This window comes from Stenotrophomonas sp. YJH_SMC_133, assembly GCF_059370655.1.
The window spans coordinates 332,646-390,316 of the sequence record NZ_JCAFTW010000003.1; the positions used below are offsets into that span (position 1 = coordinate 332,646).

48 protein-coding genes (2 of these 48 cut by a window edge) are annotated in these 57,671 nt (G+C 67.0%); 21 read left to right on the forward strand and 27 right to left on the reverse strand.

The features are described from left to right. The 5 genes from AC5P78_RS06160 to grxC form a co-directional block, all read right to left on the reverse strand. On the reverse strand, positions 1-752 hold the 5' portion of the coding sequence (locus AC5P78_RS06160; protein WP_012479263.1) for a LysR family transcriptional regulator. 157 nt of this gene lie to the left of the window's left edge; 752 of the gene's 909 nt are visible here — the first part of the coding sequence; it begins with the start codon at positions 750-752; its stop codon lies beyond the left edge, outside the window. A 53-nt stretch (positions 753-805) separates the two neighbouring features. Continuing rightward, positions 806-1,549 (reverse strand): cysteine hydrolase family protein, encoded by a 744-nt coding sequence (locus AC5P78_RS06165; RefSeq protein WP_044569566.1) that lies wholly within the window; start codon positions 1,547-1,549, stop codon positions 806-808. 252 nt (positions 1,550-1,801) lie between these two features. After that, positions 1,802-2,806 carry an isocitrate dehydrogenase gene (locus AC5P78_RS06170; protein ID WP_012479261.1) on the reverse strand — a complete coding sequence of 335 codons (1,005 nt, stop codon included), beginning with the start codon at positions 2,804-2,806 and terminating at the stop codon, positions 1,802-1,804. 321 nt (positions 2,807-3,127) lie between these two features. Then, entirely contained in the window at positions 3,128-3,520 is a 393-nt protein-coding gene (locus tag AC5P78_RS06175) for a carboxymuconolactone decarboxylase family protein (RefSeq protein ID WP_005412372.1), read from the reverse strand. Next, positions 3,517-3,807, reverse strand: coding sequence for a glutaredoxin 3 (gene grxC, locus AC5P78_RS06180; protein ID WP_004154541.1), 291 nt, complete (start codon positions 3,805-3,807; stop codon positions 3,517-3,519). Before grxC ends, AC5P78_RS06175 begins: the two co-directional genes overlap by 4 nt. A gap of 142 nt (positions 3,808-3,949) precedes the next feature. Here grxC and AC5P78_RS06185 point away from each other — a divergent pair, with 142 nt between their 5' ends. The 5 genes from AC5P78_RS06185 (at position 3,950) to ppx (ending at position 11,741) form a co-directional block, all read left to right on the forward strand. Beyond that, the gene (locus AC5P78_RS06185; protein WP_005412370.1) at positions 3,950-5,596 is read left to right on the forward strand and encodes a M48 family metalloprotease; all 1,647 of its coding nucleotides are present in this window, start codon (positions 3,950-3,952) and stop codon (positions 5,594-5,596) included. 116 nt (positions 5,597-5,712) lie between these two features. Further along, positions 5,713-6,402 (forward strand): phosphate regulon transcriptional regulator PhoB, encoded by a 690-nt coding sequence (gene phoB, locus AC5P78_RS06190; RefSeq protein WP_005408258.1) that lies wholly within the window; start codon positions 5,713-5,715, stop codon positions 6,400-6,402. 105 nt (positions 6,403-6,507) lie between these two features. After that, positions 6,508-7,839, forward strand: a complete 1,332-nt coding sequence (gene phoR, locus AC5P78_RS06195) for a phosphate regulon sensor histidine kinase PhoR (RefSeq protein WP_005408257.1) — start codon at positions 6,508-6,510, stop codon at positions 7,837-7,839. Between the two features lie 4 nt (positions 7,840-7,843). Then, positions 7,844-9,931: a polyphosphate kinase 1 gene (gene ppk1, locus AC5P78_RS06200; protein ID WP_005408256.1), complete on the forward strand. Its 2,088-nt coding sequence runs from the start codon at positions 7,844-7,846 to the stop codon at positions 9,929-9,931. 283 nt (positions 9,932-10,214) lie between these two features. Further along, entirely contained in the window at positions 10,215-11,741 is a 1,527-nt protein-coding gene (ppx, locus tag AC5P78_RS06205) for an exopolyphosphatase (protein WP_005408255.1), read from the forward strand. A 77-nt stretch (positions 11,742-11,818) separates the two neighbouring features. On the opposite strand, the gene AC5P78_RS06210 is transcribed toward ppx, so the two are convergent. Beyond that, positions 11,819-11,992 (reverse strand): hypothetical protein, encoded by a 174-nt coding sequence (locus tag AC5P78_RS06210; RefSeq protein WP_154344324.1) that lies wholly within the window; start codon positions 11,990-11,992, stop codon positions 11,819-11,821. 143 nt (positions 11,993-12,135) lie between these two features. Between AC5P78_RS06210 and AC5P78_RS06215 the strand changes: the two genes are divergently transcribed. The 4 genes from AC5P78_RS06215 (at position 12,136) to lpxH (ending at position 17,708) form a co-directional block, all read left to right on the forward strand. Continuing rightward, complete coding sequence (locus tag AC5P78_RS06215; protein ID WP_005408253.1) at positions 12,136-15,060, forward strand: TonB-dependent receptor plug domain-containing protein; 2,925 nt, start codon at positions 12,136-12,138, stop codon at positions 15,058-15,060. 142 nt (positions 15,061-15,202) lie between these two features. Further along, positions 15,203-16,348 carry a glycosyltransferase family 4 protein gene (locus AC5P78_RS06220; protein ID WP_012479258.1) on the forward strand — a complete coding sequence of 382 codons (1,146 nt, stop codon included), beginning with the start codon at positions 15,203-15,205 and terminating at the stop codon, positions 16,346-16,348. Continuing rightward, positions 16,329-16,868, forward strand: coding sequence for a phosphatase PAP2 family protein (locus tag AC5P78_RS06225; RefSeq protein WP_005408251.1), 540 nt, complete (start codon positions 16,329-16,331; stop codon positions 16,866-16,868). Before AC5P78_RS06220 ends, AC5P78_RS06225 begins: the two co-directional genes overlap by 20 nt. 93 nt (positions 16,869-16,961) lie before the next feature. Then, positions 16,962-17,708, forward strand: coding sequence for a UDP-2,3-diacylglucosamine diphosphatase (gene lpxH / locus AC5P78_RS06230; protein WP_012479257.1), 747 nt, complete (start codon positions 16,962-16,964; stop codon positions 17,706-17,708). 87 nt (positions 17,709-17,795) lie between these two features. On the opposite strand, the gene AC5P78_RS06235 is transcribed toward lpxH, so the two are convergent. Then, positions 17,796-19,049, reverse strand: coding sequence for a zinc-dependent metalloprotease (locus AC5P78_RS06235; protein ID WP_012479256.1), 1,254 nt, complete (start codon positions 19,047-19,049; stop codon positions 17,796-17,798). Between the two features lie 225 nt (positions 19,050-19,274). Between AC5P78_RS06235 and AC5P78_RS06240 the strand changes: the two genes are divergently transcribed. Further along, complete coding sequence (locus AC5P78_RS06240; RefSeq protein WP_414498597.1) at positions 19,275-20,732, forward strand: T6SS phospholipase effector Tle1-like catalytic domain-containing protein; 1,458 nt, start codon at positions 19,275-19,277, stop codon at positions 20,730-20,732. A gap of 68 nt (positions 20,733-20,800) precedes the next feature. Here the strand turns inward: AC5P78_RS06240 and AC5P78_RS06245 are convergent, their stop codons facing one another. The 7 genes from AC5P78_RS06245 to AC5P78_RS06275 all read right to left on the reverse strand — a co-directional run bounded on the left by AC5P78_RS06245 (position 20,801) and on the right by AC5P78_RS06275 (position 29,388). Further along, the gene (locus AC5P78_RS06245) at positions 20,801-21,625 is read right to left on the reverse strand and encodes a ferritin-like domain-containing protein (RefSeq protein ID WP_049395711.1); all 825 of its coding nucleotides are present in this window, start codon (positions 21,623-21,625) and stop codon (positions 20,801-20,803) included. Between the two features lie 9 nt (positions 21,626-21,634). Beyond that, complete coding sequence (purF, locus tag AC5P78_RS06250; protein WP_005408246.1) at positions 21,635-23,101, reverse strand: amidophosphoribosyltransferase; 1,467 nt, start codon at positions 23,099-23,101, stop codon at positions 21,635-21,637. Positions 23,102-23,131: 30 nt separating this feature from the next. Then, positions 23,132-23,911: a CvpA family protein gene (locus tag AC5P78_RS06255; protein WP_012479253.1), complete on the reverse strand. Its 780-nt coding sequence runs from the start codon at positions 23,909-23,911 to the stop codon at positions 23,132-23,134. A gap of 46 nt (positions 23,912-23,957) precedes the next feature. After that, the gene (locus AC5P78_RS06260) at positions 23,958-25,001 is read right to left on the reverse strand and encodes an SPOR domain-containing protein (RefSeq protein ID WP_005408244.1); all 1,044 of its coding nucleotides are present in this window, start codon (positions 24,999-25,001) and stop codon (positions 23,958-23,960) included. Between the two features lie 81 nt (positions 25,002-25,082). Next, complete coding sequence (gene folC, locus AC5P78_RS06265) at positions 25,083-26,354, reverse strand: bifunctional tetrahydrofolate synthase/dihydrofolate synthase (RefSeq protein ID WP_414498596.1); 1,272 nt, start codon at positions 26,352-26,354, stop codon at positions 25,083-25,085. A gap of 40 nt (positions 26,355-26,394) precedes the next feature. After that, positions 26,395-27,039 carry a histidine phosphatase family protein gene (locus tag AC5P78_RS06270; protein ID WP_005408242.1) on the reverse strand — a complete coding sequence of 215 codons (645 nt, stop codon included), beginning with the start codon at positions 27,037-27,039 and terminating at the stop codon, positions 26,395-26,397. Between the two features lie 186 nt (positions 27,040-27,225). Further along, positions 27,226-29,388: a S46 family peptidase gene (locus tag AC5P78_RS06275; RefSeq protein WP_100438899.1), complete on the reverse strand. Its 2,163-nt coding sequence runs from the start codon at positions 29,386-29,388 to the stop codon at positions 27,226-27,228. Positions 29,389-29,809: 421 nt separating this feature from the next. Here AC5P78_RS06275 and tdh point away from each other — a divergent pair, with 421 nt between their 5' ends. Further along, positions 29,810-30,832, forward strand: a complete 1,023-nt coding sequence (gene tdh / locus AC5P78_RS06280) for an L-threonine 3-dehydrogenase (protein ID WP_010483949.1) — start codon at positions 29,810-29,812, stop codon at positions 30,830-30,832. A 132-nt stretch (positions 30,833-30,964) separates the two neighbouring features. Here the strand turns inward: tdh and AC5P78_RS06285 are convergent, their stop codons facing one another. Beyond that, positions 30,965-31,660, reverse strand: coding sequence for a TorF family putative porin (locus AC5P78_RS06285; protein ID WP_005412357.1), 696 nt, complete (start codon positions 31,658-31,660; stop codon positions 30,965-30,967). 198 nt (positions 31,661-31,858) lie between these two features. On the opposite strand from AC5P78_RS06285, the gene kbl reads away from it, so the two are divergent. After that, positions 31,859-33,067, forward strand: coding sequence for a glycine C-acetyltransferase (kbl, locus tag AC5P78_RS06290; protein WP_005408238.1), 1,209 nt, complete (start codon positions 31,859-31,861; stop codon positions 33,065-33,067). 84 nt (positions 33,068-33,151) lie between these two features. Here the strand turns inward: kbl and AC5P78_RS06295 are convergent, their stop codons facing one another. From AC5P78_RS06295 to AC5P78_RS06310, 4 genes are all read right to left on the reverse strand, one after another. Beyond that, the gene (locus AC5P78_RS06295) at positions 33,152-33,487 is read right to left on the reverse strand and encodes a hypothetical protein (RefSeq protein WP_005412356.1); all 336 of its coding nucleotides are present in this window, start codon (positions 33,485-33,487) and stop codon (positions 33,152-33,154) included. Positions 33,488-33,572: 85 nt separating this feature from the next. After that, on the reverse strand, positions 33,573-34,382 hold the full coding sequence (locus tag AC5P78_RS06300; protein WP_043033745.1) for a pseudouridine synthase: 810 nt from the start codon (positions 34,380-34,382) through the stop codon (positions 33,573-33,575). 20 nt (positions 34,383-34,402) lie between these two features. After that, positions 34,403-34,909: a hypothetical protein gene (locus AC5P78_RS06305; RefSeq protein WP_005408235.1), complete on the reverse strand. Its 507-nt coding sequence runs from the start codon at positions 34,907-34,909 to the stop codon at positions 34,403-34,405. A gap of 219 nt (positions 34,910-35,128) precedes the next feature. Continuing rightward, on the reverse strand, positions 35,129-36,229 hold the full coding sequence (locus AC5P78_RS06310; RefSeq protein WP_005408234.1) for an OmpA family protein: 1,101 nt from the start codon (positions 36,227-36,229) through the stop codon (positions 35,129-35,131). 357 nt (positions 36,230-36,586) lie between these two features. Here AC5P78_RS06310 and AC5P78_RS06315 point away from each other — a divergent pair, with 357 nt between their 5' ends. From AC5P78_RS06315 to AC5P78_RS06335, 5 genes are all read left to right on the forward strand, one after another. After that, the gene (locus AC5P78_RS06315; RefSeq protein WP_012479247.1) at positions 36,587-37,606 is read left to right on the forward strand and encodes a zinc-binding alcohol dehydrogenase family protein; all 1,020 of its coding nucleotides are present in this window, start codon (positions 36,587-36,589) and stop codon (positions 37,604-37,606) included. A 206-nt stretch (positions 37,607-37,812) separates the two neighbouring features. Beyond that, positions 37,813-38,442, forward strand: a complete 630-nt coding sequence (yczE, locus tag AC5P78_RS06320; protein WP_005408232.1) for a membrane protein YczE — start codon at positions 37,813-37,815, stop codon at positions 38,440-38,442. Positions 38,443-38,679: 237 nt separating this feature from the next. Further along, positions 38,680-40,710, forward strand: a complete 2,031-nt coding sequence (locus AC5P78_RS06325) for an NADPH-dependent 2,4-dienoyl-CoA reductase (protein ID WP_012479246.1) — start codon at positions 38,680-38,682, stop codon at positions 40,708-40,710. Positions 40,711-41,008: 298 nt separating this feature from the next. Beyond that, on the forward strand, positions 41,009-41,467 hold the full coding sequence (locus AC5P78_RS06330) for a cell wall hydrolase (protein ID WP_004154513.1): 459 nt from the start codon (positions 41,009-41,011) through the stop codon (positions 41,465-41,467). Positions 41,468-41,551: 84 nt separating this feature from the next. Further along, a complete protein-coding gene (locus tag AC5P78_RS06335) occupies positions 41,552-42,163 on the forward strand; it encodes a glutathione S-transferase N-terminal domain-containing protein (RefSeq protein WP_005408230.1) in 612 nt (203 codons plus the stop codon). Between the two features lie 67 nt (positions 42,164-42,230). Here AC5P78_RS06335 and AC5P78_RS06340 read toward each other — a convergent pair whose 3' ends face one another. From AC5P78_RS06340 to AC5P78_RS06365, 6 genes are all read right to left on the reverse strand, one after another. Then, entirely contained in the window at positions 42,231-43,286 is a 1,056-nt protein-coding gene (locus tag AC5P78_RS06340) for a suppressor of fused domain protein (RefSeq protein ID WP_049418704.1), read from the reverse strand. 46 nt (positions 43,287-43,332) lie between these two features. Then, positions 43,333-43,836 carry a hypothetical protein gene (locus tag AC5P78_RS06345; RefSeq protein WP_005408228.1) on the reverse strand — a complete coding sequence of 168 codons (504 nt, stop codon included), beginning with the start codon at positions 43,834-43,836 and terminating at the stop codon, positions 43,333-43,335. A gap of 215 nt (positions 43,837-44,051) precedes the next feature. Continuing rightward, positions 44,052-45,932: a propionate--CoA ligase gene (prpE, locus tag AC5P78_RS06350; RefSeq protein WP_164173623.1), complete on the reverse strand. Its 1,881-nt coding sequence runs from the start codon at positions 45,930-45,932 to the stop codon at positions 44,052-44,054. Positions 45,933-46,699: 767 nt separating this feature from the next. Continuing rightward, entirely contained in the window at positions 46,700-47,314 is a 615-nt protein-coding gene (locus AC5P78_RS06355; RefSeq protein WP_414498650.1) for an RluA family pseudouridine synthase, read from the reverse strand. Positions 47,315-47,436: 122 nt separating this feature from the next. Continuing rightward, entirely contained in the window at positions 47,437-48,423 is a 987-nt protein-coding gene (locus tag AC5P78_RS06360; RefSeq protein ID WP_004153634.1) for a malate dehydrogenase, read from the reverse strand. Positions 48,424-48,541: 118 nt separating this feature from the next. Further along, the gene (locus AC5P78_RS06365; protein ID WP_005408225.1) at positions 48,542-49,033 is read right to left on the reverse strand and encodes a peptidylprolyl isomerase; all 492 of its coding nucleotides are present in this window, start codon (positions 49,031-49,033) and stop codon (positions 48,542-48,544) included. A 273-nt stretch (positions 49,034-49,306) separates the two neighbouring features. Between AC5P78_RS06365 and typA the strand changes: the two genes are divergently transcribed. The 3 genes from typA to AC5P78_RS06380 are packed head-to-tail and all read left to right on the forward strand — an operon-like array spanning position 49,307 to position 53,297. Continuing rightward, entirely contained in the window at positions 49,307-51,154 is a 1,848-nt protein-coding gene (gene typA, locus AC5P78_RS06370) for a translational GTPase TypA (RefSeq protein ID WP_005412346.1), read from the forward strand. Between the two features lie 11 nt (positions 51,155-51,165). Then, complete coding sequence (locus tag AC5P78_RS06375) at positions 51,166-51,633, forward strand: DUF2127 domain-containing protein (RefSeq protein ID WP_414498649.1); 468 nt, start codon at positions 51,166-51,168, stop codon at positions 51,631-51,633. Between the two features lie 41 nt (positions 51,634-51,674). Next, complete coding sequence (locus AC5P78_RS06380; RefSeq protein WP_043033752.1) at positions 51,675-53,297, forward strand: amidase; 1,623 nt, start codon at positions 51,675-51,677, stop codon at positions 53,295-53,297. 91 nt (positions 53,298-53,388) lie between these two features. Here AC5P78_RS06380 and AC5P78_RS06385 read toward each other — a convergent pair whose 3' ends face one another. After that, on the reverse strand, positions 53,389-54,573 hold the full coding sequence (locus AC5P78_RS06385) for a mechanosensitive ion channel family protein (protein ID WP_033835444.1): 1,185 nt from the start codon (positions 54,571-54,573) through the stop codon (positions 53,389-53,391). Positions 54,574-55,418: 845 nt separating this feature from the next. Further along, positions 55,419-56,810, reverse strand: coding sequence for a class II 3-deoxy-7-phosphoheptulonate synthase (locus tag AC5P78_RS06390; RefSeq protein WP_495217172.1), 1,392 nt, complete (start codon positions 56,808-56,810; stop codon positions 55,419-55,421). A 222-nt stretch (positions 56,811-57,032) separates the two neighbouring features. On the opposite strand from AC5P78_RS06390, the gene AC5P78_RS06395 reads away from it, so the two are divergent. After that, positions 57,033-57,671: the start of a TonB-dependent receptor gene (locus AC5P78_RS06395; protein ID WP_109337992.1), read on the forward strand. Its footprint extends 1,488 nt past the window's final position; only the first 639 of its 2,127 coding nucleotides appear in the window; the start codon lies at positions 57,033-57,035; the stop codon falls past the right edge of the window.

Sequence of the window (57,671 nt, forward strand, 5' to 3'; positions counted from 1 at the left end):
CGCAGGTCCTCCTGCACGGTCAACGCGGTGAACAGGCTGATGCCCATTCCGGCCAGCGCGGCGGCATACAGGGCGGGGGTGGCATCCACGCGCAGGCGCTGCCCGGCGTCAACGCTCACGCTCGCGCCACGCGGCCCCTGCAATTGCCAGGGCGGCATTGACGGCGTGGGACTGAAACCCAGCAGCGTGTGCTGTTCGAGATCTGCTGCCTGTCGCGGCAGGCCATGGCGAGCCAGGTAGGCCGGTGCCGCGACCAGGATGCGCGGGCAGCTGGCCAGCTCGCGCGCGACCAGCTGGCTGTCCGGCAATGAAGCCGCAATGCGCAGGGCCAGGTCGAAACCACCGCCCACCACATCGACCAGCTGATCATCCGCCGACAGGTCCAGCGTGACCTGCGGGTAGCGCTGCAGGAACGAGGGCAGCCAGTGCGGCAGCTCCTGGCTGGCCACCACCTGCGGCACGCTGATCCGTACGCGGCCACTGGGTTGCGCCTGCCCGGCGCGGGCACGGTCGTCGGCCTCCTGCAGGCGGTCCAGCAGCGTTGCCGCCTCGCGGTAGTAGTCGCGCCCGGCCTCGGTCAATGACAACCGACGGCTGTTGCGATCGAGCAGGCGCACCTGCAGGTGTTCTTCCAACTGGCGCAGCTGCCGGGACATCGCCGAGTGGGTGGTCCCCAGGCGTTCAGCGGCCGCGGTGAAACTGCCCGCGTCAACGATGGCGCGCAGCGCACGCAGGGCGGCGAAGTGATCCATCGGCGGGCAGCTCCGTCTGGCGGGGCCCACGGCATGCGGGCCCCGCCAGCTTATCAAGCGCCGTCGCCAGCCTTGCGCACCGGCAGTGCGAGGATCGCGTCAGTCGTCATGACATCGCCGAAGGTGTCCTCGATCTGGGCCAGAGAGGCTTCATGCAGCGCGCGATGGCTGATGCGCTGGCCGCCGGCCAGGTCCAGGTCACGGCTGGCACTGGCATCGGAGGCCACGATCACCCGATAGCCGCGCGGCGCGGCGGCCGCATCGCGCGCGGCACCGGCCACGCAGGCGTGGGTCTGCAGGCCGGTGACGATCAGCGTGTCGATGCCGGCGCTCTTCAGCACCTGGTCGAGCACGGCGGCGGACGCGCCGGCGAACACGCTGACGTTGTCCTTCTGCACCACGGTCTCGCCCTGGCGCGGCTGCAGGTCGCGATGGAAGGCCGCATTGACGCTGCCCTGCGCAAACAGCGGCGCGCCGGCCGGCAGCACATGCTGCACGTGGATCACACCGATGCCATTGGCGCCGGCAAATTCGACCACCCGCTTCGCCTGGCGCAGTGCGGCCATGCCGTCGGGGATGACCATGCGGCCACCGGCAAAGCCCGGTGCGGCGCTGGCATCGAAATACTCGTTCTGGAAGTCGATCACCAGCACGGCGGTCTTCGCTGCATCCAGCGAGGTCGCGACCGGCGCGCCGGCCATCTGGCGGATGGTGGGATGGGCCGGATCAACGGCGGCAACCGGGGCGGTGGCGGCCATGCCGATCAGGCTGGCCAGGCCGAAGGTGGTGAGGTTCATGTGCGGATTCCTGCGATGGGTGTGGAGCACAGGATGCGGAGCGCCTGGCGCACGAACCAGCCCCACAGAGGCACATGATCTGTGCGAAGCTCGCACAGGCCACATCTGTAGCGTCGAGCCATGCTCGACGGCCTTTCTGCGGTTGCCGACACGAAGATCAGTCGAGCATGGCTCGACGCTACACCGGCGGAGAAACGCAACGGGGCGCCCGAAGGCGCCCCGCTGTGGATCCAACCGCGATCGACCTGCCGCTTACAGGCGGCTGGCGATGGCCTTGGCGAAGCTCATGGTGGTGCCGGTGCCGCCCAGGTCGCCGGTCAGCGAGTCCTTGGCTTCCATGGTCGCCACGATGGCCTTGCGCAGGCGCTCGGCGTTTTCCGGCTGGCCGATATGGTCCAGCATCTGCGCGGCTGCCAGCAGCAGCGCGCACGGATTGGCCTTGCCCTGGCCGGCGATGTCCGGCGCGGTGCCGTGCACGGCTTCGAAGATCGCCGCGTCCTTGCCGATGTTGGCACCCGGGGCCAGGCCCAGGCCGCCCACCAGGCCGGCGCACAGATCGGAGATGATGTCGCCGAACAGGTTGGTGGTGACGATCACGTCGAACTGTTCCGGACGCATCACCAGCTGCATGCAGCAGTTGTCGACGATCATTTCCTGGAACTCGATGTCCGGGTACTGCGCGGCCACTTCACGGGCGACGTTCAGGAACAGGCCCGAGGTCGACTTGATGATGTTGGCCTTGTGCACGGCGGTGACCTTCTTGCGGCCGGTGCTCTTGGCCAGCTCGAAGGCGTAGCGCACGATGCGCTCGGAGCCCTTGCGGGTGATGCGGGTGCCGGAGAAGGCGGTCTCGCCGTCGGCCGACACTTCCTGGCCTTCGGCCAGGTAGGCACCCTCGGTGTTCTCACGAACGGTGATCAGGTCGACGTTGTCGAAACGCGACTTGGTGTTCGGGAAGGTGTGGGCCGGACGCACGTTGGCGTACAGGTCGAAATGGCGGCGCAGGCTGACGTTGATCGAGGTGAAGCCACCACCGACCGGGGTGGTCAGCGGGCTCTTCAGCGCGACCTTGTTGCGCGCGATCGATTCCAGGGTCACCGCCGGCATCAGGTCGCCGTGCTTTTCCAGGGCCACCAGGCCGGCGTCGGCGTCTTCGTACTCCAGGCCAGTCTTGAGCTGGTCGAGCACGAACAGGGTGGCGTCCATGATTTCCGGGCCAATGCCGTCGCCGCGGATGACCGTAATTTTCTGCGTCATTGATCGATGTTCCGAACAGGGGGAAAAACGCCGTCCGGACGTGCCCGGAAACGCCGGCGCAAAGGAAGTTTCACCGGCAATTATGCCTGAGACGGGGCCGAGGTCCCAAATAGACCATGGTCCCAGTGCCCGGCTCAGGCAGAATTGCCCGCGCATTCTTCCTCTACCCCCGCCTGTCGGCGCGCCCCTTCAACAAGAAGGGGCTCCTGGGCTGCTGGATCGCGGGACAGGCCCCCTCGCGGGCCCGGTAGTGCCGGCCGCTGGCCGGCAACCTCGGCCAGGTCGAGTTCAGGCGATGCCGGCCAGCGGCCGGCACTACCCTCAGTGCTCGTGCGCTGCCGGAGCGCTGGCGCCGCCTTCAAGCTGGTCGAGGAAGTCGACCGCGCGGCGCAGGTGCGGGATCACGATGGAACCGCCCACCACCAGGCCGACCGAGAAGGTCTCGAAGAACTCTTCACGGGTCACGCCGGCGTCCTTGCACTGGGCCACGTGGTAGCTGATGCAGTCGTCGCAGCGCAGCACCATTGAGGCCACCAGGCCCAGCAGTTCCTTGGTCTTCACATCCAGCGCGCCGGCCTGGTAGGTCTGCGTGTCCAGTGCGAAGAAGCGCCGCACCACCTGGTTCGGTTCGCCCAGGATGCGTTCGTTCATGCGCTTGCGGAAGTCGGTGAATTCGGCGATGCGGTCCTTGCTGCCGTCGTCGGCCGCGCTCATGCCTGGCCCTGCCCGGCCAGCAGCGGCTCGAGCTTGCCTTCACGGTGCAGGGCCATCATGTCGTCGTAGCCGCCCACGTGGACGTCGCCGACGAAGATCTGCGGCACGCTGGTGCGGCGGGTCAGTGCCATCATCTTCTCGCGCTCGGCCGGGTCCAGGTCGATGCGGACCTCGGTCCACTGCTGGCCCTTGCTCTTCAGGAAGTTCTTGGCGGCCACGCAGTACGGGCAGACGGCGGTGGAATAGATGGTGATGGCGGGGGCGCCGCCGGCGGTCTGGGCTGTCACGGGAAACTCCACGATGGATCGACGGTCTACATATGGTACCGGTGCGCTGGAAATTCCACGCCACCGCCGCAACACTGTGGGTTAACGAATGGTTGCCCCCTGCCCTGCCACGCTTGGCGCGCCCTGCCCGAGGACCTTCCGCTTGCGAGCCCTGCTGCTGACTACCGCCGTTACCCTGGCCCTGGCCATGCCGCTGGCCCAGGCCCAGGAGAAGCTGCCCGACATCGGCTCCTCGGCCGGCGAGCTGCTGACCCCGGCGCGCCAGGCCGAGTACGGCGCGATGATGCTGCGCGAGCTGCGCAACTACGGCTACCTGCTGGACGACCCGCTGGTGAACGACTGGCTGCAGACCATGGGCACCCGGCTTGGCTCCAACAGCGACCAGCCGCGCCAGCCCTACACGTTCTTCGTGATGAAGGACCGCCAGATCAACGCCTTCGCCACGCTGGGCGGCTATATCGGGGTCAATGCCGGCCTGGTGCTGACCGCCGAGCGCGAGGACGAGGTGGCTGCAGTGCTGTCGCACGAAATCGCGCACGTCACCCAGCAGCACGTGCTGCGCGGGGTCGAACGCGCCCAGCGCGACCAGATCCCGATCCTGCTCGGCATGCTGGCGGCGGTGGTCGCCGCGCAGGCCAGCAACAGCACCTCCTCCGGCAACGCGACGATGGCCGCGATCAGCTCCGGCATGGGCCTGATGCAGCAGCGGCAGATCAACTACACCCGCTCCAACGAATCGGAAGCCGACCGCCTCGGCATCCGTACCCTGTCGCGCAGCGGCTACGACGTGGATGCCATGGCCGGCTTCTTCGAGCGCATGTCGGCAGCGATGCGCGGCAACGAGGGCGGCTACAGCGTGCCCGAGTTCCTGCGCACCCATCCGGTCAACATCACCCGCATCAGCGAGGCCAAGGCCCGCGCCGAGCAGATGAAGAAGGACACGGTGCTGCTGACCACCAGCACCCCCAGCGGCGAGCGCAGGGAGCGGGTGAATCCAGCCGATCCGGGCCTGGCCGAGCCCCTGCTGCGAGGAAACAACCCCTTGCTGCCCAGCAGCGTGCTGCGCGTTCCGGTCGGCCAGCTGGCCCGTGGCGCCAGCGGCGACTTCGAGTGGGCACGCGAGCGCCTGCGCGTGCTGAGCGCCGATTCCACCGCCGAGCTGGAGCGCGAATACGCGGACATGGCCAAGCGGCAGAAGGACGGTCTCAACGACGCCCAGCGCTATGGCCAGGCGCTGGCGGTCATGCGCGGCGGCCGCAGCGGTGCCACGCAGGCCCGGCAGACCCTGGCCAGCCTGCTGCAGACCCGCCCGGACAACCTGTGGCTGGCACTGGGCCTGGGCGAGGCCGAATCGCGTGCCGGGCTGGGCGCGCAGGCCAACACCCGTTTCGAGCAGCTGCTGCGCGAGCACCCCAACAGCCGGCCCGTGGCCCTGACCTACGCCGAGATCCTGAACGAACAGGGCACCCGCGAGGCGGGCCAGCGCGCGCAGGCCATGCTGCGGCCCCTGCTGTCGCAAAGTGGTAACGATCCGGTCTTCCAGCAGCGATACGCCCGCGCCAGCGAGCTGGCCGGTGACAGCGTGCGCGCCAGCGAGGCCTATGCCGAGGCCGCCTTCCTCAGCGGCCGCCCGGAGCAATCGCTGATGCAGCTGCAGGCCCTCAAGCGCAACCCGGCGCTGGACTACGTGGGCCGGGCGCGGGTGGATGCGCGCATCGAGGCGATCACCCCCACCGTGCTGGAGCTGCGCCGCCAGGGCGTGCAGGACCCGGACCTGGACCGCCGCTGAGTGCTGCGTGACCGGTCGATGGCAATCCCGACCGGTTCCGGCCAGGCAGTCACAAACATGTCATCAAACCGTAGTCTACTGGCACCACTCCAGTAACCGAGCCCTACGGTGTCCTCGTGCAGAAACGCATCCTGATCGTCGATGACGAGCCCGCGATCCGTGAAATGGTCGCCTTCGCCCTGCGCAAGGGCGATTACGAACCGGTCCACGCCGGCGATGCCCGTGAGGCCCAGACCGCCATCGCCGACCGCGTCCCCGACCTGATCCTGCTGGACTGGATGCTGCCCGGCACCAGCGGCCTGGACCTGGCCCGCCGCTGGCGCAAGGAAACGCTGACCCGCGAAGTGCCGATCATCATGCTGACCGCCCGCGGTGAAGAGAACGACCGCGTAGGTGGCCTTGAAGCCGGCGTCGACGACTATGTGGTCAAGCCGTTCTCGGCGCGCGAACTGCTGGCCCGCATCCGTGCGGTCATGCGCCGCGCCCGCGAGGACGACGAGGACGGCAGCGTGGCCGTCGGCCCGATCCGCATCGACGGCGCCGCCCATCGCGTGTTCGCCAACGACCAGCCGGTGCCGATCGGCCCGACCGAGTACCGCCTGCTGCACTTCTTCATGACCCACCCCGAGCGCGTCTACACCCGCGCCCAGCTGCTGGACCATGTGTGGGGCGGCAGCGTGTACGTGGAGGAGCGCACCATCGACGTGCACATCCGCCGCCTGCGCAAGACGCTGGAACCGTTCAACGCCGAGAACATGGTGCAGACCGTGCGCGGCGCCGGCTACCGCTTCTCCACCGCGACCTGAGTCTCGTCGTGCCGACGCCGCGCACCGCGGGTGCCGGCGCCGGCAACTCTGCTATAACCCTCGGTTCACCCCAGTGAACCGCCGCACTTCAACGACGAGATCGCAATGCCCCGCCACATCCGCTCTGCCTGGTTGAAGACCCTGGCCACCGTTGCCGCGGTACTGCTGTTCTCCGGACTGGTGGGGTGGTTCACGGGTCACCTGTGGCTGTGCATCGCACTGGGCGCGCTGGCCACCCTGGCCTGGCATTACTGGCGGCTGCGCAGCGTGCTGCGCCGGCTGACCGCGCGCCAGCGCTGGGATACCGCCGAGGAAGGCACCGGCGTCTGGAACGAGCTGGACCGCCTGCTGTACCGCAACCAGGTGGAAATGCGCGTTCGCAAGCGCCGCCTGCTCGACATGCTGCGCAGCTACCGCGCCGCTGCCGCCGCGCTGCCCGATGCCGTGGTGGTGCTGGACCGCAACAGCCAGCGCGTGCAGTGGTTCAACGAAGCGGCCACCGCCCTGCTTGGCCTGCATCATCCGGGCGACCTCGGCGAGGCGCTGGTCGAACGCCTGCAGCCGATGCCGCTGGCGCACTGGCTGGCCGGCGGCCGCAACGCCGAGCCGATCCTGGACGTGCCCTCACCGGTCGATCCTGCGATCCGCCTGAACCTGCGACTGATTCCGTATTCTTCAGACTACTGGCTGCTGATCGCCCGCGACGTCAGCAAGCTGCTGCGCCTGGAACAGGTGCGCCGCGACTTCGTCGCCAACGTTTCACACGAACTGCGCACGCCGCTCACCGTGGTCCACGGTTACCTGGACATGATGGACCCGGAGGATTTCCCGGGCACCGGTCCGATGCTGGAAGAAATGCGCAAGCAGAGCCAGCGCATGGCCCAGCTGGTGGAAGACCTGCTGACCCTGTCGCGGCTGGAGTCGCAGGAGCACAGCGAGGAAGAGACCGTCGCCATGCAGCCGATGCTGGCCACACTACGCCGCGAGGCCGAAGCGCACAGCCAGGGCCGCCACCAGATCAGCATCGACGATCTGGCCGGCGTCGACCTGCAGGGTTCCACCAAGGAGCTGCATAGCGCCTTCTCCAACCTGGTCACCAATGCGGTGCGCTATACGCCGGCCGGTGGCCGCATCGCCGTGGAGTTCCGCCGCGAAGGCGAGGGCGCGGTGCTGGCGGTGCGCGATTCCGGTTACGGCATCCCGGCTTCCCACCTGCCACGCCTGACCGAACGTTTCTACCGTGTCTCCAGCAGCCGCTCCCGCGAAAGCGGCGGTACCGGCCTGGGCCTGTCCATCGTCAAGCACATCCTCGGCCTGCACCACGCGCGGCTGGAGATTGAAAGCGAGGTCGGCAAGGGCTCGGTGTTTTCCTGCCATTTCGATGCCGACCACGTGCGCCCGCGCGAGTCCGCCCCCCTGACTTCCATCGAAGAATGACGCCATGAGCAGCCTCGGATCCCTCCCCCTCCCCGTGAGCCCGGACAACGATCCGTTGCGCGACCCGGCGCTCTACATCAACCGCGAGCTGTCGCAGCTGGATTTCAACTTCCGCGTGCTGGCGCAGGCGATGGATCCGCAGGTGCCGCTGCTGGAGCGCCTGCGCTTCATGTGCATCTCCTGCACCAACCTGGACGAGTTCTTCGAGATCCGCGCCGCCGCCGTCCGCCACGCGCAGGAATTCGGCCTGCCACCGGCACCGGACGGGATGAGCCCGCAGGCGATCCTCAACGCCATCCACGACCGCGCGGCACAACTGGTCGACCAGCAGTACCGCTGCTGGAACGAGACGCTGCGCCCGGCGCTGATGGAGGCCGGCATCGGCGTGCTCGGCCGCCACTCCTGGACCGATCGGCAGAGGCGCTGGCTGCGTGCCTATTTCCGCAACGAGATCATGCCGGTGCTGTCGCCGCTGGGCCTGGACCCGGTGCACCCGTTCCCGAAGATCCTCAACAAGTCGCTGAACATCGTGGTGGTGCTGAAGGGTACCGACGCGTTCGGCCGCGCCGGCCATCTGGCCATCGTGCGTGCGCCGCGCTCGCTGCCGCGCATCATCCAGCTGCCGGAGAAGCTCGGCGGGTCGCAGAATTTCGTGTTCCTGTCATCGGTGCTGTCCACCTTCGTCGATGAGCTGTTCCCGGGCATGGAAGTCCAGGGGGCCTACCAGTTCCGCGTCACCCGCAATTCCGAGCTGGTGGTGGACGAGGAGGAGGTGGAAAACCTGGCGCTGGCACTGCGCGACGAACTGGTCGATCGCGGCTACCGGCCGGCGGTGCGGCTGGAAATCGCGCAGGACATGCCGCGCGAGATCGTGCGCACCCTGCTGCAGAACTTCGGCCTGACCGAGAACGCGGTGTACCGCATCGACGGCCCGGTCAACCTCAACCGCATCATCCAGTTGTACGACCTGATCGCACAGCCGGACCTGAAGTACCCGCCAATGACCCCGCGCACGCTGCGCGACAGCGACGGCATCTTCGAGACCGCGGCGCGCCAGGACCTGCTGCTGCACCACCCGTTCGATGCTTTCACCGCGGTGCTGGACCTGATCCGGCAGGCGGCGATCGACCCCAACGTGCTGGCGATCAAGCAGACCCTGTACCGCACCGGCAAGGATTCGCTGATTGTCGATGCGCTGATCCAGGCTGCGCGCAACGGCAAGGACGTGACCGTGGTCGTTGAACTGCGCGCACGCTTCGACGAAGAGGCAAACCTGGGCCTGGCCGATCGCCTCCAGGAAGCCGGCGTACAGGTGGTGTACGGTGTGGTCGGCTACAAGACCCACGCCAAGATGCTGCTGATCGTGCGACGCGAGGGCCGCAAGCTGCGCCGCTATGTACACCTGGGCACAGGCAACTACCACAGCGGCACCGCCCGCGCGTACACCGACATCAGCCTGATCACCGCCGATGCGGACATCGGCAACGACGTGCACCTGCTGTTCCAGCAGCTGTCCGGGCTGGCCTCGAAGATGAAGCTCAAGCGCCTGCTGCAGTCGCCCTTCACCCTGCACACCGGCATCCTCGGCCGCATCGAGCGCGAAACGCGCATCGCCGCCGCCGGCCGTCCCGCGCGGATCATCGCCAAGATGAACGCGTTGAACGAACCGCAGGTGGTGCGCGCGCTGTACGCCGCCTCGCAGGCCGGCGTGCAGATCGACCTGATCATCCGCGGCGCCTGCACCCTGCGCCCGGGTGTGCCGGGCATCTCGGACAACATCCGCGTGCGCTCGATCGTCGGCCGCTTCCTGGAGCACAGCCGCGTCTACTGGTTCGGCAACGACGGCGCACCGGAGATGTACTGCGCCAGCGCCGACTGGCTGGAGCGCAACCTGCTGCGCCGGGTCGAGACCTGCTTCCCGATCCTCGACCCGGAGCTGGCCAAGCGGGTCTACCGCGAGGTGCTGCAGAACTACCTGGACGACAACCTCAACGCCTGGGAACTGGATGCCGACGGCATCTACCACAAGCGTGCCCCGGCCCACGACGAAGCCCCGCATTCCGCGCAGATGGCATTGATGCAGGGCCTCTGACCCGGTGTGTCGACCAAGGTCGACACCTACCAAGAGCAGTAGGCACCGATTTTGGGCGGGATAGGATCAGTGCCGACCAACGGTCGGCACCCACCATCAGATCGCAGAAATCTGTCAAAGGCGGGGTGGGTCCGCCAACCCACGGATACCCCGCTTTTGATGTTGACGTTGACGTTGACGTTGCCTCTGCGGGTGCAGGGCGCAGCCCTGCCGCACTCCCCTCTTCCAAAATGTGAAGGCCGCGCGGTGACGAGCACACCGCCCCTTCGGCTAACATTCGCCCATGCCGCATACCACTACGACTCCGCCCGCATTGCAGGATGGCGACCTGCTGGCCGCCATCGACCTTGGCTCCAATAGTTTCCACATGGTCATCGCGCGCTACACGCTCGGCCAGCTGCGGGTGATCGACCGGCTGCGCGAGACCGTGCGCATGGCCGATGGCCTGGATGGCAAAGGTGGGCTCTCTTCCGCCGCACGGCAGCGCGCGCTGGAATGCCTGGCCCGCTTCGGCCAGCGCATCCGCAATGTGCCGCCGCACCGGGTACGCGCGCTGGCCACCAACACCGTACGCCAGCTGCGCTCGCCGCAGTCGTTCCTGGTCCCGGCCGAAACCGCGCTGGGGCATGCCATCGAAGTGGTCAGTGGCCGCGAAGAAGCGCGCCTGATCTACCTCGGCGTGGCCCACGCGCAACCGCCCAAGCCTGGCCAGCGCCGGCTGGTCATCGACATCGGCGGCGGCTCCACCGAATTCATCATCGGCATGGGCATGCAGACCCTGGAGCGTGAAAGCCTGCAGGCCGGCTGCATCGCCAGCACCCGCCGCTTCTTCCCCGGCGGCAAGCTGAGCAAGAAGCGCTGGAAGGACGCGCTGGCCGAGATCGGCCGCGAGTTCCAGCCCTTTGCCAGCAAGTACCGCGCACTGGGCTGGCAGGAAGCGCTCGGATCTTCGGGCACGCACAAGGCAATCAGCGAGATCTGCGCGACGATGAAGCTGAGCAAGGGCGCGATCACCGCCGAGGCCCTGCCCCAGCTGCGCGACGAGCTGCTGAAGGCCAAGAAGATCGACGACATCCAGTTGCCGGGCCTGTCCAGCGACCGCCGCCCGATCATCGCCGGCGGCATCCTGGTGCTGGAGGCCGCCTTCCAGGCCCTGGGCCTGCAGAAGCTGCTGGTCAGCAAGGCGGCGATGCGCGAAGGCATCCTGTACGACATCGTCGGCCGTGCCGGTGAGAACGACCTGCGCGACGAATCGGTGGCCGCGCTCAGCCAGCGCTACGGCATCGACACGGTACAGGCCGACCGCGTGCAGGACACCGCGCTGTCGCTGCTGGAGCAGGTGCAGGAGCGCTGGAAACTCGATGCCGACGACGCACGCATGCTCGGCTGGGCCGCGCGCCTGCACGAGCTGGGCCTGATGATTGCCCACAGCGGCTACCACGTGCATGGCAGCTACGTGCTGGAACACTCGGACATCGCCGGCTTCTCGCGGCAGGAGCAGCAGATGCTGGCCGCACTGGTACGCAGCCATCGCCGCAGCGTGACCAAGACCGCGTTCGACGCCCTGCCCGAGCGCCTGCTGCTGACCGCACGCCGGTTGGCCGCCCTGCTGCGCCTGGCGGTACTGCTCAACCGCGCCCACGAGGACGATCCGCTGCCGGCATTGGAATTGACCGCGGACGACAACCGCCTGTCGCTGATCGTGCCGCAGGCCTTCATCGATGCGCGCCCGCTGCTCCGCGCCGACCTGATCGGCGAGACCGACGGCATCGCCGGGCTGGGTATCCAGTTCCGGCCGTTCGTGGCCTGATCCCTACGGCCAGGGCGGCACGTCATGACGCGTCGCCATAGGCCTCTTCCGCGTGTGTTCGACAAGCTGTTGAAGCTCTACGACCCCGGCCCTTCGGAGCCGTGGTCTTTTCTGTTTCCGCGCAGGTTGTCGCTGCCTGCAATTGCCATGACGCTTTCGGTCCAGAGTCGGGGCGAGGGTGCATCGTCCATCGCTCCGCCGTCGATCAGATCAATCGATTGATTCACTTCCGGTTTGTGCGAAAGCGTCATGCCGCTCCATGGCGATTTCGTCCTTTCCCCATACCTCTCCCTCTCCTCCTTCACTAGGTTCGAACAACCACCGCCTGCGGTGGCGTTGGCGCGGCCCGCTTGGCTGCGCACCGAAGACTTCGAAGACTGAGAGAGAGACACCCATGACCATCCGTATTCCCGCACTGGGGCTGGCGATCCGTCGTGCGCTTGCAATCACGGCGACCACAACCCTGGCCGTTCCGGCGCTCGCGCAGCAGGCACCGGAAGCCACCACGCTGGACCGCATCGAAATCACCGGCTCACGCATCCGCCAGGTCGACCTGGAAACCGCACAGCCGGTGCTGACCGTCAGCCGCGCCGACATCGAGCGACAGGGCTTCAACTCCGTTGCCGACATCCTGCAGAACCTGACCGCGACCGGCAGCCCGGCATTGAGCCGCGCCAGCCCGTTGAGCGCCGGCGAAGCCGCCGGCGGCAGCTACGTGAACATGCGTGGTCTCGGTGCGCAGCGCACCCTGGTGCTGGTCAACGGCAAGCGGCTGGGCATGACCACTTCGGGTTTTCAGGACATCTCCAGCATTCCTGCCGCTGCGGTGGAACGCATGGAAGTGCTCAAGGATGGTGCCTCGGCCATCTACGGGTCCGACGCGATGGCCGGCGTGGTGAACATCATCACCCGGCGCAACGTTCAGGGTGTAACCGCCAACGTCTATCACGGCCAATACAGTGAAGGCGACGGTGCCCGTACCCAGTACGACGTGGTTGCCGGCTGGTCCAATGACCGTGCTTCCATCAGCGTTGCTGCCGAGCATGTCGAAGAAAAGGGCGTCTGGGCCAGGGACCGCGGCTTCAGTGCCTATACCTATACCGACGGCCACGCGGATGACGGCTGGACCACGGTCGGCCAGTGGGGTCGCATCACCGGCTTCAAGGGCCCCGGCTGCAGCAACAGCCGGGGCTGCAGCTATTCGCTCGACCGTGGCAGCCAGCCGGGCGGGCCGGACAGCTTCCACCTCAGCGACAACACACCGTTCACCGGCGATGTCAGCAACAGCAACGAGCAGATGCATCTGCAGACGCCGATCAAGCGCGATTCGATCTTCGTCGATGCGCGCGTGGAGCTGAACGATCAGGTCCGTTTCAACACCCAGCTGGCCTACAACCGGCGCACCACCACTCGCCAGATTGCCGGCTATCCCTTCCAGTCCGGCCCAGCCGGCATCACCCCGATGTCGGCCGACAGCTGGTTCAATCCGTTCGGCAGCCATCACGGCTACGACACGCCCAGCGATGTGCACTGGAACCGTCGTACCTGGGAGATTCCTCGCGTCAGCACCAGCGATCTGACCACCTGGCAGGCCGTCGCGGCACTCGAGGGCAACTTCGAATTCGGCGGTCGCGACTTCGACTGGGAAGCGGGTTACCAGTACAACCGCAGTGAGCTGACCCAACGTGCCACCGGCAACCTGCACAAGCAGCGCGTGGCCGATGCCACCGGTCCTTCGTTCTACAACCCGGCAACCGGCAAGGTCGAATGCGGAACGCCGGATGCGCCGATCGCAGGCTGCAAACCCTGGAACCCGCTGGTTCCGTATGGCCAGGACGATCCCTATGGCCTGACCGGCAACACGGAGCTCCAGGACTGGCTGTTCCCGGAAGAACTCACCCGCGGCCGCACCACCACCCGCAACCTGTTCGCCAACCTCAGCGGCAGCCTTGCCAGCCTGCCCGCCGGTGAGCTGGGCTTCGCCGTGGGGGCCGAGAGCCGCCGCGAGGACGGCCGCTTCATCCCCGATGCGCTTGCGCAGACCGGTGCCACCACCAACCTGGCGGCAGGCCCCACCGGTGGCGGCTACCGCGTCGACGAAGCCTACCTGGAACTGAGCGTGCCGGTGCTGCGCGACCTCGCCGGCGCCCGCGAACTGACCCTCAGCGCGGCGACGCGGTACTCGGACTACTCCACCTTCGGCGGAACCCTCAACAGCAAGTTCGGCTTCACCTGGAAGCCGATCGATCAGCTGCTGGTCCGCGGCACCTGGGCACAGGGCTTCCGTGCGCCGACCATCGCCAACCTGTACGGCGGCGGCTCGGAGACGTTCACCACCGGCTTCCGCGATCCCTGCGATACGGTCCATGGCGCAGCCGCAAGCAGTGCCGAGGTCCGCGCGCGCTGTGCTGCCGACATCGCCAACGCCGACACCTACCGCCAGCTCGGCCAGGGCAATGAACCCATCACCGGCAGCAGTGGACAGACGCCCCTGCCCTTCACCAACGGCTCCAATCCCGACCTGCAGCCGGAAACTTCGACCAGCCGCACTCTGGGCCTGGTCTGGAGCCCGACGTTCGCCGAAGGGCTTCACATCGCACTGGACTGGTGGAAGATCCGCATCGACAACACCATCGTCTCCGACCATCCCAACGACATCCTTCGCGACTGCTACGAGCTGGGTATTGCCGAGCGCTGCAGCAGCTTCACCCGCGACCCGGAGCTGGGCATCGTCAACAAACTCAACTTCGGCAACCGCAACAGCGGCTTCCGCCAGGCAGAAGGCTACGACCTGGAGATTGGCCACAAGGTCGAAACCCGCTGGGGCAGGTTGAGCGCTGACTGGAAGTCCACCTATGTGGTCAACGCCGAAGAGAAGACCACCAACGAAGCCGGCGTACCGGCCATCCCCAGCAATGGCATTGCCACCAACGGCGGCATCGGCTTCCGCGTGCGCTCCAACGCGTCGCTGGGCTGGGAGCATGGCAACCTCGGCCTGACCTGGGGCCTGCGTTACTTCTCCGCCGTCAAGGAACGCTGCCTGGGTGCGGAGGATTATCCGAACGAGTGTTCCCATCCCGACCAGCGCGCGCCGTGGTTCAGCGGTACGCGCGACTACAACCGTCGTGGATCGGTCACCTTCCATGACGTGCAGGCGCGCTACAGCCTGCCGTGGGACGCCACCGTTTCGATCGGCGCCAACAACGTGTTCGGCCGCCAGGGCCCGGCCATGTACAGCCAGCCGAGTGCCAACTTCTCCTACTACGGTGGCTTCGACATCGGCCGTTTCATCTACATGAAATACCAGCAGCGCTTCTGATCCACGCACCACGCACGGTGCCCACCACGGCCCTTCGGGGCCGTGGTGGCGTACGCTTCCGGCCGCGTCATCTGCCGGTCGCAAAGCGGTCACATCGGCTACATCGCCAGGCCCGAGCATGCCGGAAACCCGGAGGCCCGCCATGCGCTATGCCATCGTCACCGAGACCTATCCGCCGGAAGTGAACGGCGTTGCCCTCACCGTGCAGGGGCTGGAGCAGGGACTGCGCAATTCCGGCCATGAGATCGACCTGATCCGGCCCCGCCAGGCCAACGAAGCGCTGGACTCCGCACCGGGCACCCTGTTGGTTCCCGGCGCCGCCCTGCCGCGCTACCCCGGCCTGCGCTTCGGCATGCCGGCACCGATCCGGCTCGGTCGCCATTGGCAGCATCAACGCCCGGATGCCGTCTATGTCGCCACCGAAGGCCCACTGGGCTGGTCGGCGGTGCGCACCGCACGGCGCCTCGGCATCCCGGTGGCCAGTGGCTTCCACACCCGCTTCGACGAGTACCTGCCCGACTACGGCGTGGCCTGGCTGCAGGCCGCCGCGATGCGCTGGATGCGCCGCTTCCACAACCAGGCCGATGCAACCCTGGTACCTACCCGCGAACTGCAGCAGTTCCTCGGCGAACAGGGCTTCGAACGCGTGCGCCTGCTGGCGCGCGCGGTCGACAGCCAGCAGTTCGATCCGAACCGCCGTGACCCTGCCCTGCGCGAAGAGTGGGGCGTGGACGGCAACGGCCTGGTGGCGATCTACGTCGGCCGCATCGCCGCGGAAAAGAACCTCGGCCTGGCGGTGAAGGCCTTCCGTCGGTTGCAGCAGATCCGTCCGAAGGCCCGCTTCGTGTGGGTGGGCGATGGCCCGGCCCGCGAAAAGCTGGCGCATGAAAATCCCGACTTCATCTTCTGCGGCGTCCAGCGTGGCGATGCGCTTGCACGTCATTTCGCCAGCGGCGATCTGTTCCTGTTCCCCAGCCGCAGCGAGACCTTCGGCAACGTGACCCTTGAAAGCATGGCCAGCGGCGTGGCAACGGTGGCCTTCGACTACGGCGCTGCGCGCGAGTACCTGCGCAATGGCGAGAATGGCGCCGCAGTGGACAACGACGAGCAGTTCATCGACGCGGCCGTGCAACTGGCCGCGGATGACGCGCAGCGCCACGTGCTGGGCAGCAACGCCGCACGCGCCATGAAGCGCCTGCATCCGCAGCAGGTGGTGGCGGAATTCGACGCCCTGCTGGCCGAACTGGCCCAGTCGCGGAGGACCGGCCATGCGCACAACGCGGCTTGAACTGCTGGCCGACCGCGAAGCACGCCTGTGCCGGCGGGCCAACCACTACTGCCGCCGCCGCCGTGTGCGCCGCCTGTTCGCGGTCATCAGCCGGCTCGGTGATGGCGTGTTCTGGTATGTGCTGATGGGCGCCCTGGTGCTGCTTGATGGCTTCGACGGCCTGCGCGCATCGGTGCACATGGCCGCCACCGGCCTGGCCGCGCTGTTGCTGTACAAGGGCCTCAAGCGCTGGACCCGGCGCCCGCGCCCGTATGCCGCCGACCTGCGCATCCGTGCCTGGGTGGCACCGCTGGACGAGTTCAGCTTCCCTTCCGGGCATACCCTGCACGCGGTGTCGTTCACCATCGTGGCGCTGGCCTATTACCCGTGGCTGGCGCCACTGCTGGTGCCGTTCACCGCGGGCGTGGCGCTGTCGCGGGTGGTACTCGGCCTGCACTACCCGTCCGATGTGCTGGCCGCCACCGGCATCGCCATCGGGCTGGCCTCGGCCAGCCTGGCCTGGTTGCCGTTGCCGGTGTAGCCCCGGGGTCAGATCCGTTTTCCTTCGGAGAGGGATCTGATCCCCACGATGCCGGCGGCGCTACCGTCATCGTTGATGCCCTAGAATGCCTGCATGACCACGTTGTTCATTTCCGACCTGCACCTGGACCCCAGCCGTCCGGAGATCACCGACCTGTTCCTGCGCTTCCTGCGCGAGCAGGCGCCCGGCGCCGATGCGCTGTACATCCTCGGCGACCTGTTCGAAGCCTGGATCGGTGACGACACGCCCTCGCCCGCCGCCGACGCAGTGGCCGATGCACTGAAGGTGCTGTCCGACAGCGGCGTGCCGGTGTACTTCATCCGCGGCAACCGTGACTTCCTGCTTGGCGAGGACTACGCGCGCCGTGCCGGCCTGCGCATCCTGCCCGACCCGTGCATGATCGACCTCTACGGTCGCCCGGTGCTGCTGCAGCACGGTGACCTGCTGTGCACCGATGACATTCCCTACCAGCAGTTCCGTGCACAGACGCGTGACCCGGCGTTCCAGGCACAGTTCCTGTCACAGCCGCTGGCAGCGCGTATCGCGTTCGCGCAGAAGGCGCGCGAAGCCAGCCAGGCCCGCCAGTCGGAAATGAAACAGGGTGATCGCGCGCAGTTCGAGACCGTCACCGACGTGGCGCCGTCCGAAGTCGATGCCACGTTCGCGCGCCATGGCGTGGACACCATGATCCATGGCCACACCCACCGCCCGGCGATCCATTCGCTGCAGGCCGGTGGCCGTGCCTGCACCCGCATCGTGCTGGGCGACTGGTACGAGCAGGGTTCGGTGCTGCGCGTGGATGCCGGCGGCTGGTCGCTGGATACGCTCGCGCGCGAATGATGGGTCCGAGGGTGCCAACCAAGGTTGGCATCTACCCGGGCAGGTGCACGTGCCCGGGTAGACGCCGCCCCTGGTCGGCGCCTGGCCTCAGCGGAAGGCCGCGATGGTGGCCTTGGTATTGACCAGCACGCGCTGGTTGTCGGCGGTACTGGCATTGCCCATCGGGATGCCGTTGTAGCTGATGTTCGGGTTCGACCAGTAGTTCAGGCGCGGGCAGCTGCGGGTGCAGTTGTAGGCCATGATCGTGCGCCAACCGGTGCCGGTGGCAGGCTCGTAGCGATAGCCGTGGCCATAGGCGTAGGGCGAGGTGCTCGAGTCGGTGGCGATGTCATGCCGCGCGCTCTGCAGATGGCCGATCTCGTGCGCGAACGAGTAGTAGCCGGTTGCGCAATCCCAGTACACCGCCGCGAAAGCGGTCGACGCGGTCGAGCCGATGCCCGAGGCCAGGCCGCAGTAGGCACTGTTGTTGATGAGCAGCACGCCGACGTCGGCTGCGGTGGTGTTGCGGCTGGTGTGGATGCTGTCCATGTAGCCGTCGCTGGTGCCGCGGAAACGTGACAGGTCGGTGGTGAAGTTACCGGACTCGCTGTAGTTGGTGGTCTCGTAACCGGCCAGTTGCAGCGTCAGGCCGACGTTGCTGTTGACGTAACCCTGGTTGGACTCGGCCACCGCCAGCTGCACCAGCGACTGCATGTTGCCGCCATAGGCAGTGACCGCCGCATTGGTCGCCACCACCAGCACGCGGATGGTCGCCGGCGTTCCCGAAGAGGCCTGCGCGATGCCGATGTGGTCGTTGTCGGCCATCGGGATCTTCGGCAGCTGGTTGTAGTCAGCCGGATGATCGGCTGGCATCCTCGATTCGTCGACCTCGACCAGCACGTGGCGGTTACCCAGTGGACGCAGGCGATAAAGCTTGCCGTCCTTGCGGATCGAACCGGTGATGGTGTCGCCCGAACGTACCAGGATCAACGAATTGCCCGGATCATCCTGGCCGCTGGAGGTGGCGGCGGTCAACCGGTCGGACGGCGAACGGAACTGGCCGTACCAGATGCTGCCACCATCCGGCAGCGCCTCGACCTTGCTGCGCACCGCCTGCACCCGTTTGCCGAGCAGCTCGAATTCCAGCTGCGGCTGCGCCGTAGCCGCCGCGTCGACACGCACTTCCTGCACCGTCGCCGTGGACGGGGTGGCCAGCAGCTTGCCGAGTGCAGGCTCGCTGTTGGCCGATGCCCGGCTGATGACCGTCACCGGTTCGAACAACGGTGCCGCATGCGCGGCTGCCGCCACCGACAAACCCAACACCAGGCCACCTGCCGCTTTGCCAATCGATCTGGACAACATTGCGTCGCTCCTTGAATGATGTGAACAGCGTTGATGCAGCACGCCCGGGTTTGCCGGGTTTGGCCATATGGCCTGCGCGGGTCGTGTGAATTCAATAGAAGATGGGAATGAAAATCAGGAACTGTGATCGACCGCATCTGCGTTAAGTAAGGTCAAAAGCGTCACTACACTTCGCCAATACACCGCTTTCGCGCTACCGTGACGCGGCCACGACGGGGAATGCACATGGCACCAGCGAAGGACACGGACGAAGATGTCGGCTTGCTGCGGATCGGCCTGTTCTTCGACGGCACCCGCAACAACGCACACAACCTGGCGCGCGGCCGTCCGCAGGTTCCGCAGCCTCGACCGGCGCAGCTGCGCGCGGACGATGATTCGACCTACCAGAGCCGGCTGACCAGCAGCTACGACAACGGCCTGACCAACATCGCGCGCCTGCAGCAGCTGTATCCGGACAGCCGCCGTGATGCGATGGCCGCTCCCTCGCTGTCGATCTATGTCGAAGGCGTGGGTACCCGCGATGATGCCGACGACGATCTGATCGGGCTGGCCTTCGGCATCGGTGCCAGTGGCGTTCGCGCGAAAGTGCAGCGCGCGCTGCAGGTGCTGCTGCCGGCCGCACTGTCGGGACTATCCGCACGCTGGCAGCGACCGCTGCATGGCGTGCAGCTGGACCTGTTCGGTTATTCACGCGGTGCTGCTGCCGCACGTGACATCGCCAACCAACTGCAGGGCTGGGACAGCGTGCGCTGGCGCCAGCTGCTGCAGGCCGCCGGCCTGTCCTGCACTGCGAACTTCGCCCCGGCCACGCCGGTGCTGCGCTTCATCGGGCTGTTCGACACCGTTGTCGCAGTCAATGGCGGCCGCGCCGATGAGCGGCCGCAGCTGGCCCTGCACAGCGGCATCGCCGGTCGCGTCGTGCAGCTCACTGCACGCGATGAACATCGCCAGCACTATCCGTTGACCAGCGTGGCACCGCCGTTTGCCGAGATCGCCCTACCCGGCGTACACGCCAATATCGGCGGTGGCTACAACCAGCTGGAAGAAGGTCCCAAGCTGCTCAGCCGCCCGCGCCGGCAACAGTTGCGCCGCCCCGCGGTTGCCGACTACCAGGTCCCTCCACTGGCGTTGCTGCGGGCCACCACGGTCTACGCTGAAACGCAGGCCGATGCCGAACGCTGGCGCCAGCAGCTGGGCGTGGGTGAGAAGGAGGTCTGGGTGGATGTCTGGCACCAGTGGCAGCAGCAGCGTCGCGCCGGCAGCCGCAGCGTGCTGTTGTCACCGGCGCTGTATGTGACCGCCGCGGTGGTGCTGCGTCGGCGCATCGACTGGCGTTACCAGCTGATCGCACTGCAGGTGATGCAGCAGCAGGCCATCGACGCCGGCGTGCAATGGACCGCCAATGCCGCCGAGGTTCCTGGCTGGGAGCTGCCGTCCGCCCTGCAGCCGATCGCACGGCGCCTGGTGGCCGGACAGCCGCTGACGCAGACACAGGAGGCGCTGCTGCGCCGGCGTTACCTGATGCAGTCGGCGCACTGGAACTTCGATGCACTGGGCGACACCGCACTGACCTACGCCGCCGATGCCGGCGTCAGCGAACTACCCTACCGGCCGGGTCCCGGCCTGTTCTACATCAACCGACCGACGGTGGATGGCAAGCGCGTGGTGTTGCCGAACGTCTGAAAAAAGGGGACGGAGGGGATTAAGTCGTTTGTGCCACAAACGACTTAATCCCCTCCGTCCCCTTTTCTTCAACCGGCCTGTTCGACCAGGTTGGCGAGCTCATCCGCGTCGAAACCGGCCAGCAGGCGCGCTTCCATGTTGAACGGTCCGTGCAGGTAGCCGCCGGCGTACTCCACCAGCAGTTCCTTGAAACGTGCACGCGGTTCGACGCCGGCGCGGTCGCAGTACCAGCGGTACCAGCGCGAACCGGCAGCCACATGTGCCACTTCCTCGCGCAGGATCACTTCCAGCACATCGGCGGTCTCGCCATCACCGACATTGCGCAGTTTCTCGATCATGCCGGGCGTCACGTCCAGGCCGCGCGCTTCCAGCACGCGCGGCACCAGCGCCATGCGTGCCAGGCCATCGTGCGCGGTCTTTTCGCACATTTCCCACAGGCCGTTGTGCGCGGGGAAGTCGGCGTAGTCGTGGCCATGCACCTGCAGGCGCTCCCGCAGCAGCATGAAGTGCCGCGATTCGTCGTCGGCACAGCTGACCCAGTCGGCATGGAATGCCGGCGGCAGGCCGCGGAAGCGGTACACCGCGTCCCAGGCCAGGTCGATCGCGTTGAGTTCGATATGCGCGATGGCGTGGATGAAGGCAGCCCGACCTTCCACACCGCCCAGTCCGCGCCGCGGCACTTCGCGCGGGTGCACCAGCACCAGCTGCGCCGGCCGGCCCGGCATGCGGATCGGCTCTGGCGGTAGCGCGCCGGCAGCCACCTTCAGGCGGCCGGCACGGAACGCAGCGGCGTAGGCCTGGGTCAGCGCAACCTTGCGCAGCGGGTCGGCTTCGGCCAGGCACTGCTGCGCTGCGCGCAGCAGGTCGCCAGCAACGTCGGGTACGTCAACCACGCCTGGTCCTCAGGCGCGGCGCTTGTGCTTGGCGTCGTCCGACCGCAGCTGCTGGATGCGCTCGAAGTAGCCCGGTTCAATGCCGGTCGGGTAGTGGCCGTTGAAGCAGGACGAATCGAAGTTGCGCAGCGCCGGATTGCCCTCGCTCACTGCCGCTTCCATGTCTTCCAGGTCCTGGTAGATCAGCCAGTCGCAGCCCAGGTGGGCTTCGATCTCTTCCACGGTGCGGTTGTGCGCGACCAGTTCCTCGGCCGCCGGCATGTCGATGCCGTAGATGTTCGGGTAGCGCACCGGCGGCGCGGCGCTGGCCAGGTAGACCTTGCGCGCGCCCGCGTCACGGGCCATCTGCACGATCTGCTGGCTGGTGGTGCCACGCACGATCGAATCGTCCACCAGCAGCACCACGCGGTTGCGGAACTCAAGGTGGATCGGGTTGAGCTTGCGACGCACCGACTTCACGCGTTCGCCCTGCCCCGGCATGATGAAGGTGCGGCCGATGTAGCGGTTCTTGATGAAGCCTTCGCGGTACTTCACGCCGAGCACGTTGGAGATCTCAAGCGCAGCGTCGCGCGAGGTATCCGGGATCGGGATGATGGTGTCGATGTCGTGGTCCGGGCGCAGGCGCAGGATCTTCTCGCCCAGCTTGATGCCCATGCGCATGCGCGCCTTGTGCACCGACACGTTGTCGATCATCGAATCCGGGCGTGCGAAATACACGTATTCGAAGATGCACGGGGTGTGCTCGGCCGGCTCGGCGCAGATCTCCGAGAACAGCTCGCCACGCGCGGTGATCACCAGCGCTTCGCCCGGCTGCACATCGCGCACGCGCTGGAAGCCCAGCACGTCCAGCGCGGCCGACTCGGACGCCACGATGTACTCGTCGCCCTCGGCATGGCTGCGCTTGCCCAGCACCAGCGGACGGATGCCATGCGGGTCGCGGAAGGCGACCAGGCCCAGGCCCAGCACCACGCTGACCACTGCATAGCCACCCTTGCAGCGGCGGTGCACGCCAGCCACCGCGCGGATCGCGGCTTCCGGGCTCAGCTGGCGCTGCTGCTCCAGTTCGTAGGCGAACACGTTCAGCAGCACTTCGCTGTCCGAATCGGTGTTGACGTTGCGGCGGTCCTGTTCGAACACCTGCTGGCGCAGCGCCTCGGTATTGATCAGGTTGCCGTTGTGGGCCAGCGCGATGCCGTACGGCGAATTGACGTAGAACGGCTGCGCCTCGTCCATGCCTTCCGAACCGGCAGTCGGGTAACGCACGTGGGCGATGCCGACGCTGCCTTCCAGGGTGGACATGGTGCGGGCATCGAACACATCGCGGACCAGGCCGGTGGCCTTCTGCACGCGCAGGCGGCTGCCGTTGGCGGTGGCGATGCCCGCCGCGTCCTGGCCACGGTGCTGGAGGACGGTCAAGCCGTCATACAACTGCCCGGCGACGTTCTGGTTGCCGACGATTCCGACGATGCCACACATGGTGCGAGGTCTCCGCTGGGCTGTGCCCAGTTACAAGGAAGGTGGCCGTACCTGGCCGCGGTGGTCGCCGCGCCTGCGGTCGACATTGGCCGGATCGCCCGGCTCGATACTGTCCGGCAGTGCTGGGGCGTCCGGACGCACTTCGGCCGGATCGTAGGAATCGCCCTGTTCCGCTTTCGCAGGCCGCAGCCATCCGCTGCCTGCCACTACCTGGTTGAGGATGCCATTATCGCCTGCCGCGCCCGGCTTTCCCAACCCGGCGCCTGCGTTCTTGCCCAACTCCATCAATGCAGATGGGGACAGCGCGTCGGTCGGCAAGGCCTTGGGCAGCAGATCGGCCCCGGGAACCTCCCAGTGCGGCAGCTTGCTGTTCATCCAGGCAACGGTGGGGTTCAGCAGTGGCCGCACCGCCGAGCGCTGCCAGGAAGGCTCGGCAGTCAGCGGGGTGAAACTGCCCAGCAGCAGCAGGATCGCGGCGATCAGGCCGCCCCGCACGGCGCCCAGCACCCCGCCCAGCAGGCGGTCCAGGCTGGTCAGCATGCTGCGGTGGACCAGGGCCTTGATGACCATGCCGATCACCGCAACCACGATCATCACGCCGATGCCGACCCCCAGGTAGCCACCGACGAAGTGTTCGCCACCGGGGGCCGCCGGGGCGGCCCACCAATGTGCGGCGTCATTGCCGAAGGCGAAGGCCGCCCACGCGGCCAGCAGCCACGACAGGGTGCCGATGACGATTCCCACGAAGCCGCGCAGCATCCCCAGCAGGGTGGAGGCGGCGATCACGATCAGCAGCACCACGTCGATCATGGCGCCCCGCTCCTTCGGCGGCGCTGGCAACGAGGCTGCGCGTGGGTCATGGGTGCGGTCGGACCATGCCGGCCACGCCGACCTTGGCGGCAACCTGCGCCTTCAGCTGCTCGGCATCGCCACGGTTGGCCACCGGCCCGACGCGGACGCGATGCAGGGTGCCCTTTTCGGTGCGCACCTGCTCGACAAAAGCGCTGAAGCCGGCGGCGCGGACCTTGTCGCGCAGGGCGTTGGCATCGTTGGCCTGGCCGAACGCGCCCAGCTGCACGGCAAAGCCGACGCCGCTGGCGGCCGGCGCTGCCGGCGTGGCCGGGGCCGTTGCCGGCTTGCTGGCGGTGGCCTCCGGCTTCGGCTCGGGCTTCGGGGTTTCGGGCTTCGGCGCCGGCTTCGGCGGCTCGGGCTTGGCCGCCGGAGTGGTCGTTGCAGTCGGCGTACTCGGCGGCAGGCTTTCACTGCGCACCGGGTTGCTGCTGGCCGACGGCGCGGTGGCGGCGGATGGGGTACTGGCGCTCGGCGTAGCCGGTGCCGGGGTGGCTGCCACCGGGGCGCTGCTGTCCGCTGCGGCATCCAGGGTGATCACTTCGGCCTTCACATCGGCACGGATCTTCACCGCCTGCAGGCGGGCGGCCTCGGCCTGTGCTCGGTCGGCGTACGGCCCCACGCGCACGCGCCATGCCTGGCGGCCGTTGATGGTCGCCGTTTCGGCGAAGCCCGGCAGCTGCGAGCGCTTCAGGTAGGCGATCACCGCATCGGCGTCGGCCTTGCTGCCGTAGGCACCGAAGGTAACCGCATAGTTGCCGGCGGCGACCGTCGGCGAGGTGTCCACGGTCGGCGGAGTGGCCGGCGTGGCGGCGTCCTGCAGCGGCTTGGCCTGCCCGGTCTGCAGGCCGGTGGCACCACCGGCCGGGGCGACCAGGGGCAGCTCACGGGTTTCGAACTGGCCATCGGCCGGTGCATCCGGCGCGGCGATCGGCACATTGGCCACGCCGCTGTCCGGTGCCGGCCCCTTGACCAGCATCGGCAGGAAAATCACGGCCAGTGCCACCAGCACGATGGCACCAATCAGACGCTGTTTCAGAGGCGTATCCACGTGAGGCAGGCAACTGTCCGGAGATTGGCATCGATTATACGGGTGCCGGACCGGACGGCGTCGGCGTTGGCTGAACGCGTATCAGGCATCGCCCTGCAGCCATTGCAGGGCGCCGGCAGCGGTATGGAAGGAGCCGAACACCAGCACGCGGTCACCGCGCTCGGCCTGGGCCAGCACCTGCGCCAGTGCCTGTTCGACGCTGTCAGCCAGCAGCGCCGTGGCGGCGGCGGTGCCGGCCAGGCGTGCCTGCAGCTGGGCGGCGCTCTGCCCGCGCGGGCCTTCCAGCCCGGCCAGGGTCCACTCGCCCACCACGTCCTCCAGCGCCTGCACCACCCCCGCTGCGTCCTTGTCCTGCAGCGCGGCGTACACCGCCAGGGTGCGCCCGGCCGAGACCTCGGCCTTCAGCGCACGCGCCAGCTGGCCCGCCGCCTGCGGGTTGTGGCCGACGTCGACGCGGATTTGCACGCCATCGCGCTCGAATGCCTGCAGCCGGCCGGAAATGCGTGCCGCTGCGACACCGGCGGCCCACGCCGCACGCGGCACCGGCTTGTCCAGCGCGCGCAGCGCGGCGATGGCGGCACCCGCATTGGCCAGCTGGATCGGGCCGGCCAGCGCCGGGGTCGGCAGTTCCATGCGCAGGCCGACATCGCGCCAGCGCCAACGCTGCGCATCGATCGGCTCGTAGAAATAGTCGCTGCCACCACGGATCGCATTGGCGCCAACCAGGTAGGCACGGCGCAGCACGCTCGACGGCGGATCGGTCTCGCCCAGGATCACCGGCTTCCAGCCGCGGATGATGCCGGCCTTCTCGGTCCCGATCGCCTCGCGATCCTCGCCCAGCCACTCGGCATGGTCGATGTCCACGGTAGTGATCACCGCCACGTCGGCGTCCACGATGTTGACCGCATCGAGGCGGCCGCCCAGGCCCACTTCCAGTACCGCCAGGTCCAGCCCGGCGTCGGCGAACAGCTGCAGCGCGGCCAGCGTGCCGTACTCGAAATAGGTCAGCGTGATCTCGCCACGCACGGCTTCGATGGTATTGAACGCGGCGACCAGCGCGGCATCGTCCACGTCCTGGCCGTCGATGCGCACGCGCTCGTTGTAGCGCAGCAGGTGCGGCGAGGTGTAGGCACCGACCTTCCAGCCGGCGGCGCGTGCAATGGCTTCGATGAAGGCCACGGTTGAGCCCTTGCCGTTGGTGCCACCGACCACGATGGTGCGCTTGGCCGGCGCGCCCAGGCCCATCGCCGCGGCCACGGCGCGCACGCGCTCCAGGCCCATGTCGATGCTCGCCGGGTGCTGGCGTTCAATGTAGTCCAGCCAGTCGGCCAGGGTGGTCGGGGTGTTCGTCACGGCAGCGGTTCCAGCAGAAGCAGTTGATGCGGGGGATGGATCAGAGGGCGCGGTGCTTGGCTTCGCCGAAGAACGGCGTGTGGTGGGCGCAGTCGTTCAGGCGCACCACTTCCAGGCTGTCCAGGTCGGCGCCTTCGAGCAGGTTGAGCGTGGTCGGTGCCTGGCGGAAGGTCCACAGGCGGGAAAGCGGCAGGCCCAGCACCTTGCACAGGATCACGCGGTTGACCGCATCGTGCGCAACCACCAGCAGAGTGTCGTGCTCGCCGAGGCCTTCGGTGGCACGCGCCAGCCCACGCCAGCTGCGCTCCAGCACCAGGCGCAGCGATTCGCCGCCGGGCATCAACACCGTATCCGGCTCCTCGCGCCAGGCCTGCAGGCGCGACGGATCCTTCTCGTGGATCTCGCTCGCCAGCAACCCTTCCCATTCACCGTGGGCGATTTCCTGCAGCTCGGGCTCGGTCAGCAGCATGTCGGCGCGGGCGGCGCCAAGCGCCAGCTGCGCGGTGCGCTGCGCGCGCGACAGCGGCGAGGCGACGGCACGGGTGATGTCCACCGAGGCCAGGCGGGCACCCAGTGCCTGGGCCTGGGCTTCACCGATCGGCGAAAGCGGAATATCGATCTGGCCCTGGTAGCGGCCTTCGGCGTTCCACGGCGTTTCGCCGTGGCGGGCAAGCAGGATGCGCATGCGTGCAAGGGGTCCTGGGGGGAGGAGGTTTCCGCGTTTCGTTCACATCCTGTGAAGTACGCGGAACAGGGATGATACCTGTTCGGCGCACCGGGCCGGGCATGAAAAAACCCCGCGACGTGGGTCGCGGGGTTTCGGAAACTCCGGCTGTCTGGTCGAGGTTGCCGGCCAGCGGCCGGCACTACCTCACTTCGCCAGGTTCAGTTCCTTCAGCAGCTGCGGCGCCGGCGCCACTTCCTGCATGATCCACTGCATGTAGCGGCTGTCGACGGCGATCATGCGGGTCATCACCGGGTCGAACACCCAGTTGGAGCTGACCGATTCCCAGTTGCCATCGAAGGCCAGGCCGACCAGCTTGCCGTTGGCGTCCAGCACCGGCGAACCCGAGTTGCCACCGGTGATGTCCAGGTTGGACAGGAAGTTCACCGGCACCGAACCAATGCGCTTGTCTTCCAGGCCGCCATAACGCTTGGCCTTGACCGCATCGAGCAGCGCCTTCGGCGAATCGAACGGATCCTCACCGGTTTCCTTCGCCGCCACGCCTTCCAGGGTGGTGAACGGGGTGTACTTCACGCCGTCCTTGCCATAGCCCATGACGTTGCCGAAGGTGATGCGCAGCGACAGGTTGGCGTCCGGGTAGACGAACTCACCCTGGCTCTTCTTGTAGTCGGCCACGGCCTGCAGGTACAGCGGGCGCGCGGTCAGCGATTCGCCTTCGCGGATCTTCTTCTGCTCTTCCTGCTTCAGCAGTGCCGGCATGACGGCCACGGCGTACTGGATGGCCGGATCGTTGCTGGCCTCAAACGCGGCGCGGTCGGCCTTGAACCATTTCAGGCGTGCATCCAGGCTGCCCAGCTCGGTGCCCGACAGCTTGCCCACCAGCGATTTCACCGCAGCGGCATCGCTGCCGGCCAGCCACTTGTTCAGCACTTCGTTGTCGCGCTGTGCGGCCGGCAGGGCCACGTACTGCTCCAGCCAGTAGGCCTGCAGCTGCTGGTCCATCTTCGCCACGTAGCGACGGTCCATCTGCTTCAGGCCACCTTCGATGGTGGTCAGGTCGCGTTCCTGGTAACCGGCTTCGCGTTCGGCATCCGGCTTGCTGCGCTCGATCGACAGGCGGTACAGGGTGATCGCCGCGCCAACGGCCGAGGTGTTGTTGAACTGACCGACGAACAGGTCGCGTTCGCGGGTCGACTTGCTGGTATCCAGATGCTTGAGCAGCTGCGCGTGTGCCGCCAGGGCCGGCTTGCCGGCAGCGCCCTGCTTCTTCAGCCACGCCAGCACGGCGGCTTCTTCAGCCTGCTTCTGGCCCGCGGCGTCGATGCGCTTGAAGCCTTCCAGCTGGCCCAGGTAGTTCTTGGCCACGTTGTTCATGCTGGCGGCGGTGGCGGCGTACTTCACCTTGACGTCGGCGTCGGCCTTGCCGGCGTCGGCGATCATCTTCAGCACGGCGTTGTAGTGCTTGGCGATGGTCGGGTAGGTGAAGCTGGCGGTTTCGTTGAATTCACCGGCCAGGGCATAGCGGTTGGTGCGGCCCGGGTAGCCCGCCACCATCACGAAGTCGTCGGCACCCAGCGGCTGGTCGGCGAACTTCAGGAAGTGCTTGGGCTGGTACGGCACGTTGTCGGCGGCGAAGGCGGCCGGCTTGCCGTCCTTGCCGACGTAGGCGCGGTAGAACGAGAAATCGCCGGTGTGGCGCGGCCACATCCAGTTGTCGACGTCGCCGCCGAACTTGCCGACGCTGCCCGGGGGCGCGTAGACCAGGCGCACGTCCTTGATTTCCATGTTGCGGAACAGGCGGTAGGTGTTGCCGCCGGAGAAGCTGTACAGGCGGCAGCGGAAGCCGGCATCGGCTTCACAGGCGGCGACCTGGGCCTTGTCGAAGGCGTCCAGCGCACGGCTGCGGGCCAGCGGGTCGTTGCCGGCGGCAGCGATGGCGGCCTTGGCCTGGGTGGTGACGTCGGTGATCTGGTCGAGCACGAACACGCGGGCGTTCGGGCCGGCGCTCAGTTCGTCCTTCAGGGTCGGCGCGTTGAAGCCGTCCTTGATCAGGTTCTTCTGCGCGGTCGAATTCAGCTGGATGGCGCCATAAGCGCAGTGGTGGTTGGTGACCACCAGGCCCTGCGGCGAGACAAAGCTGGCGGTGCAGCCGCCGAGGGCGACGACCGCGCCCATCGGGTCGCCGGTCAGGTTGGACAGCTGTTCCGGGGACAGCTTCAGGCCGGCCTTCTGCAGCGGGCCGGCGATTTCCGGCAGCTGCTGCGGCACCCACATGCCTTCAGCGGCATGGGCGACTTGGGCCAGCCCGAGGCTGGCGACGATGGAGAATGCAAGCAGGTTCGAGCGCATGGAGCGGCCCCTGGTAGTGGAACCCTCGATTGTAGCCCGCCGCCCTGCCCCGGCCCGAACCCCGGAAGTCATGGGCCTACTTCTTGCGCTGCCATGCGCACGTCGGCCGCGCACATGGAATGGTCCAGAGGGGGCGTGGTCACCCTGGTCGGGACCGTTGGCGCCATGGATGGCGCCATCGAGCGCCATGGATGGCGCCATCGAGCACCATGGATGGGCTTTTGCGTGTCCCGGCCAGGGTGACCACGCCCCCTCCCCCGGAATCAAGGAGGCGCTGCTGTTTGCGGCACGTTCGAAACGCCCGCCGGCGCACGCCTTTCGTTCCGCCAATGCACCCGCAGCGCAACATGGGAAATCCGCGCGGCACCCTATAATCCGCGCTTTCCCCCTGATGAGTTCCACCCCGATGGCGCAGCAAACGATGAAGGCCCTGGTCAAGCGCGAAGCGGCCAAGGGCATCTGGCTGGAAGAAGTTCCGGTGCCGACCCCGGGCCCGAATGAGGTCCTGATCAAGCTGGAGAAGACCGCGATCTGCGGTACCGACCTGCACATCTACCTGTGGGACGAGTGGAGTCAGCGCACCATCAAGCCGGGCCTGACCATCGGCCACGAATTCGTCGGTCGCGTCGCCGCACTCGGCTCGGCCGTGACCGGCTATGAAATCGGCCAGCGCGTCTCGGCCGAAGGCCACATCGTCTGCGGCCACTGCCGCAACTGCCGTGGCGGCCGCCCGCACCTGTGCCCGAACACCGTCGGCATCGGCGTCAACGTCAACGGCGCCTTCGCCGAATACATGGTGATGCCGGCCAGCAACCTGTGGCCGATCCCGGACCAGATCCCGTCGGAGCTGGCTGCGTTCTTCGACCCGTACGGCAACGCCGCGCACTGTGCGCTGGAGTTCAACGTGATCGGCGAGGACGTGCTGATCACCGGTGCCGGCCCGATCGGCATCATCGCCGCCGGCATCTGCAAGCACATCGGTGCACGCAACGTGGTGGTGACCGACGTCAATGATTTCCGCCTGAAGCTGGCCGCCGACATGGGCGCCACCCGCGTGGTCAACGTGGCCAACCAGTCGCTGAAGGACGTGATGAAGGAACTGCACATGGAGGGCTTCGACGTGGGCCTGGAAATGAGCGGCAACCCGCGTGCGTTCAACGACATGCTCGACTGCATGTACCACGGCGGCAAGATCGCCATGCTCGGCATCATGCCCAAGGGCGCCGGCTGCGACTGGGACAAGATCATCTTCAAGGGCCTGACCGTGCAGGGCATCTACGGCCGCAAGATGTACGAGACCTGGTACAAGATGACCCAGCTGGTGCTGTCCGGCTTCCCGCTCGGCAAGGTGATGACCCACCAGCTGCCGATCGACGACTTCCAGAAGGGCTTCGACCTGATGGAAGAAGGCAAGGCCGGCAAGGTCGTGCTCAGCTGGAATTGACCCTTCGCCGTGCGCGATGGGTGGGTGCCGAGCTTGCTCGGCACACCTTGAAATTGAAAAAGGCGCCCGATGGGCGCCTTTTTCTTTGGTGTTGCCGGCCAGCGGCCGGCACTACCCGTAACGCCTGCGGCGTTACTTGCCGACGGCGACGCTCAGCATCACCCGGCTGTGGGCCAGCTTGCCGGAATTGTCACGGCCGTTGCCGTCGGTGCCGTAGTAGCCCAGGCCGACGTTGAACAGGCCGAACTGGCGCGCGACGCCGACGTTCCAGTCGGTGTAGTCCTTGGCGATGCCGTCCTCGAAGGTGCTGCGACCGACGTTGGCATTCAGGGTGAAGTCCTTCGGCAGGCCCCAGCTGCCGCCCAGGCCGAAGTACCAGCCATCGGTGCTGCTGTTCCAGACATCGTTGGTGTAGGCCACCGTCAGCTTGTAGGTGTCATCCAGCGTGGTGGTGGTGATCAGCTCGTTGTAGTTCTGGTGGCTGGACTTCAGGTAGGTGTAGCGGTTCAGCAGCACGTCGAAGTTGACGCGCTCGGTGACGTCCACGCCGTAGCCGATCAGGTAGTCGACCTCGGTCTTCGGGTCACCCGCACCAAAATCCACGCCCGAGCCCCACACGCCTGCGTACAGGCCAACCGGGCTGGTGTAGGTGAAACCGGCCTGCAGGGTCGGATCCTCGTCGGTCTGCGACACACCACGGAACAGGTAATCGGAAACAGCGGTGACGTTCCAGCTGTACGGCGATTCGTTTTCCTGAGCGCTGGCGGCGAACGGGGCGGCCAGGGTCAGGGCAGCGGCAATGGCGAGGCAGGCACGGGCGTGCTTCATGGGCGTCTCCGAGGGTGGCGGGGGCGGGAAGGGGGAGCGGGCAACCGGCGCCAGACAGGCGCGGTTCACGAATTTTTAACCCGTTTGCTATTGCGATGCAACATGTGCAACCCGTGGCGGTGCCCTGCCCGGCCCGGTCGAAGGCCGTCGTAGCCCGGTAGAATCAACGGTTTCCCCGTTCAGAGCCGTGCCCACGCCATGACCGACGCCTCCTCCGCCCTGACCCGCCACTACGCCGAGGAACTGGACGCCATCCGCGCCCAGGGCCTGTTCAAGTCCGAGCGGATCATCACCAGCCCGCAGTCGGCCGAGATCACCCTCGAGGATGGCCGCAAGGTGCTGAACTTCTGTGCCAACAACTACCTGGGCCTGGCCGACCATCCGGACCTGATCCAGGCCGCCAAGGATGCGCTGGATACCCACGGCTTCGGCATGGCCTCGGTGCGCTTCATCTGCGGTACCCAGGACCTGCACAAGCAGCTGGAGAAGCAGATCGCCGACTTCTTCGGCAAGCAGGACACCATCCTGTACGCGGCCTGTTTCGACGCCAACGGCGGACTGTTCGAACCGCTGCTCGGTGAGAACGACGCGATCATTTCCGATGCACTGAACCACGCCTCGATCATCGACGGCGTGCGCCTGTGCAAGGCCAAGCGCTTCCGCTACGCCAACTGCGACATGGCCGACCTGGAAGCCCAGCTGCAGGCCGCCGATGCCGCCGGCTGCAAGACCAAGCTGATCACCACCGACGGCGTGTTCTCGATGGACGGCTTCATTGCCCCGCTGGACGAGATCACCGCGCTGGCGAAGAAGTACAACGCGCTGGTGCACATCGACGAATGCCACGCCACCGGCTTCCTCGGTGCCACCGGCCGCGGCTCGGCCGAAGTGAAGGGCGTGCTGGAGAAGATCGACATCATCACCGGCACCCTGGGCAAGGCCATGGGCGGCGCACTGGGCGGCTTCACCTGCGCCAGCGCCGAGGTGATCGAGCTGCTGCGCCAGCGTTCGCGGCCGTACCTGTTCTCCAACTCGCTGCCGCCGCATGTGGTGGCCGCCGGCATCAAGGCGTTCGAGATGCTGGCCGCCGCTGACGACCTGCGCGACACCCTGGTGGAGAACACCCGCTACTTCCGCGAAAAGATGGTCGCCGCCGGTTTCGACGTGAAGCCGGGCGTGCACCCGATCAGCCCGGTGATGCTGTACGACGCACCGCTGGCGCAGAAGTTCGCCGAGCGCCTGCTCGAAGAAGGCATCTACGCGATCGGCTTCTTCTTCCCGGTGGTGCCCAAGGGCCAGGCCCGCATCCGCACCCAGATCAGCGCTGCGCACAGCCGCGAGCACCTGGACCGCGCGATCGATGCGTTCACCCGCATCGGTGTCGAGCTGGGCGTGATCAAGGGTTGATCCCAGCGGTCAAAGCGTGCCGACCAAGGTCGGCACCTACCAGAGCTTGAGGGCGTGCCGACCGAGGTCGGCACCTTCCCGGCATCACTTCTTTTTCTTCTTGCCCTTCGGCTCGTCCTTGCTGGCCACCACCACCGGCTTGGCGGCAGCGTCCTGGCCGTTGCCCTTGGCAACGCGGATGCCGTTGGCCTTCATCCAGGCATCGAACTCATCGGCGGTCATCTTCTTGTCGCCGTTGCTCATCAGGAAGCGGTAGCTGCCGCGGCCATCCAGCTCCGGGGTCTTCACTTCCACCACCGGGGTTTCGGCCGGCGTTTCTGCCTTGGCCACCTTCTTGTGGCCACCACAGGCGGTCAGCAGCACCATCGGCAGCAGCAGGCCTGCGCAGCGCAGGGTTTGGTTGAGGGTCGGGTGGTACATGGGCAGGCTCCGTTCGGGAAGTTCAGCAACCAGGCGCCCCCTACGCCTGGAACGGTGGCCGGCAACCGCCGGCCGCGGGCGATGATCAGCCCGGTGCAGCGGCCCCCAACCGCTGCTGGTCATTGACCTCCAGCATCCGCCACTGGCCCTTGCCGAGATCGGCGAGCTGCAGCCCGCCGATCGCAACCCGGACCAGGCGCAGCACCTGCAGGTCGAAGGCCGCCAGCAGGCGGCGGATGTGGCGGTTGCGGCCCTCGTCGAGGACCACCTCCAGCCACGCGGTCTTGTCGCCGCTGCGCAGCACGCGCACGGCCTGGGCCACGAGGAACTCGCCCTCGTCATCCACGCCAGCCTGCAGGGCCGCCAGCGTGGCGTCATCTGGCAGGCGGTCGACCTGCACGTGGTACGTCTTCTGCGGACCCGTTTCCGGATCGGTCAGGCGCGCCGCCCACTGCGGATCGTTGCTGAACAGCAACAGCCCTTCACTGGCCTTGTCCAGGCGCCCGACCGGCGCTATCCACGGCAGCCCTGCACCATCGAAACAGCGGTAGACGGTGTCGCGGCCACGCTCGTCCTGCGCGGTGGTCACCACCCCGCGTGGCTTGTTGAGCATCAGGTACAGGCGCTGCGGCGCGCCCATCGGCTGGCCATCGACCTCGATCGGCGGCGCCGGCTGGCCAATCGGGAACTCGGGATCCCGCACGATGCGGCCGGAGACGCGTACGCGGCCCTCGGCAATCCAGCGCGCGGCCTCGCTGCGCGAGCAGACGCCGGCCTTGGACAGCACGCGCGCCAGGCCATGACGGACACCGGCGGCGGTGGCAGCGGGAGTCGCACGCCCACGCGATGCGTGGGAGCGGGCGGCGGGGGTGGCAGGTGGGCGGCGCGTGCGCAAGCCTCTGCTCCCCGCGGTGCTTACTTCTTGTCGACCGGCTTGGTCTCAGCCGGTGCTTCGGCCGGGGCCGGAGTGGCGGCCGGAGCCGGACGCGCCTTGACCACACGCACGCCACGCGCCTTCATCCAGGCGTCGAACTCTTCGGCGGTCATGCGCTTGCCGTTCTGGCTCATGTCGAAGCGCCAGGGCGTGTTGTCGAATTCGGTCTGCGGCTTGTAGGCCGCCGGATCGTTCGGCTTCACCGCCGGTGCGCTCGGAATGGCCTTGGCGATGTTCTGGCAGCCATCGATGCGCAGGCGCTGCAGCACCTGGTCCAGCGACTGCGACGGATCGTAGTTGCTGCTCAGCACGCCGGCCGGCATGCCCAGCTGGTTGCCACGGATGTAGAGCTCGTCGGCCACCGGCGCGATGGTCGTGGCCGGCAACGGCAGCGGCGAGGCGCTGGTGTTGACCGAGCAATCGACCGCAGCGTGGGCGGCGGGAACCAGGGCCAGCGCCAGGACGGCGGCCGATGCAGAGCGCAGCATGAAGGGCATCCAGGAAAGGAAGTGACGCGGCGAGTTTAGCAATGCCGCGACAGCTTTCAAGCGCCACTTTCAATGAATACGGCAACCCATTGGTTTTACGGACAAAAACCCGACGAACGGTTACCCCCGGACCGGCAGGCACCGGATTCCGGGCCGCAGAAACAACAAGACCCGGCCGAAGCCGGGTCCTGCTGTGTCCTACTGGCAGAGCGTCAGAACTTAGTTCTGGACGTTCAGCTCGGTACGACGGTTCTTGGCGCGACCTTCCGGGTTGTCCGAACCATCCGGGTTGGTGTTCGGAGCAATCGGACGGCTCTCGCCGTAGCCGATCGGGCCGACCAGGCGACCGGCGTCAACGCCGTTCTTGGTCAGGTAGTTGTACACGGCGGTAGCACGACGCTCCGACAGCTTCTGGTTGTAAGCGTCGGTACCCTTCGAGTCGGTGTGACCGGCGACTTCAACGCGCAGATCCGGGTAACGCTTCAGGATCTCGGTGGCTTCGCTCAGGATCGCCACGGCGTCCGGACGCAGGTTCGACTTGTCGAAGTCGAAGTTGACGCCCTTCAGGTCGATGGAGACCGGCACCGGGCAACCGTCCGGACCGATGGTCTGACCCGGCTGCGAGTTCGGGCACTTGTCGTCGCAGTTGTTGACGCCGTCACCGTCGTCATCCAGGTCGGCGCAGCTCGGGGCAACCGGAGCCGGAGCCGGAGCAGCCGCGACCGGAGCCGGGCCCAGCGGGATCACGACGCCGACCGAAGCCAGCACGTCGCCGAACCAGCTTTCATCGTTGCCGGCACGCTTCGGGTTCACGCTCTGGTCGTCGAAATCAGCGCGGTAGGCGACTTCGGCACGGACAGCGACGCGCTTCTCGAAGGTGGTCTGCAGACCGACGCCGACCTTGGCGGCAAAGTTGCCGTCCTTGCGGTCAGCGAGGCCACCGCTGATCGGGTTGTACTCTTCTTCCGACTTCTGGTAGCCCAGGCCGGCCAGCAGGTACGGGTTCCAGCCGCGGCCTTCCTTGATGAAGTGGCGACGCAGGTCCAGCGAGACGCCGTACTGCGACCAGTTCATGTCCTTGTTGGCGTCGAAGTTCGGGTTCTGGTAGTTCAGCTCACCGTCCAGCGACCAGTTCGGGCTGATGAACTTGCCCAGGCCCAGGGTGACGAACGGAGCGTCATTGGTCAGGCGGTCGCTGTCCTGGAAGTTGAAGCCGGCCGAACCGGTCAGGTACCAGCGGTCATCGAACTCCTGCGCGGACGCAGCCTGGGCGAAAGCCAGACCACCCAGCAGCGCGGCAGTAAGGATCTTCTTGTTCATTGAGTACAGCTCCTATTTCGGGGGTATGAAACCGGTAGAGGCATGGGCCAGCACTAGTGCGTCGATGTTCGACAGCCGATTCAGCACGCCACCGCCGCGAACATTATGCTCAGGCGGGTGAAGGTCATGTTAACAGTCCCGTAACATGTGAAGTATCGCGCCCGACCCTCCACCGGTCCGACGTTGAAACCCTATACAGGATGATGAAAATCCGCAAGACCCTCACGCTGCAAGGGTTTGACGGGGTTTAAGTGCGGAATACGACATATTGCGCAACAGCTTGCTCCACCCGATTCAGCGTATCTGCTGAAACGTGAGGAACTCTATGATGGAGCCACGAACCCAGCCGGAGCCGAGATGAAAGCTGTCGCCCTGAGTCGTGAATCCGCCCCCGCCCTCTGCGATATCCATCTGCCCCCGCCGCTGCCTCCGGGTGGCCGCGACCTGCTGATCCGGGTCGAGGCCGTCTCGGTGAACCCGGTCGACGGCAAGCAGCGGGCGACCACCGATCCGGCCACGCTCGAAGCACCCCGCGTACTCGGCTGGGACGCCGCCGGGGTGGTCGAAGCGATCGGCGAGGACGCCAGCCTGTTCGCGTCCGGCGACGAGGTCTACTACGCCGGTGATGTCACCCGGCCAGGCTGCAATGCGCAGTTCCATCTTGTGGACGAACGGCTGGTAGCGCGCAAGCCGACCACGCTCGACTTCGCCGAAGCGGCCGCACTGCCACTGACCACGCTCACCGCATGGGAACTGCTGTTCCAGCGCATGCCATTGCAGCTGGATGATCGCCGCCATGCCGGCCAGCACCTGCTGGTGATCGGCGGAGCAGGCGGTGTTGGATCGATGGCGATCCAGCTGGGCCGGCATGCTGGATTCGAGGTGATCGCCACCGCCTCGCGTGAATCGTCGATCGACTGGTGCCGGCAGATGGGTGCCCAGCATGTAATCGACCACCGGCAGCCGCTGCTGCCCCAGCTGCAGGCATTGGGCATCGACGCAGTACAGGTCGCGCTCAACCTGGCCGACACCGACCATTACTGGGATGCGTTGGGTCAGCTGCTGGCGCCACAGGGCCATGTCGGCCTCATCGTCGAACCGCGCGGCGCGCTGCGCATCGGTGATCCCTACAAGGCCAAGTGCATCGGCATCCACTGGGAGTTCATGTTCGCGCGTTCGCGCTTCGCCACGGCGGACCGCATCGAACAGCACCGCATCCTCAGCCGCGCGGCCAGCATGATCGACGCTGGCCAGCTGCGCGGCACCCTCAGCGAGACGCTGGGCGCGATCAATGCGGCGAATCTGGACATCGCGCATCAGCGCTTGGCCAGCGGGCGCACGGTGGGCAAGCTGGCGCTGGCCGGCTGGGGCGACTGAGCCAGGCTGGAACGCCGGTGCAGTGCCGAGCCATGTTCGGCTGGCGGTGCCAGGCAAAGCAGCCGGAGCATGGCCCACCTCCACAGAACGGCCCATACGCAGGATCGACGACTCCTGTAGCGGTGGATCGGCCGGCATCTGTATCTATGGGAGTGACTGAATCGGGATTACGGTGGAAACAGCCCCCCCTCTCCCCGAGCGCCACCATGCCCACCGCCCTGCCCCTGCGTCTGCTGCAACTGATCATCGGCCTGTTCCTGTACGGCTTCGGCGCCTCGCTGATGATCCGTGCAGCGATCGGCGTGGCCCCCTGGGACGTGTTGTCGCAGGGCATCGCCGCACAGACGCCGCTATCGTTCGGCCTGGCCACCAATGTGATCGGTGCCCTGGTGCTGCTGCTGTGGTGGCCATTGCGACAGAAGCCGGGCGTCGGCACCGTGCTCAACGTGATGTTGATCGGCCCATCCGCGCAGTTCGGGCTGTGGTTGCTTCCCCCGGCGGTCGGCCTTGGCTGGCAGCTGGCGATGTTCTGCGCCGGCATGCTGCTGGTCGCCCTGGCCACCGGCCTGTACATCGGCGCCAAGCTCGGGCCCGGCCCGCGCGACGGCCTGATGACCGGCCTGCATGCCCGCACCGGCTGGCCGATCTGGAAGGTGCGCAGCCTGATCGAGGGCAGCGTGCTGCTGCTGGGCTGGTGGCTCGGCGGCAATGTCGGTGTCGGCACCCTCGCCTTCGCCCTGCTGATTGGCCCCCTGTGCGGAGTAACGCTGGGCTGGTTCGGGATTGGGCGTCCCCCGGTAGTGCCGGCCGCTGGCCGGCAACCGCAATCACCCTGAGCTGATCGAATGCCGGCCAGCGGCCGGCACTACCGCCCCCGGAGTTCGGGGGCAGCGCCGCAGGCGCGGGGTTGGAGGCAGATAAGTGGGGCCCGCGGTTCGCGCAGCGAAATGCGGGAGCGACAGCACGCATGTGCCGAGCGTACCCGGCCAGCGGCCGGCACTACCGCCCGCGCCCCTTGCCCCAGCCGCCGTTTCCCGGCACGCTTCGCGCTTCCGTACGCAAGCGTATCGATCATGTCGCCAGCCAACGAAAGCGCCTATCCCCACCTGTTCGCCCCGCTGGACCTGGGCTTCACCCAGCTGCGCAACCGCGTGCTGATGGGTTCGATGCACACCGGCCTGGAAGATCGCGCCCGCGACTTCCCGCGCCTGGCCGCCTACTTCGCCGAACGCGCCGAAGGTGGCGTCGGCCTGATCGTCACCGGTGGCTTCGCGCCGAACGTGGTCGGCTGGCTGAAGCCCTTTGGCGGAAAGCTGTCCTGGCCCTGGGAAGTGCGCCCGCACCGGCAGCTCACCGCGGCCGCGCACCAGCACGGCGCGAAGATCTGCCTGCAGCTGCTGCATGCCGGCCGCTATGCCTACCATCCCCTGTCGGTGGCACCGTCGAAGCTGAAGGCGCCGATCAACCCGTTCACCCCCCGTGCGCTGTCGGCCAGCGGCGTCGAGCGGCATATCGCCGACTACGCACGCAGCGCAAAGCTGGCCCGCGAAGCCGGCTACGATGGCGTCGAAGTGATGGGCTCGGAGGGCTACCTCATCAACGAGTTCATCGCCCCGCGCACCAACAAGCGCTCCGACCGCTGGGGTGGCGACGCCAACCAACGCATGCGTTTTGCAGTGGAGATCGTGCGCCGCATCCGCGAGGCCTGCGGCCCGGACTTCATCATCATCTACCGCCTGTCGCTGGTGGATCTGGTTGACGACGGCAGCAACTGGGAAGAGATCGTGCAGCAGGCCCAGGCCATCGAGGCGGCTGGCGCGACGATCATCAATTCCGGCATCGGCTGGCACGAAGCGCGCATCCCGACCATTGCCACCTCGGTGCCGCGCGCCGCCTTCGCCGCTGTCACCGCCAAGCTCAAGCCGCATGTAACGGTGCCGCTGGTGGCGACCAACCGCATCAACATGCCCGACGTCGCCGAGCACATCCTCGCCAGCGGCGGCGCCGACATGGTGTCGCTGGCGCGCCCGCTGCTGGCCGACCCGCAATGGCCCAACAAGGCCCGCGCCGGCCGCGCCGAGGCGATCAACACCTGCATCGCCTGCAACCAGGCCTGCCTGGACCACGTGTTCGAGAACAAGCTGGCCAGCTGCCTGGTCAATCCGCGTGCCGCACACGAGACCGAGCTGGTCTACCGCCCGGCTGCCACGCCGAAAAAGGTCGCGGTGGTCGGCGCAGGTCCGGCCGGCCTGGCTTGCGCCACGGTGGCCGCCGAGCGCGGCCACCAGGTCACCCTGTTCGATGCCAACGACGAGATCGGTGGCCAGTTCAACGTGGCCAAGCGCATCCCCGGCAAGGAAGAGTTCCACGAGACCCTGCGCTATTTCCGCCACAAGCTGGCTGAAACCGGCGTGCAGCTACGCCTGGGCACGCGAGCAGATGCGGCCAGCCTGGCCGGCTTCGACGAGGTGGTGCTGGCCACCGGCATCACGCCGCGCAAGGTCGACTTCCCCGGCGCCAACCACGCCAAGGTGGTCAGCTACCTGGACGTGCTGCTGGGCCGGGTCGAAGTGGGCGCCAGTGCGGCGATCATCGGCGCGGGCGGCATCGGCTTCGATGTCGGCGAATTCCTCAGCCACGCTGGTGAGTCCCCCGCGCTGGACCCACAGCGCTGGATGGCCGAATGGGGCGTGGACAGCACGTTCGAGGCCCGCGGCTCGCTGGCCAGGCCGCAGCCCGAGGCATCGCCGCGGCGGCTGTGGCTGCTGCAGCGCAGCCCGGGCAAGCCCGGCGCGCGGCTGGGCAAGACCACCGGCTGGATCCACCGCGCCACGCTGAAGGCCAAGGGCGTGCGCATGCTCGGCGGCGTCGAGTACCTGGGCGTGGACGACGAAGGCCTGCGCATCCGCGTGGAAGGCAGCGAACAGCTGCTGCCGGTCGACCATGTGGTGATCTGCGCCGGGCAGGAACCGAACCGCGCATTGCAGGCCGAGCTGCAGGCCGCCGGCATCAACGCGCAGCTGATCGGCGGTGCCGATGTAGCGGCCGAACTGGACGCCAAGCGGGCCATCGACCAAGGCAGCCGGGTGGCCGCCGCGCTCTGATGAGCGCCTGAATGGGGGACGGAATGTGATTTCCGTCACCCCTCCCGAACCTGAATGTCAAGCCGGACGGTTCACGATGCGTTCGGCTACGCCCCCCTACCTTGCGCCATCTTTCCGCTCACCAGCCAGTTTCCGGTGAGCCGGCGCAGCCCCCACGATCGGTACTGGTCGTTTCTTTTGGGGCTGCCCACGGGGCGGCCCCGATGGCCGCCTCCCCATGACGCCAAGTCGTACCCCGCATCCTGTCGCCCCCGCGACTGGAAGCGGAGAGTGCGGCCCATACGGAGCAAGGAGTTATATGAAACTGGCCTGGATTCTCTGGCTGTCGCAGTTGTTGCCGCAGCCGGCCGCTGATTCACTGTGTCTGAGCACCACCGTTTACCTGGAAGCCCGCGACCAGACCCTGCGCGGCCAGCAAGCCGTTGCCGAGGTCGCCCTGCGCCGCCTCGACAGTGGCCTGTGGGGCGACTCGATGTGCCAGGTGGTCACCGCGCGCAAGCAGTTCGCGCCGACCATCGTCTCCCCCGGCACCCAGCTGGGCAATGACGCGGCCTGGAGCGAGGCAATGAACGTGGCCTTCGACGCCGAGCGCAACTGGGCGCTGCCGGCCGGCGAGCGCCGCGAGATCGTGCCCGGAGCCAGCCACTTCGCCGCGTTGTCCATCGCCAGCCCGAACTGGCGCAACGCCTACCAGGTGGCCACCATCGGCGATCACACCTTCTATAAGGTGCAGAACCTCAAGCCGCGGCAGTCGTAACGATCCGTGCTGGCGGCAGCGTTGCCGCCCGCTGGCAGGCTCTGGGATAGTGGGCGTTTCCCGCCCGCATCACCTGGAGTTCCCATGAAGCTGTACAGCAAGCCCGGTGCCTGTTCCACCGCCGACCACATCGCCCTGCAGTGGACCGGCCAGCCGTTCGAGGTCGAACTGCTGAACAAGGACACCCTGAAGGGTCCGGAATTCCTCAAGATCAATCCGGCCGGCGCCGTTCCCGCGCTGGTCGATGGCGACTTCGTGCTGCTGCAGAACGCCGCGATCATGGGCTATATCGCCGACACCTACCCGCAGGCCGGCCTCGGCGGCGATGGCAGCGCGCGCCAGCGTGCCGAAGCCACCCGCTGGCTGGCCTTCGTCAATTCCGACGTGCATCCGGCCTTCTCGCCGCTGTTCGCACCGGGCAAGTTCATCGCCGACGAAAGCCAGTTCGACGCGATCCGCGCCGCCGCACACAAGCGCCTGCGTGGCCTGTTCGAGACCGCTGACAGGCAGCTGGCCGACAAGCCCTGGCTGGCCGGCTTCCGCAGTTTCGCCGATCCGTACTTCTACATCACCCTGCGTTGGGCCGCCGGCACCAAGGTCGACCTGTCGGGTCTGGACAACCTGGCCGCCTACAAGGCACGCATGGACGCCGATGCCGGCGTGCAGGCCGCACTGAAGGCCGAAGGCCTGGCCTGAGCCTGACCCGGGGTCGGATCCGTCTGCACAGCAGGCGGCTCTGACCCCACCGGCGCCATCACCACACTCAGCCGATCTGGCGGATCACTTCACCGTTGGCATCGCGCAGGTAGGTCGGCACCACTTCGATGCGCAGCGCTCCCGCCACCGGGTAGATGCCACGTTCGGCACGCACGCCCGCCAGGGCCTGCAGCCCCGTCTCGTCCAGCGCCCAGCGCGTGCTGTCGGCCGATACCTCGCCGGTTTCACCGCGCGCTGCCGGAATGAATTCCCACTGCCGCTCGCGGCTGGCCAGTTCCAGCGATTTGCCGTGGCGCAGGCGCAATGGCAGCAGCTCGCACACACTGGCCACCTGCCCGGCGCCGAGCACCAGGGTGGTGACGCCCGCCTCCTGCCGCCAATCCAGTGTCTCGATGAACAACATGCCGGTGCTGGAGCCCTCGCGCTCGCTGCCGGCCCGCACCTGTGCGGCGAGTGTCGGATCCTCCAACAGGTTGCCGCGATGCAGGTCGCTGATCCACAGCGGCATCGCCGGTTGCAGCGCCTGCAGCACGCCGCGCGTCGACCAGCGCTTGACCGCTTCCATCTCCTCATCGGTCAGCCCGACCAGCTGCAGGAACTGCAGGTGGCCATTGGCGGTGTCGCGCGCAGGCAACTGCGGATCGGCGATGAAGGCCAGGTGGCACAGGCGCGTGCCGGTCTCCAGCGCGATCGGGCCGTTGGCGTTCAGATGGTGACCATCCTCGAACACGTTGCCGCTGCCAAACACGTAGCGCGCCAGGTTCTGCAGCAGGTTCATCGGCCACACCGGCGGGGTGCTGCCGGCGTGCTCACCGGCTTCAGCAGCCAGGCGGAAGGTCAGCTCGAATCCATAGCCGCTGGCATCTGCATCACTGCTCTCCTTGGCGTACAGCTCGGAGAAGCCGTAGGTGATGTAATGCCAGTGCGGTACCGGCGCATCCGCCCAGTACACGCTGATGCCATCCAGCGGATCCTGGCCACCCAGCGTGTACGGCAACGCCGTACCGTAGTGACGGGGTTCCTGGCCAGCATACAGCGGCGCCAGCGCCGCATTGATCGCGTCCCAGCCTGGGGTGTCGGTGTCGTCGTGGTCGTCCTGCACGCGGGACTCCTTGTGGGGAAGTGAACCGATCACTTTACGCGGTGGCTCAGGCCTGCACGACCTCGCCGCCACCATTGACCACGGCGGCCTGGGTTTCCTGCCACCAGCGCTGCGCCAGCGCCGGGCTGCGCGCCTTGCCCACCGCCGCCAGCAGTTCCGGGCACAGGCGTTCCAACGCAAGTGCATCGGTGCAGCGTTCAATCTTCAACTGCATGAAGTAGCCCTTCAGGCCCAGGTGGCGCCGCACCGCCTCGCTCATCGCGTCGTACAGCTGCTGGTACAACGCCGGATCCTGTTCGCGGCCGGTGCTGATGCCACGTACCGGTGCCACCTCGGCATTGCCACCGATCACTTCGATCAGGCCCTGCGCTTCCAGCTGCTCCAGTGCATCGGCCGGCGCGCGCAGGCCTTCGAACAGGCCACGCAGTTCGGTGTCATCGCGATGGCCGTCGACCATCAGCAGGATCGAACGCAGTGCCGCCGGCAGGCGCCGGCCACGGTCTTCGATTTCCTGACGGCCAGCAGCCGTCTTGGCGTGCAGCAATGCCATTGCCTCTCCCTCCCTCGATGCACAATGCCGGCGCGCCCTGACGGGCACGCCCCCCTGTGTGCCATCCCCGGACGGCACGCGCCTTCCCCGGCGCGCGCCGCGTATTGCAGGTCGATGACAGGCCGAGCTTAGCGCAAGTGCCGCGGGTAGTGCCGGCCGCTGGCCGGCAACCTCGGGATTGATGGGGGTGCCGGCCAGCGGCCGGCACTACCGGATCAACGGCCCAGCGCGCGGCGGATCTCCTCCAGCGCGCTGGGGTCGTCCAGCGTCGACAGGTCGCCCGGATCACGCTGTTCGGCCAGCGCCTGCAGCGAGCGCCGCAGCAGCTTGCCGGAGCGGGTCTTGGGCAGTGCATTGACCACGTGTACGTGCGCCGGGCGTGCGACCGCGCCGAGCGAGGTGGTCACCGTCGCCATCATCTCGGCCACCACCGGCGCCGGATCCTCGCCATCCAGGCCCTGCTTGAGGGTGACGAACACCAGCGGCACCTGCCCCTTCAGTTCATCCTTGACCCCGATCACGGCGGCCTCGGCCACCCGCGGATGGCTGGAAATGGCCTCCTCGATCTCGCGCGTGCCCAGACGGTGCCCGGCTACATTGATGACATCATCGGTGCGACCGAGGATGAAGGTGTAGCCATCGTCGTCGCGGATCGCCCAGTCCAGCGAGCTGTACAGCAGTTCCTTGAAGTGGCTGAAGTAGCTCTGCAGGAAGCGGCTGTCATCATTCCACACGGTGCTCATGCAACCCGGCGGCAGCGGTGGCGACACCACCAGCACGCCCTTCTGCCCCGGTGCGACTTCCTCGCCGGTGTTCTCGTCGATCACCTTCATCCGGTAGCCGAGATTGGGGAAGCCCGGCGAACCGAAGCGCACCGGCTTCATCTCCAGGCCCGGCAACAGGGTCAGTGCCGGCCAGCCGGTCTCGGTCTGCCAGTAGTTGTCGATGATCGGCTTGCCGAGCGCTTCGCTGATCCAGTGCGCGGTCGGCTCGTCGAGCGGCTCGCCGGCCAGGAACAGGTACTTCAGCGCGCGCAGGTCGTGGCGATGGATGAAGTCCGCGTCGTGCTTCTTCAGCACGCGGATGGCGGTGGGCGAGGAGAACATCGTGCGCACGTTGTACTGCTCGCACAGCGCCCACCAGATGCCCGGGTCCGGGTTGGTCGGCAGCCCTTCGTACAGCAGCGAGGTGCAGCCACCGATCAGCGGGCCGTACACATTGTAGGAGTGGCCCACCGCCCAGCCGACATCGGAGGTGGAGAACATCACCTGGCCTGGCTTGCAGTCGAACACGGTCTCCATCGACTGCGCCATCGCCACTGCATAGCCGCCCACATCGCGCTGCACGCCCTTCGGCTTGCCGGTGGTGCCGGAGGTGTACAGCAGGTAGCTCGGCTCGCTCGCTTCCAGCCACTGCACCGGCACGTCGACTTCACCGATCTGCGCACGCAGCGTGGCGTAGTCCACGTCACGGCCCGGCACGCGGGGTTCGGCGGCATCCAGCCCACGCGACACGATCAGCACATGCGGTGGCGGCGACGCCGCTTCGGCGCAGGCGGCGTCGACCATCGGCTTGTACGGAATCAGCTTGCCACCGCGCATGCCGGCGTCGGCCGCGATCAGCAGCTTGGGCTTGGCATCGTCGATGCGCAGCGCCAGGTTGTGCGCCGCAAAGCCCCCGAACACCACCGAGTGCACCGCACCGATGCGCGCACAGGCCAGCATCGCAAACACCGCTTCGGCCATGTTCGGCATGTAGATCACCACGCGGTCACCGTGGCCGACGCCGAGGCGCTTGAGTACCGCGGCGAAGTCGTTCACTTCGCGGTACAGCTGGTGATAGGTGATCTCGCGTGTGCTGTTGGTTTCGGTGGAGATGGCGACCAGTGCGAGCTGGTCGGCGCGCTCGGCCAGGTGGCGGTCGACGGCGTTGTAGCAGAGATTGGTTTCGCCGCCGACGAACCAGCGCCGGAACGGCGGGTTGCTGTAGTCGAGCACCTGCTGCGGCGGTTTATGCCAATGGATGCGCTTGGCTTCCTCGCCCCAGAAGGCCTCCGGCTCGTCGATCGAGCGACGGTAGGTTTCCTCGTAGTTCATGACGCAGCCCTCCCAGACAAAGTCATGGGTTCGAGGATAGTCCGGTGCTGCCGCGCGGGCCGCCCTACCTTGGTAGGGGGTGGGGTTTGTTATGCAGGGCTGCGCCCTGCACCCGCGGTAGTGCCGGCCGCTGGCCGGCAACCTCAGAAGCAACAGCCGAAGCAACAGCGGGTTTCCCGTGGGATGGCGAGGTGGGTCCGGTTGAGGGGGACGCTGCAAGTACGTCCATGTAAGCTCGGTCGCCGCTTGCTCGTGTGCGCAATCCTGCGCACACGGCAAGACCGGGGTTGGGCGTCCTGCCCAACCCGCCCGAGGCATGCCTCGGGCCCATGCGGCTCACGCCCCCTCAACCGGACCCACCCCGCCTTCGACAGTTCTCCGCGATCTGTCAGAACGGCGTTCTGCCTTGGTGGGTGTCGACCTTGGTCGACTGCTCTGGTAGGTGTCGACCTTGGTCGACACGGTAGATCCACGCCATGCGTGGATGATTCATTCGATATCTGACAGAAAAATCGTGTCGACCAAGGTCGACACCTACCAACAGCTGCGCGGAACAACGGCCACCGCTACCAACAGCCGAGTGAACCTGTCGAAGGTGGGGCGGTGTCGAAGTGCGGGGTGTCAGCCGCATGGATGCGGCTGCCAAGCCTACACGGACGTACTTGCGGCGGCCCCGCACTTCGACACCGTCCCGCCAACCCACGTATAGCCGCTTTTGACGTTGACGTTGATTCTGCGGGTGCAGGGCTGCAAGCCCTGCCGACCCCCTAGAACGGAGCCGCGGACTCGAACGCGAGCACCTCGCCCGTCAGCGGATGCGTGAACCGCAGGCTGCGTGCATGCAGATGCACGCGGTGCGCCGGTGCCGCGTCATACAGCACGTCACCGACGATCGGATGGCCAATACTGGCCATGTGCAACCGCAGCTGATGGCTGCGGCCAGTGATCGGTTCCAACGCCACGCGCGTGCGCCGCGCTTCAACATCGCGCACCAGTACGCGCCAACGCGTCAACGCCGGCTTGCCGCGTTCGTGATCGACCATCTGCTTCGGCCGGTTCGGCCAGTCAACGATCAACGGCAGGTCCACTTCGCCGGAATCACCCTCGAGCAGCCCCTGCACCACCGCTTCATACCGCTTGCCAACCTGGCGCTGCTCGAACTGCATCGACAACGCCGCCTGCATGTCCTTGCCACGCGCATGCAGCAGCAGGCCGGAGGTCACCTGGTCCAGCCGATGCACGGTCAACGCATCCGGATACAGCGCCTGCAGGCGCGCGACCACGCAGTCCTGGTTCTCGGCGCTGCGGCCGGGTACGGACAACAGGCCAGCCGGCTTCTCGGCCACCAGCAGTGCGTCATCGATGTAGTGCAGGTGGATCATGCGGTTCCAGGAATTCCAAATGAAAACGGGGAAGCCGAAGCCTCCCCGTTTTCTGCGTACCAACCAACGGTCGGTACCTACCTTGATGGAAGACGTACCGGCCGGAGCCGGTACCGCCTGCATCAGCCCAGCAGGTGGGCGACGCCGGCGCGCTCTTCTTCCAGCTCGGCCAGGGTCTTGTCGATGTACTTCTGGCTGAAGTCGTCGATCGGCAAGTCCTTGACCAGGGTGTACTTGCCGTTCTCGGTGGTCACCGCGAAGCCGAAGATCACGCCTTCCGGAATGCCGTAGGAACCGTCGGACGGCACGCCCATGGTGACCCACTTGCCGTTGCTGCCCAGCACCCAGTCACGCACGTGGTCGATCGCTGCGTTGGCGGCCGAAGCAGCCGAGGACGAGCCACGGGCTTCGATGATCGCCGCGCCGCGCTTGCCGACGGTCGGGATGAAGGTGTTGGCGTTCCACTCCTGGTCGTTGATCGCATCGGCGATCGACGCACCATCGGCGGTGGCGAAACGGTAGTCCGGGTACATGGTCGGGCTGTGGTTGCCCCACACCACCAGCTTCTCCATGCCACCGACCGGCTTGCCGAGCTTGGTCGACAGCTGGCTCAGCGCGCGGTTGTGGTCCAGGCGCAGCATGGCGGTGAAGTTTTCCGGCTTCAGGTCCGGGGCCGACTTCATCGCGATGTAGGCGTTGGTGTTGGCCGGGTTGCCGACCACCAGCACCTTCACGTCACGGCTGGCGACCTTGTTCAGCGCTGCACCCTGGGCGGTGAAGATCTTGGCGTTCTCCAGCAGCAGGTCCTTGCGCTCCATGCCCGGGCCGCGCGGACGTGCGCCGACCAGCAGGGCGATGTCGGCATCCTTGAACGCGACTTCGGCGTCATCGGTGCCGACCATGCCGGCCAGCAGCGGGAAGGCACAGTCTTCCAGCTCCATCATCACGCCCTTCAGGGCGGCCTGGGCCTTGTCCACCGGCAGTTCCAGCAGCTGCAGGATGACCGGCTGGTCCTTGCCCAGCATTTCGCCGGAGGCGATGCGGAACAGCAGGGCATAACCGATCTGGCCGGCGGCGCCGGTCACGGCAACACGAACGGGTGCTTTCATGGGGGTTTCCTCTTGCTTGCAAGCGTTTGATGGGACGCCGCGGGCAGAGCCACGCAGGCCAGGCGGGCGGCGGGGAACAGGGAAACGGCCACCCATGGGTGGCCGTTTCGAAGGGGGATCAGGCGGCGAGGTGCTTGTTCCACTCCGCGACGCGGTCGGCCTGGGCGGCCAGCACGGCGTCGACGTCGCCTTCCAGGGTGATCGAATGGATCACGTCGCCCTGCTTGACCGAATCAACGATGGCCTGGCCTTCCAGGACCTTGCCGAAGACGGTGTGGCGGCCGTCCAGCCAGTCGGTCTTGATGTGGGTGATGAAGAACTGGCTGCCGTTGGTGTTCGGGCCGGCGTTGGCCATCGACAGCGAGCCGACCTCGTGCTTCACGCCGTTCTTCTCGTCTTCGAACTTGTAGCCCGGGCCGCCGGTGCCACGACCCTGCGGGCAGCCGCCCTGGATCATGAAGTCGGCGATCACGCGGTGGAAGATCAGGCCGTCATAGAAGCCGTGCTTGACCAGGTTCACGAAGTTGGCCACGGTCAGCGGCGCCTTGTCGGCGAACAGCTCGACCTTGATCGGGCCCTGGGTGGTGTCGAAAGTGGCGATGAGGGACATGAAGATCCTTGATGCAGAGGGGAACGCGTCTAGCCACCTAGTTTACACCTGCCTCGTGGCGGCGGCGGCTTCGACCATCGGTGAAGAACCCGGCTTCAGCCCATGGACGGGAAGCCGCGTCTCCGGGCGCGGGCGGCCCCGGCCGACGCGGCGGACAGCCAGCTGAATGGGCCCCGCGACGGATGTGAAATCCACCTTTTCGCGAATCGTCAAGTTCGACGTATAATGTTGGACTTCTTTTTCCAAATCCGGCGCCGACTGGCCCCCTTTCGTATGTCCATCGAAAATCTTCGCAACATCGCCATCGTCGCCCACGTCGACCATGGCAAGACCACCCTGGTCGACCAGCTGCTGAAGCAGTCCGGCACCCTGTCCGAGCGCACCGTCCTCGCCGAGCGCGTGATGGACAGCAACGACCAGGAAAAGGAACGCGGCATCACCATCCTGGCCAAGAACACCGCCATCACCTGGGAAGACAAGAAGACCGGCATCAAGAACCGGATCAACATCGTCGACACCCCCGGCCACGCCGACTTCGGTGGTGAGGTCGAGCGCGTGCTGTCGATGGTCGATACCGTGCTGATCCTGGTCGACGCGATGGACGGCCCGATGCCGCAGACCCGCTTCGTGACCCAGAAGGCCTTCGCGATGGGCTTCAAGCCGATCGTCGTGGTCAACAAGGTCGACCGTCCGGGCGCCCGTCCGGAATGGGTGATCGACCAGGTCTTCGACCTGTTCGACAAGCTCGGCGCCACCAACGAGCAGCTGGACTTCCCGATCGTCTACGCCTCGGGCCTGAACGGCTATGCCGGCCTGGAAGACACCGTGCGCGACGGCGACATGACCCCGCTGTACGAAGCGATCATGCAGCACGCGCCGAAGCCGGAAGTGGATCCGGAAGGCCCGTTCCAGATGCGCATCAGCCAGCTGGACTACAACAACTTCGTGGGCGTGATCGGCATCGGCCGCATCCAGCGCGGCACCCTGAAGAAGAACATGCAGGTCGCGGTCATCGACCGTGAAGGCAAGAAGCGCAACGGCAAGGTGCTGCAGGTGCTGGGCTTCATGGGCCTGGAGCGCATCGAGCAGGATTCGGCCGAGGCCGGCGACATCGTGGCCATCTCCGGCATCCAGGAGCTGACCATCTCCGACACCATCTGCGCACCGGACTTCCCGGAAGCGCTGCCGGCGCTGACCGTCGACGAGCCGACCATCTCGATGACCTTCCAGGTCAACAACTCGCCGTTCGCCGGCAACAAGGACCTGTCCGGTGGCAAGTTCCTGACCAGCCGCCAGATCAAGGACCGCCTGGACCGTGAAAAGGTCCACAACGTGGCCCTGAAGGTCGAGCAGCTGGAAGACGCCGACAAGTTCCTGGTCTCCGGCCGTGGCGAACTGCACCTGTCGGTGCTGATCGAGAACATGCGCCGCGAAGGCTACGAGCTGGCCGTGTCGCGCCCGGAAGTGATCATCAAGGAAATCGACGGCCAGCTGATGGAGCCGATCGAGCAGCTGGTGGTGGACATCGAAGAAATCCACCAGGGCGGCGTGATGGAAAAGCTGGGCACCCGCAAGGGCCAGCTGAAGAACATGGAATCGGACGGCAAGGGCCGCGTGCGCCTGGAGTACCAGATCCCGGCCCGTGGCCTGATCGGTTTCCAGAACGAGTTCAAGACCCTGACCCAGGGTTCGGGCCTGCTGTTCCACGTGTTCGACCACTACGGTCCGAAGGAACAGGGCGCGATTGCCAAGCGCATCAACGGCGTGATGATCGCCAATGCACCGGGCACCACGCCGGCCTACTCGCTGGGCCCGCTGCAGGAGCGCGGCAAGCTGTTCGCTGCTGAAGGCGACAACGTGTATGAAGGTCAGCTGGTCGGCATCCACTCCAAGGACAACGACCTGACCGTCAACGCGATCAAGACCAAGCCGCTGACCAACATGCGCGCTTCGGGCAAGGACGATGCGATCCAGCTGACCCCGGCGATCAAGTACTCGCTGGAACAGGCCCTGGACTTCATCGAAGACGACGAGCTGGTCGAGATCACCCCGAAGGAGATCCGCCTGCGCAAGAAGTTCCTGACCGAGAGCGATCGCAAGAAGGCTTCGCGCGGCGGCTGAGTCAGCACCCCGTGAACCAGAGCGGCTACAACCCGGATCCACACCGGCATCCGGGTCTGCACGTCATCGCCCTGCTCGAAGCGAGCAAGGCGATGCTGGCGCTGTTGGCCGCCACCGGGCTGGAAGTGCTCGGACCGCAGCCGCTGCGGCACGGCATCATGGCCCTGATCCGGCGTTTCAGCCTGGATCCGGACCATGGCACCCTGCCCTCGCTGCTGCATATGATCAGTCCCGACGCGGTCCACCTGGCCGCGGCGGGGATGATCGGCTACGGCCTGCTGCACCTGGTCGAAGCCTGGGGCCTGTGGCGGGCCAAGGTCTGGGCGTCCTGGCTCGGCTGCCTGACCGCCGCCCTGTACCTGCCTTTCGACATCTTCGCGATCATCCGCCATCCCGGTTGGCCGTCATGGACGATCCTGGCGATCAACCTGATCGTGGTCTACGTCCTCGCCCGCGACCTGCGCAAGCGCCACCGCTGAGCACCGGCTACACTGGGGATTGGAGCCGACCAAGCCGCCCCATGCGCCCGTCCTTGCCGCCTCTGCTGACCTGCCTGCTCGCCGCGCTGCCGGCGCTGCTTTCGGCTGGCTGCAGCCCGGCCACGCCCAGCGCGCATGCGGCCGAACCTGCGAGCCGCAACGTGCCGTTCCCGTACGCCGAAACCGATGTCGCCGACCTGCAGGCGCGGATGACTGCCGGAGATCTGGACAGCACCACCCTGACCCAGGCCTACCTGCAGCGTATCGCCGCCCTAGACCGCACCGGGCCCCGCCTGCGCGCGGTGATCGAGCTCAACCCCGACGCGCTGAAGGAAGCCGCCGCACGCGACCGCGAGCGCCGCGAAGGGCGCCTGCGCGGGCCGCTGCACGGCATCCCCCTGCTGCTGAAGGACAACATCAACGCCGCACCGATGGTCACCAGTGCCGGCTCACTGGCCCTGCAGGGCTTCCGTCCGGACGATGCCTACCTGGTACGCCGGCTGCGCGAGGCTGGCGCCGTAGTGCTGGGCAAGACCAACCTCAGCGAGTGGGCCAACTTCCGCGGCAATGACTCCATCTCCGGCTGGAGCGCGCGCGGCGGCCAGACCCGCAACCCCTACCGCATCAGCCATTCACCGTGCGGTTCCAGCAGCGGCAGCGCGGTGGCCGTGGCCGCCAACCTGGCCAGCGTGGCGATCGGCACCGAAACTGACGGCAGCATCGTCTGCCCGGCCGCGATCAACGGCGTGGTCGGTCTGAAGCCGACGGTCGGGCTGGTCAGTCGTGATGGCATCGTGCCGATCTCCTTCAGCCAGGACACCGCCGGCCCGATGACCCGCAGCGTCGCCGATGCTGCTGCCGTGCTGACTGCGATCGCCGGCCGCGATGACGCCGATCCCGCCACCGCGACCATGCCCGGCCGTGCGGTCTACGACTACACCGCGCGCCTGGACCCGCAGGGCCTGCGCGGCAAACGCATCGGTCTGCTGCAGACGCCGCTGCTGAAGTACCGCGGCATGCCGCCGCTGATCGATCAGGCAGCGACCGAGCTGCGTCGCGCCGGCGCCGTGGTGGTGCCAGTGGAGCTGCCCAACCAGGGCGCGTGGGCCGAGGCTGAGCGCACGCTGCTGCTGTACGAGTTCAAGGCCGGGCTGGAGCGCTACTTCAGCACCCACCGCGCGCCACTGCGCAGCCTGGCCGAACTGATCGCCTTCAACCAGGCGCACAGCAAGCAGGAACTGGGCCTGTTCGGCCAGGAGCTGCTGGTGGAGGCCGATGCCACCACCGGCCTGGCAGACCCTGCCTACATCCGCGCGCGCAGTGATGCGCGCCGGTTGGCCGGCCCGGAAGGCATCGATGCAGCTCTCGCCGCCCATCAGCTCGATGCGCTGGTGGCGCCGACCACCGGTGTGGCGTGGCCGATCCGCAGCGAAGGCGACGACTTCCCCGGCGAGAGCTACAGCGCCGCTGCCGTGGCCGGTTACCCCAGCCTGACCGTGCCGATGGGCCAGATCAACGGCCTTCCCGTCGGCCTGCTGTTCATGGGCACCGCCTGGAGCGAGCCGAAGCTGATCGAAATGGCCTACGCCTACGAGCAGCGCACCCGTGCGCGGCGGCCGCCACACTTTGATACCGATGCGCTGATCGACGCCGGCGAGCCGTGAGCTCCGGTGACGCCGCGACATCTTGCTTCCGGTAGTGCCGGCCGCTGGCCGGCAGCTCGATCGCTCCGGCGTTGCCGGCCAGCGGCCGGCACTACCGATCCTGTGGCTCCACCGGCACGATCGCCGCCTCACCATCTTCAGCACCTGGCGAACGCACATCCGCAGTGCGTGCACGTGGACCACGCGGCATATCCAGCTCGTCTTCGTGTTGCAGCCGCGCACGCACCTGCGGCAGCGACTGCGGATGCTCACGTGCGAGGAAATCGAGCATGCGTTCGCGCACCAGGCAGCGAAGATCAAAAGCATCACCGGAACTGCGCGCGCTGACCAGCAGGCGCACCTGGATCGCGCGCTCGTTGGTTTCGGTCACCTGTGTCACGCAGACGCGCCCATCCCATAGCGCCTGGCCATGGCAGATGCGCTCCAGCTCGGCACGGATCGCCGCGATCGGTGCCCGATAGTCCAGCCACAGAAACGCAGTGCCGAGCAGATCGGCACTGCGCCGCGTCCAGTTCTGGAACGGGTTCTCGATGAACCAGGTCAAGGGCACCACCATCCGCCGCTCATCCCAGATCCGCACGACCACGTAGCTGCTGCCGATCTCCTCGATGCGTCCCCACTCGCCTTCGACGATCACCACGTCGTCCAGGCGGATCGGCTGCGTCAGTGCGATCTGCAGGCCGGCGATGAGGTTGCCGAACACCGGCTTGGCGGCGATGCCCGCCACCAGCCCGATCAGGCCTGCCGACGCCAGCAGCGCCGTGCCGATCTTCTGCACCATCGGGAAGGTCAACAGCACCAGCGACGCACCGAGCACGATGATGCCGCCCATCAACACCCTGCTGAGCACGCGCGTCTGGGTCTGGATGCGGCGTGCCTCCAGGTTGTCGGAGACATCAATGGGATGGCTGCGCAGGATCGCGCGCTCGCCCGCCGCCACCGCGCGTACCAGCAGCCAGACGAAGCAGGCCATCAACGCAATGTGCAGTCCGTGCTGCAGATGGCCCAGCAACGGATCCTGCAGCGGCGTCGCCTGCAAGGCGGGAATCAGCAGCAGCAGCGGCCACGCGGTGGCCAGCGGCAACCCGAGTACTCGACCGATACGCGCACGTCGGCGATCACGCCCTTTCAGCCGGTGATAGATCCACAGGATCAGCCATGCGCCTATGCCGCCCACCACTACGGCCAATCCCAACGGCCATGCGTAGGCCTGTGCGCTCTGCCAGTGCACCGTTGCCACCTCCAGTCGGACAACCAGGTGGACAGCCTCGCGCATGGCGCATGAGCGTCACGTCAGCCGTTCGTAAGCAGGGTGTTGGTCGGCAGGGCTTGCAGCCCTGCACCTGCTGCGTGCTGGAGCAACAGCCGAAGCAGAAGCAGAAGCGGATTTCTTGTGGGATGGCGGGGTGGGTCCGGTTGCGGGGGTCGCTGCAAGTCCCCCTCCGGGGCCCGGCCCAGCCGTCGGCGGCTGTGCGTTCGGGCGCTTGCGAAGCAGTGCTTCGCAAGCAAAGCGCCCTCACCCATGTAAGCTCGGTCGCCGCTTGCTCGTGTGCGCAGTCCTGCGCACACGGCAAGACCGGGGTTGGGCGTCCTGCCCAACCCGCCCGAGGCATGCCTCGGGCCCATGCGGCTCACGCCCCCGCAACCGGACCCACCCCGCCTTCGACAGTTTTCTGCGATCTGTCGGAACCTGCTGCTGATGGTGGGTGCCGACCGTTGGTCGGCACGGGGTCGGAGCCCATTTTGAATACTGCTATCTGACAGAAAAATCGTATCGACCAACGGTCGACACCTACCAACAGCCGCGCATGCCAATCGCCGCAGTTACCAGTAGATCCACGCCATGCGTGGATGATTCATTCGACATCTGACAGATGTGCCGACCAACGGTCGGCACCCACCAATAGCGACCTGAACCTGTCGAAGGTGGGGCGGTGTCGGAGTGCGGGGTGTCAGCCGCATGGATGCGGCTGCCAAGCTTACAGGGACGTACTTGCAGCGCCCCCGCACTCCGACACCGCCCCGCCAGCCCACGGAATGCATGCTGTTGCCGCTGCTTCAGCTTTTGCCGTTGACGTTGATTGCAGCAGGTGCAGGGCTGCAAGCCCTGCCGAAAACCCCTTACCGCACTTGCTCCTGCTTGCGCACGATCGCCATCGCGATCTCCAGCGACTGCTCGTAATTCAACCGCGGGTCCACCGTTGAGCGATACGCACGCTCCAGGTCACGCTCGGTCAGTTCGCGCGCACCACCGGTGCATTCGGTCACGTCCTCGCCGGTCAGCTCCAGGTGCACGCCAGCCAGGCGCGTGCCCGCGGCCGCATGCAGATCAAACGACATCTCCACTTCGCCACGCACATTGTCGAAGCGACGCGTCTTGAAGCCATTGGCAGTGCTTTCGGTGTTGCCATGCATCGCATCGCACACCCACAGCACGCGGCGGCCATCACGCTTGACGGCATCCAGCAGCGGCGGCAGCTTCTCGGCGATCTGCGCCGCACCCATGCGGTGGATGAAGCTCAGTCGACCCGGTTCGTCGTGCGGGTTGAGCACGTCGATCAGGCGCAGCAGCTGGTCCGGCGTCACCGACGGGCCGACCTTGATCGCAATCGGATTGCGCACGCCACGCAGGTATTCCACGTGCGCGCCATCGAGCGCAGCCGTGCGCATGCCGATCCACGGGTAATGCGTGCTCAGGTTCAACCAGCCCTGCTGGCGCGGCACCTGGCGGGTCAGCGCCTGCTCGTAGGGCAGCAGCAGTGCTTCATGCGAGGTGTAGAAGTCGATGCGGTTGAGGTTGTGCACGCGGGCCCCGGCCAGGGTCTCCATGAAGTGCACCGCATCGCCGATCGAGGCCACCATCTTCTGGTACTCGGCCGCCAGCGGCGAGTGGCTTACCCACTCCAGGTTCCAGTATTCGGGGTGGTGCAGGTCGGCGAAACCACCGTCGATCAGCGCACGCACGAAGTTCATCGTCATCGCCGAATGCGCGTGGGCCTGCAGCATCCGCTTCGGGTCCGGCAGACGCGCTGCTTCAGTGAAAGCGGGTGCGTTGATCACATCGCCGCGGTAGCTCGGCAGGGTCACGCCGTCGCGGGTCTCGGTATCGGCCGAACGCGGCTTGGCGTATTGGCCGGCGAAGCGGCCGACGCGGATCACCGGCTGGCGCAGGCCGTGCACCAGCACCAGGCTCATCTGCAACAGTACCTTCAGCCGGTTGGAGATGGTGCCCGATTCGCAGTCGCTGAAGTTCTCGGCGCAGTCGCCGCCCTGCAGCAGGAAGCGCTTGCCTTCCTGGGCCTCGGCCAGCTGCTGCTTCAGCGCCAGGATCTCCCAGGAGGTGACCAGCGGTGGCAGCCGCTTAAGCTCGTGCAGGGCCGCCTCCAGGGCTACCGGGTCGGGATAGGTCGGCATCTGCAGCGCGGTCTTGCCCCGCCAGCTCTCCGGCGACCAGGCAGCGCCGGCGGCGGTCGCGGCGGGATCGGGCACGGGCGGAACGGCGGACAGGCTCATTGCAGACTTCCGGGATGGGGGGGCGGTCATGGTCGCAGAGCCGGCCGCTGACGCAAAGGGCCGGTCCGGCCTACCGGCTCGCCTGAACGGCAGAGAAAGGCCGACGCCAGCGGCCAGATCCTGCATGGTCAGCCGCCCGGGACAGGCGCATGATTTGTTACGGAATAACACTTCAATGTCATGGATCGGCCCCTTCCACATCCAGCCGCCACCTCTCCCACCATGAAGCCCTCGCCCCTCGCTACCGGCATCACCTTCGCCCTGGCCCTGGCCAGCCTGCCCGCCTTCGCCTCGGCAGCCGACGCCCCCGCTTCGTCCGTCAAGGATCTGGATGCGGTCACCGTCCACGCCCAGCTCGACCAGGCCCGCAACACGCTGTCGCCGGACATCGGCAGCAGCCAGTACCAGATCACCGCCGAGGACATCCAGAAGCAGCCGCTGGGTGCCTCCGCGCCACTCAGCCAGGTACTGCTGCAGGCCCCTGGCGTGGTCCAGGACTCCTATGGCGGCGTGCATGTGCGTGGCGACCACGCCAACCTGCAGTACCGCATCAACGGCGTGCTGCTGCCCGAATCGATCTCCGGCTTCGGCCAGACCCTGGACGCGCGCACCATCAAGAGCATCCGCCTGATGGACGGCGCACTGCCGGCGCAGTTCGGCGAGCGCACCGCAGCGGTGGTCGACATCACCACCCGCAACGGTGCCGAGCTGGGCAATGGCGGCAGCGCGGGGCTGACCACCGGCTCGTTCGGCAAGATCAATCCGAACGCCTCCTGGTGGGGCAACCAGGGGCGCTGGAGCTGGTTCCTGACCGGCAACTACGACCAGCATGAGGTCGGCCTGGAGAACCCCACCAACTCA

Excerpts from the sequence above, each read along its gene's own strand:
- AC5P78_RS06175 (WP_005412372.1), bottom strand. The coding sequence starts at position 3,520 with ATGAGCGCGGCCGACGACGGCAGCAAGGACCGCATCGCCGAATTCACC.
- AC5P78_RS06165 (WP_044569566.1), bottom strand. The coding sequence starts at position 1,549 with ATGAACCTCACCACCTTCGGCCTGGCCAGCCTGATCGGCATGGCCGCC.
- AC5P78_RS06335 (WP_005408230.1), top strand. The coding sequence starts at position 41,552 with ATGAAGCTGTACAGCAAGCCCGGTGCCTGTTCCACCGCCGACCACATC.
- AC5P78_RS06240 (WP_414498597.1), top strand. The coding sequence starts at position 19,275 with ATGGCACCAGCGAAGGACACGGACGAAGATGTCGGCTTGCTGCGGATC.
- AC5P78_RS06355 (WP_414498650.1), bottom strand. The coding sequence starts at position 47,314 with ATGATCCACCTGCACTACATCGATGACGCACTGCTGGTGGCCGAGAAG.
- phoR (WP_005408257.1), top strand. The coding sequence starts at position 6,508 with ATGCCCCGCCACATCCGCTCTGCCTGGTTGAAGACCCTGGCCACCGTT.
- AC5P78_RS06275 (WP_100438899.1), bottom strand. The coding sequence starts at position 29,388 with ATGCGCTCGAACCTGCTTGCATTCTCCATCGTCGCCAGCCTCGGGCTG.
- AC5P78_RS06325 (WP_012479246.1), top strand. The coding sequence starts at position 38,680 with ATGTCGCCAGCCAACGAAAGCGCCTATCCCCACCTGTTCGCCCCGCTG.
- AC5P78_RS06225 (WP_005408251.1), top strand. The coding sequence starts at position 16,329 with ATGCGCACAACGCGGCTTGAACTGCTGGCCGACCGCGAAGCACGCCTG.
- AC5P78_RS06270 (WP_005408242.1), bottom strand. The coding sequence starts at position 27,039 with ATGCGCATCCTGCTTGCCCGCCACGGCGAAACGCCGTGGAACGCCGAA.
- AC5P78_RS06390 (WP_495217172.1), bottom strand. The coding sequence starts at position 56,810 with ATGAGCCTGTCCGCCGTTCCGCCCGTGCCCGATCCCGCCGCGACCGCC.
- prpE (WP_164173623.1), bottom strand. The coding sequence starts at position 45,932 with ATGAACTACGAGGAAACCTACCGTCGCTCGATCGACGAGCCGGAGGCC.
- AC5P78_RS06345 (WP_005408228.1), bottom strand. The coding sequence starts at position 43,836 with ATGGCATTGCTGCACGCCAAGACGGCTGCTGGCCGTCAGGAAATCGAA.
- AC5P78_RS06210 (WP_154344324.1), bottom strand. The coding sequence starts at position 11,992 with ATGACGCTTTCGCACAAACCGGAAGTGAATCAATCGATTGATCTGATC.
- AC5P78_RS06385 (WP_033835444.1), bottom strand. The coding sequence starts at position 54,573 with ATGCGCGAGGCTGTCCACCTGGTTGTCCGACTGGAGGTGGCAACGGTG.
- ppk1 (WP_005408256.1), top strand. The coding sequence starts at position 7,844 with ATGAGCAGCCTCGGATCCCTCCCCCTCCCCGTGAGCCCGGACAACGAT.
- AC5P78_RS06235 (WP_012479256.1), bottom strand. The coding sequence starts at position 19,049 with ATGTTGTCCAGATCGATTGGCAAAGCGGCAGGTGGCCTGGTGTTGGGT.
- AC5P78_RS06315 (WP_012479247.1), top strand. The coding sequence starts at position 36,587 with ATGAAAGCTGTCGCCCTGAGTCGTGAATCCGCCCCCGCCCTCTGCGAT.
- AC5P78_RS06380 (WP_043033752.1), top strand. The coding sequence starts at position 51,675 with ATGCGCCCGTCCTTGCCGCCTCTGCTGACCTGCCTGCTCGCCGCGCTG.
- tdh (WP_010483949.1), top strand. The coding sequence starts at position 29,810 with ATGAAGGCCCTGGTCAAGCGCGAAGCGGCCAAGGGCATCTGGCTGGAA.
- AC5P78_RS06365 (WP_005408225.1), bottom strand. The coding sequence starts at position 49,033 with ATGTCCCTCATCGCCACTTTCGACACCACCCAGGGCCCGATCAAGGTC.
- lpxH (WP_012479257.1), top strand. The coding sequence starts at position 16,962 with ATGACCACGTTGTTCATTTCCGACCTGCACCTGGACCCCAGCCGTCCG.
- yczE (WP_005408232.1), top strand. The coding sequence starts at position 37,813 with ATGCCCACCGCCCTGCCCCTGCGTCTGCTGCAACTGATCATCGGCCTG.
- AC5P78_RS06255 (WP_012479253.1), bottom strand. The coding sequence starts at position 23,911 with ATGATCGACGTGGTGCTGCTGATCGTGATCGCCGCCTCCACCCTGCTG.
- AC5P78_RS06305 (WP_005408235.1), bottom strand. The coding sequence starts at position 34,909 with ATGCTGCGCTCTGCATCGGCCGCCGTCCTGGCGCTGGCCCTGGTTCCC.
- AC5P78_RS06330 (WP_004154513.1), top strand. The coding sequence starts at position 41,009 with ATGAAACTGGCCTGGATTCTCTGGCTGTCGCAGTTGTTGCCGCAGCCG.
- typA (WP_005412346.1), top strand. The coding sequence starts at position 49,307 with ATGTCCATCGAAAATCTTCGCAACATCGCCATCGTCGCCCACGTCGAC.
- AC5P78_RS06360 (WP_004153634.1), bottom strand. The coding sequence starts at position 48,423 with ATGAAAGCACCCGTTCGTGTTGCCGTGACCGGCGCCGCCGGCCAGATC.
- AC5P78_RS06215 (WP_005408253.1), top strand. The coding sequence starts at position 12,136 with ATGACCATCCGTATTCCCGCACTGGGGCTGGCGATCCGTCGTGCGCTT.
- AC5P78_RS06295 (WP_005412356.1), bottom strand. The coding sequence starts at position 33,487 with ATGTACCACCCGACCCTCAACCAAACCCTGCGCTGCGCAGGCCTGCTG.
- AC5P78_RS06310 (WP_005408234.1), bottom strand. The coding sequence starts at position 36,229 with ATGAACAAGAAGATCCTTACTGCCGCGCTGCTGGGTGGTCTGGCTTTC.
- purF (WP_005408246.1), bottom strand. The coding sequence starts at position 23,101 with ATGTGTGGCATCGTCGGAATCGTCGGCAACCAGAACGTCGCCGGGCAG.
- AC5P78_RS06170 (WP_012479261.1), bottom strand. The coding sequence starts at position 2,806 with ATGACGCAGAAAATTACGGTCATCCGCGGCGACGGCATTGGCCCGGAA.
- AC5P78_RS06220 (WP_012479258.1), top strand. The coding sequence starts at position 15,203 with ATGCGCTATGCCATCGTCACCGAGACCTATCCGCCGGAAGTGAACGGC.
- ppx (WP_005408255.1), top strand. The coding sequence starts at position 10,215 with ATGCCGCATACCACTACGACTCCGCCCGCATTGCAGGATGGCGACCTG.
- kbl (WP_005408238.1), top strand. The coding sequence starts at position 31,859 with ATGACCGACGCCTCCTCCGCCCTGACCCGCCACTACGCCGAGGAACTG.
- AC5P78_RS06285 (WP_005412357.1), bottom strand. The coding sequence starts at position 31,660 with ATGAAGCACGCCCGTGCCTGCCTCGCCATTGCCGCTGCCCTGACCCTG.